Source organism: Paenibacillus sp. RU5M, assembly GCF_900221055.1.
GTDB lineage: Bacteria > Bacillota > Bacilli > Paenibacillales > Paenibacillaceae > Paenibacillus > Paenibacillus marchantiae.
The window spans coordinates 173,015-230,685 of sequence record NZ_OBQM01000005.1; the positions used below are offsets into that span (position 1 = coordinate 173,015).

The following is a 57,671-nucleotide window of genomic DNA, read 5'->3' on the forward strand; positions in this document are numbered from 1 at the left end:
CGTCCACGGCACGGATTACGCCTGCATCCGTGATGAACTCTGTCCGCAAATCCGAAACTTCGAGCAGTTCAGTCATGTTGTTCCCCTCCCATGCCATTACGTTCTGAACCTTTAACTTTGCTCCTTTTAAAAAGAATTAGCGCTTGGACGTCGTGGCTTCTTCGGAAGCCGCACCATTCAAATTCTTCAATGACGTCTCATCTTCCATACCTTCCACGCCCAAATATTTAAGCGCGCTCAGCGCGTATACTTTAGCGCACTGGATAATCTGCCATACAGGTGCTTTTTCATTAAAATTATGAATCGTGGACAGCTCTGCCGGACCATATTGCAGTACCGGAATCTGATGATTACGGAAGTGGCGTGCATCGCTGGATGCCCATTGCAGCACACCGTAAGCCTCTTCGCCGCTCACTTCACTGATACTCTCCACCAGTTGGCTCACAATTGGTTCATGCGCTGGAGTCCAGTTTGCGTTGCCCTGGAAGCCAAACGGCTTTAGCTCCGACTCTATTCCTGCTTCAAGCAGAAGTGAGCGAGCACGGTCCAATACATCGCGGTAATCCACACCAAATGGAACACGGGAGTCCACCTGGACAGTGCACCGATCCGCTACCACATTCACCTTGGTTCCACCCTGAATCGAACCGATATTCACTGTTACATGGTCGAACACCTGATAGGCCAGACCTGCCTTCTCCCGATCACGCGCATATTCCTGCGAGATGCGGATAATATCCTTCACCTCTTCAGGGATGTCTGGCTTGATGTCCCATAGACGCTGCAATGCTTCAATGCCTTTGGCTGCCTTCACAATCGCATTATCGCCTACAATGGGTTGAAGACTGCCATGACCCGGTGTACCTTCCACCGTAAACTCAAACCAGCAGCTCCCCTTTTGTCCAATGGTTGGATGCTGCGGGCTGGATGGCTCTGCAATTACTGCGGCAGTTCCGGTTGCAAGACCACGTTCCAGAACCCAAGGTACTCCCAGGTCACCGCCTGTTTCTTCATCCGGAACAATCATTAACGACAGATCTCCGCGCAAAGGCACATTCAACTTTGCCAGAATAACCGTCGCAAAGATTAAGCCGGCAAGCCCACCTTTCATGTCGGATGCCCCGCGTCCAAGCATATATCCGTCCTTGATTTCACCGCAGAACGGATCAAAATCCCAACGAGAAAGATCCCCGGCTGGCACAACATCCGTATGACCACAAAAAATCAGATGTTTGTCTGACTTGTCCGCACCTTCTCCGTTCAACGTGGAGATCAGGTTAAACATCGTTTCCGTTGCCGCGTGTACTTTGGTGTCGATTCCGGCCTGATGAAGATATTCGATAATAAAAGCGCTGATCTCACGTGAATCCCCTGGAGGGTTCTCCGTCGGAAAACGAATCAGTTGTGAACAGAGCTCCAGTAATTCATCTTGGCCTTCCTCGATTGCATCAAGTACCTTCCTTTTCCAATCCATCCTGTTCAGACTCCCTTCAATATGGGCTGTATTGTGGTCAGTACGAATCGTCAGAAGACAGGCATGACTGCCTGTCCCCCAAATCGTCCGTTCGTTTACTGCTCTTTGCTAAGTGGGTAGAAACGCAGAACCTCATCCGGGTAATACACGTATCCGCTGACCTTGTTATTCATGCCGACAACCCGGTTGTATTCATATAGATACGCCCATGGCGCTTCTGTCGTAATAATCTCCTGTGCCTTCATGTATAGCTCGTTGCGTTTCGCCTGATCCGGTTCGGCGCCTGCTTCTTCCCACAGTTTGTTAACTTCCGCATTATTGTAATGAATGTAGTTGGAAGAGCCTTCACCGTAGAGCAGGAAGCCCAAATGGTATCCAGGATCGTTAACAAAAGAAGTCCATTTGGAAATGTAAGAGACTAAATTCCCGTCTTTTTGTTGTTCCAGGAACTGCGCACGAGCAACTTTGTTAATGTTCATTTTGACACCGATCTTGGCCAGTTCTGCTTGAATCAGAACCGCATCATACTCCCAATCGTCAAATCCGGAACCGAGTGTAAAGTCAAAGCTGAACCCTTCTGCATAACCTGCTTCTTTCAACAATTCCTTGGCTTTGTCCAGATTGTACTCGTACACATAGCCTGCATCGGTAAAACCTGGTGTGTTACTTGCTACAGCACTCTTCATCTCTTTGGCCTGACCATACATGACATCGTTGATCAATTGGTCATAAGGGATCGCATAGTTGATGGCCTGACGCACTTTTTCATTATCAAACGGTTTGACATTGTTGTTCATCGCGAAGAACAAAATGCGGTTACTCGCATTCGACTTGATGGTCAAATTACTGTTCTCCTGCAAAGCTGCAACATCTTTTGGAGGAATCTCGATAGCCATGTCCACGTCACTCTTGTTCAACAGCAGAACACGGTTGGAGGCTTCCTTCGTGAATTTCAGCGTGACTTTGCTAAGTTTCGGTGCTCCCTGCCAGTAGTCGTTGTTGGCCTGGAAGACCGCTTCACTGGCCGGGTCCCATTTTTCAAGTGTAAACGGGCCTGATCCCGCAGCATTTGTTTTCAGATAATCGTCACCTTTTTCCTCGACCAACTTCTGGTCCACAATGGAGAAGGTATACATGGCAATGATCTGGGTGAACATGTGGTTTGCTTTATTCAGTACGATCTCGACGGTGGAGTCGTCCTTTGCGGTCACGCTCTTGATGTCGGCCATTCCGTATAGAAAGCTGCCGGAGCTGGACTTGGATACACGGTCAAAAGAGTACACAACCGCATCCGCATTGACCGGATTTCCACTTTGGAATTTCAGACCGCTTTTGATTTTGAACGTATACGTTGTATTGTCATCAGACAATTCCCAGCTCTCGGCGAGCATAGGCTGAATATCCTCCGTGTTGGCTACATCAGCACCATCCACCGTTTTGACACCATAGGTTACCAACTGGTCATAGGTTGCCAGTACCAATGTATCCGAGGTCAGGTCATTCGCCTCCGCCGGGTCCATCGTGGTTCCACCTTCAGAGTAAGCAACCGTCAGTGTTGGCGCGGGTTTTGTTTCCTCTCCTGAGCCGGATGCCGCAGGTTGCTGGTTGGCATTACTGGCACAGCCACCAAGAACAACGGTAAGAGCAATCATTGCAGAAAACCATTTGAGCTTTTTCATTTTTAGTTTCCTCCCCTTTTTGAACCAGTCTTATGATGTGTTACTGTAAAACGTTGCAGCTTTTATTAGACAAAGTAAATGCGTGGACCAGTACCTTGGAAAGCAAATTACCCATTTCCTGATACCAACCACAGCAGCATTCAATCTGCCTACTGCCGGTGATGGAACCTTGCCTGCCTTTATTTCAGGCATTCCCCGCAAGTTGGTTCCACCATCCAGCTATCTATGAATCGGTTCTATAGGGACCGATGACACTAACCCCTATTTTCCCGAACGCAACCTTGGGTCCAGTACATCACGGAAACCATCTCCGAGCAGGTTAAAGCCAAGAATGGATGTGGCTATAGCCAGTCCAGGGAATGTCACGAGCCACCATTGTCCAGAAATGATATACTCCCGACCTTCAGAGATCATGGCCCCCCATTCGGCTGTAGGCGGTTTGACACCAAGACCGAGAAAGCTCAAACTGGATGCCGTCAGGATGGCAAAGCCCATACCAAGCGTGGCTTGTACCAACAGCGGTGCCAAAGCATTCGGCAAAATATGGCGAAACAGAATCACTCTGTCTCTGACACCAATGGCTCTGCTGGCCTCAACGTACTCCTTTTCGCGCAGGGATACGGTCTGCCCATACATCAATCTGGCAAATTCGGGAATACCTACAATCCCTACAGCAATCATGGCACTCGTCAGTCCGTTGCCGATGGAAGCCGCAATTGCCATGGAGAGTACCAGCGAGGGAAATGCAAGCAACACATCCATCACCCGCATGATGATATTGCCAGTACGTCCGCCGTAGTAAGCAGCAATTCCGCCTAGCGGAACCCCGATGACAAACGAGATGCTGACGGCAATCAAGCCTGTCCAGATGCTGATTCTGGCGCCATACAGAACACGACTCAGAATGTCACGACCATAGTTATCCGTACCAAACCAGTGACCACCTGATGGGGATTCCAGCTTCACAGCCGTATTCGTCACGTACGGATCATAAGGGGCAATCCAGGGGGCAATAGCTGCGATGACAGTCCACATGACTATAAAGGCTAGACCAATAGCAGCGAGCCGATTGCGGAGCAACAATCTCAGAAAGGTTTTGGGTTTGGGAACAACCGCTGGTGCAGGTTTGGTTCCCATGGAAGTCGGTGCGGCAGTACTCACAGCGGTACTCCTCCTTTCGCGGCGACCCTATTCATAACGGATTCGTGGATCAATCAATCCATAGACCAGATCCACCGCCAGATTTATAAAGCTGAACAGAATGGCACTTACCAGTGTGAATGCCTGAATTGGTGCATAGTCGGCAGCCAGAATCGAATCTGTAACATAACCGCCGACACCGGGCCAGGAAAAGATAGTTTCCGTGATAACCGCACCACCGAGTAATCCGCCAAACTGCAGGCCAAGAACGGTCAACGTGGGAATCAAGGCATTGATCAGGGAGTGTTTGCCAACGACCGCGGTTTCGCTCAAGCCCTTGGCTCGTGCGGTACGTACATAATCCTGTCCGATGACTTCCAGCATGCTGGACCTGGTCATACGCGCCACAATCGCCATTGTCCCTGTGCTCAGGCATATGGCCGGAAGCAGCAAATGAGCAAGACTGCTTTTGAGTGCAACCATATCTCCGGTCATAAGACTGTCTACCACGTACAATCCGGTGATATGCGTCGGTGGGTTGAGGTCTCCGCTGATGCGTCCCATTGGAGCTGGAGCCCAGCCGAGGATGGAATAGAAGATGTAAATAAACAGCAGTCCCAGCCAGAAAATCGGTACACATGCTCCAATCAGTGAGAACACCCTGGAGATGTGGTCGATAAAGGACTCTTTTCGGGTTGCAGCGATAATGCCTACCGGAATCGCAACACAGATGGCTATAATCACACTGGCTAATGTCAGCTCAATGGTTGCCGGAAAGCGGGTAGCGAAATCACTCAGTACCGTATGACCGGTATGGTAGGCGAATCCCAGATTCCCTTGAAGCAACTGTCCCACGTAACTAAAAAACTGTACAAATAATGGCTTGTCCAATCCCATGTCCATTCGGATTTTGGCAATGACATCATCCGTGGCCTGTTCGCCAGCCATGACAATGGCGGGATCTCCCGGAAGAACACGGGACAGGATGAAGGTAATCACCACAATGCCGATCAGCGCCGGAATCATCTGCAGCAGCCTTCGGAGCGTGTAAGCAAACAATCAATCAACCCCTTTAACTCTGATGTCTCACTTGCTGTTTTACGGTTCTCTGTGGACGGCCCAGTCTTGAAAACTTGTCTGATTATCCGTCTCTTCTTTGTAATTGTGCTTATTTTACCTAGAATCCGAGCGTCGAACTACGTCCCTTTTAGCTAAAAAAAAGCACAACCGTTTGTCGATTGTGCACTAATGTCTCCTATTTATGTCATGTTAAATTACGCCCTAAGACATATTTCGCTATTTTTCGACCTATATCTACCATATCATCCTTTGTTGATTTTGCTGTAGAAGAGAGTATCCGATTGGCGGACCTGCACCTCTTGTTTATCCTGCTTCATGTAGTAATACACAAGACACAGATGACAGACAAATTGTTCACGCGGATGATTCAGGTCGAAGCCCGTAATATCCCGTATTCGCTCCAGTCGGTATTTCACGGAATTCCGGTGAATATAGAGGCGATTTGCTGTCTCGATCAAGCTGCCCCGGCTCTCCAGATAATAAAAAAACGTACGCAGCAAATCCCCACTGTGTTCATCATCATAAGCACGCAATTTCCCCAGTTTCCGCTCAAACAATGCCGCAAAACCTGGTTCATTCGCCGTTTCGCTCAACAAATGATATACCTCCACATCCTCAAACCGGGTTGTACGCCCACCCGACAAGCGGGAGGATACCAGCAGTGCATTTCTGGCCTCGCCATAGCTTTGATGCATATTCCAAAGTGGAACCTGGGTGCCTACGCCTGTCCTGAATTGTCCAAGCTTGTTAGCCGGATCTTCGAGCCATAGCCCAATCGTATCAGACCAGGATTGAACGTCATCCTTCCATGTCGTATCCCGGGACTCCGGTGTTGGCAAGAAGAGCACTGCCCTGTTGGTCCGAAACTCAATATGAGGCGCTACCCTCCGTTTTCTGGCCTCCTGACCAAGCAATTCGGTCAATAGGTCTTCATCCGGAGCAGTCTCCCCTTCCATCACAGCTACTTCCCATAAATGCTCCGGATTCATGCCAAGCTTGCGGCCTCTTGATTCGGCTTCATGTGGCAACAGCAGAGGCGGTGTCAGCAGTTCGTCAATGAAATTGCCTCGAAGACGTAATTCGGTATCTTCCGCCACCTTGTTTCTCATCAATTCCAGGGATAATACTAATCTGGCTTGCTCAATGCCGACTTGTTCCATTTCATCCAGGGAGTCCTTGTCCACCAGCAGTCGGGCAACCTTCCGCCGATCCAGATTTATCTCCCATACGAGTGGGTCCACCGCTTCTTTCCAGTCATAATCCGGCGGTGAAGACACAATCATCTGACCAGCATTGTCGATAACACCCACAGGTGCCTGAAGCAGCTCGGCGACATTGTCCCCCACCGCCTGAATTCCGCTGTTTTCAAGTACCATTGTCATCAGTGTCCGATATACTTCCTCTGACCTACGGAGAAGTGCGGCCTGTCGATCCAGTACCAATTCCATAACAGGTTGCGTAATATCCATGTAGGGTATCTCCGGAGGAATTTCAATGATGGGCAGACCACAGTCATTACTGGCTGCAACGGCTTCTTTCGGGATTTCTTTGAGAAAACGCGCAGGCTTGATGGCCAAAGCAGCCGCCCCTGCTTCATTAAGCGTATAGATTAGTTCTCCGAGCAAGCCGGGATTATCACGAATCGAATAGGCTGTCGTCAGCATAAGCATGCCTTCTCGCAACCATCCTTGCAGATCCGGCACCTCCATAATATCCACGAACCGTACAACCCGATCCAATCCTTGGTGCCCACTAATGACTTTGGCCTTGCTGAGTATAGGAATATTCAACAGTTCTTTTAGTGTTATACCTGTCGTTTTCAAGCCTATCGACCACCCTGAGCCAGATTTGCAAATCATTTTTGCATACTGTATCTAATTTTTTTGGATAGTTTACCAGACTATCTAATCAAAAAAAACGGGAATTTCTGTGATATACGTATGATATATATTGATTCTATAAATTACAGCAATAATAATACGTTGTTAGTAGAAGTTGATGGCATGGAAAATAAATTCATTACTTTATCGCTTCACATCAGAAAACAGAAAAAATTATGCCCATGATCCTAGCACACTGCGCCATGCTATTCCAAGAGCCCCGATAACCTTATCCAACACAAATAACGCCGATGCAGTTATCCACACTGCATCGGCGTCAAAATCAAATCAACCCAAATATAAAATCATTCAATACCCACACTCGGCATTCCATAGATCAGATATTCAACGCAGACACGGCTGCTCCCAATGAATAGATCGGGTCAAGCGCCCGGATATGCAGTCCTTTTTCCAATTCCACGGCGAAACCCATCGTTGCAAAACCAGTACACGCAAGAACGATGGACTCAGCACCCTTCGCCTTGAGTCTTCTGGCAGCTTCCATAGCCGCGATTCGCCCCTGAGGCGTGTTGAGATCCAGCGTGGTTACCACACCTTCAGGACGATCCATCCCGATATAAGCATCACCTAGTATTCCTCGGATCAGCAGGGGCACTTCCTCTAGGATGGTCAATACACCAACACGCGCCGCTGATGTGAGCGCAAGATGTGCAGCACATGAGCCAGCACCATAGACGGGGATGTGAACTGCGGCACGCATTTCTGCAAGAGCCGGATCGGCTGCACAACTGATACCGATAGAGGTACAGCCTTCCTGTGCCAGTTTTCGTGCCAGATCCACAATTTTGGGAATCGATTCAAGCTCTGTGGCCTGATCATATACCCCCAGCGGTTGATCGGGAATGCAGCGACTCCGAACCTGAATGCCATAACGTCCTTCAATCAATGCCCCGTGTCTGTGGATATCTTCTTCATGATGAAGTGTAATCACTCTGATAAGACCCAACATCGGCATTCCTCCCCAGGCTGTGGATATCTTGTGTATATGTTACCCACAAACTGTTGATAGTTACCCCCAATTATGTGGATATCTCTTTATATATTGTGAATATGTTGTGTATTTGTCGCTAAATCTACCGCGTAATTTACGCATTGGTCCCCACTGTGGATATGTTGTGCATACGCTCTCATACCCTTTTTTTGATCCACAAGGTTATCCCTTGAATATTCTGCTCTATTATTGATCGAGCAGCTCTCCCTGACGCATAATCAACACATCATCAATGTACACATCCGGCTTCTGCACAACGGCATCAATGTGAACACCTGCTGCGACTGTGCCACCGAAGGTATTGTTACTTCCAAAAGCAACATGAATCGTACCGTAGACTTTCTCGTCCTCCAAGACAACACCTGTAATTCGAGCCTTGTCATTGGTGCCAATGCCGAACTCGCCAAGAATTCGACCATCACCTTCGCCCAGCATGGATAACAGCTTGTCTCCTTCAGCGCCAGTTGCCGTAACAAGGCGGCCCTCTCTAACCGTCAATAGAACAGGTTCACCGATCGCACCTATTCCTGCAATTGAGCCATCCACCAGGATTTCACCTTCTCCAATACCTTCAACGGGGGCGATGTAAGCTTCACCGGAAGGCAAATTGCCGGACTCACCTGGATTGAGGTACATACCTGTGCTTGGCACGCCGTTACGTCCCTGAATGGAGAATGACAGCTGGTGTCCATCTTTCTCGATACGGACATTTCTCCCTGCACTCAGCATGGCAGTGACCTTATCTGTCAAAGCCTTCACTTTGGGATATTCTGCGGTAATGGCACCGTTCATGAACATATCATCCGTCATGCCCGGCATCGTAGCTACCCTAGTTCCCGCAGCTGCCGCCTGTTTACGCGCCTGCGTATGGGTTAGTGAATAACGGGTTACGCATACCGCGACATCTGCACGCTTCATCGCTTCGGCAATCGGCGCAGGCGGCTCTTCACCGGATTTGCTCCGTTCCTTCATCACCATAAGCACCGCATCTGCTCCCAATGCCTTGCCTGCCTCATATATGGATTCGGCCAGTTCTCTCTTGGCATCATCCGCTACGACAGCCAGTGTCTCACCACTGCGAAGTCCAAGGCATTCCACCAAAACATTTTTACTGACGTCAATTCGTTGCTGGTTCATTTGTTCGTCTCCTCCTGTGTCAGACCATTTCCGCTACTAGTTTACCCATTAGAGCATTCGACAAAATGACCGGGATTCCTGCGCTGGCATTGGCAACCCATTGACGGTGGCGCTCATCATACCCCATGCAATCCAGTAAAATGAGTTCAACACGCCCCTTTAATGATTCCGTCGCCTGCCGAAACTCATCCTCACCGGATGTATAGGGAGAAGCAGCTGCAAACGCAGGCTGGACCAGGGAGGAAAACTTCAAATCAAGCTGTCCCGCTTGCTCTGCCAAAGGTCCAATAAGCCCCAGACGGCGGCCATCGGCCATGGCCTGTACGGCTGGAGGAATAATACGATCAGGCTCAATAAGGTGCACTTTAGCTGAACGCAGACCCGGAAAGGAACCTGTGCACAGCAGCAGAATATTGGAGACACCCATGGCTTCGAATTCACGAATCTTTTGATTCAGCATCGGTCTGATTTTTTCACGGGATACGATAGCTGCACTGCCATCCTGCAGACGGGAAGTCAACACATATTCACCCGATTCCGGGGCCAGCGCAGCGATCTGAGTTGCCGACAGTCCGTCCAGCACCCCGACCTGAAGGAGTTCCGCCCGCCCCTCCAGGTACTTTTCTAAGACAGGCGCAACATCGGTTCGTGGAGCTTGTCCAATCGTAATCATGCCTAGCTGCTTGGTCATGTTATAGCCTCCTACATATCAGATCGGCTGTAGAAGCCACGTATGTCCACAGCATTATTTTTAACTGCCGCTTCAACCGTGACCTTCTCGACTAAACTATGCAGACGGAGCTGCCTGGATTCCTGGTGTCTGAAGTACTTTCATTGATCCATACAGACGAGTAATCAGGTTATATTCCTCCACATTGTAGAAAGAACAGGTGCCATTCGTGAATTCCTTGGCTGTCTCCACGACCAAACGAACTGCGCTTGCAATGTCAACCTCATGGCTCGCTCCTGTGCCGCATCCCGGAACTGCGGATTGAGCGGTTACGGCTACGCCTACAACAGGTGCATGTGTAGCCACAGCTGGCTGTAAAATGGAATTGATATGGTATAAGTCATTGCCATATGGCGTAATATCCTGCGTCGTAATCGGGAAGGTCACAGGCAGCTGCCCTGTGGTCATCTCCATAATTCGGAGCAAATCATCGCTCACCCGTAAAATATATCCCTCTTTCACCGTGGGCGAAATGGCGATGCCTTTATGGTTAATCACCCGGTTTCCTTTGGTTGTATCAATGGACAAAATAGCTTCCATCTCTGGCAGAACCTCATGTTCGTTCATCTGCAAAATGTCGACCGGAGAGTCCATAAAATCCACCGGTTCATGCGGAAGAGTCGGGGCATCCGGACAGATATGCGTAGTCACAATGACATCACCTTTGAGCGAATCACCCTTGGTCTGCATATCGGCGAGTTTCAGTCCTGCTGCGACAGCAGCGACGGCGCCATCTGCATCCGAAACGAGTCCAATGCGTGTTGGACGGGCGCCGATTCCACCCAGTCGTCCGACAATCCCCATGGTCGGGGCCTGCCCTCCTGACAACTTGCCGTTTGTACCAGGGATGATGATTTTAACAAAATCCGTACTTCCCTTTTCACCTTGTACGGTCAGCACTTCAACGGAAACTTGTGGATATTGAACAAATAGTTGCTTTACACTTTCACCATTTACATAAGCGCTGTCCAGCGCGTCCAGTGCCAATAACGTTTTTTGAAGTGGCATCGTACACATCCTCCTCTTAGCTGTTGATCTTGAAATCAAGTCTATCGCAGTTCAGAAGAGGGTCACAATGTACTGCCTTGCCAAAATGAGCATCGTTTTATTGTGCGACAAGTATAAATGGCAGTGAAAATAACGTTTTCATTCCGTTTATCTAACTGTATGTGTAATATAATTTAACATTTTATTATCGAGTGACCTAAATATTTTGTAATTTCGGGAACGCAAACTTCGTTTCTTTGCTTACCATCTCTTCATTTGCCATTTCACAAGCAGTGAAGCTGTTTCTTCCACATGAAACAGGGGAAAGTGATGCCCATAGGGAAGTTCCACACGTTGAACAGATGAATGGATATTTTCGGGGCGCGAGTATCCCTTATCGTTTGTCCCCCAAACCATAATTGTGCGCTGCGCATCTGCACTTGTCTGTGACACTTTATCATTTGGATGGGACTGTATCCAGTGGAGCAAATCAGCATTCGCTCCTGCGATGCGGGGAGACTTCATACCAGAAGAAGATCTCCTCGCATAACCTTCCAGCACGGTTGGATTGATCCCCGCAGCCTCTGCTCTTTTTAACTGCCCAGCCAATTGCTGTGGAGACATCCGAGATAACAGTCCTTGCAGCATTCTTCTCGGGAGTCTTGATATTAGGCGCTGCATACCATCTTTCGAGGCTCCCCATACGGGCTGCAGCATGGCAAGCTGGATATTTTCACGTCCACTCTCCTGCATCACCGCCGCGGCTATGGCTGCCCCAACAGAATGTCCTACCAGTTTGACCGGACCTTGTATCTCATCCAGCACACTTCGCACCCCTTCGACCTGCCCTTTGAAGGCCGTCCCTCTTACCTTGTTCCGATGAACCGGAGAACGCCCAAATCCGGCAAGATCGACAAGCCATATCGGGTTTCCCGTCATACTCCATAACGCATCTCCCAGCGGGATCATATCGTCAGCACTGCTCATCAAACCATGAACAATCACCCAAGGCTCCCCCTTGCCCTCATGGACCAGCACCGCAAGACTTCCCTTACGTGTTCGAGTCCAACCCTGAGGCAAATCCTCCTGTGCAGGATAGCTGAAACGATAATCCAAATCAGCTGTTACGTAAGGTAATAACTCACTAACTTCAGGCAATTTTAGTCCCATTCGCTGAAACAACCGCTCCGTTTGCTGCACTTCAAACTCCTGTTTGGTAATAAACGCGATTGATTCGGGCGGTATTCCGCTAATCTTTGTGCCACCAGCCTTCATCGCTGCATGGATCATGGGCAGGGGTACTGACCATCGAGGTGCAGATACATCCAACTCCGCCGCTAGTAACCGAATCATTTCCTTCATATCCGGACTGTCCGCTTTTCTGGACAACAGGGGATATGTGCCGCCGGATGGATTGCTGTCCTGAGTCAGGAAAACAAGGGTCTGTGCAACCACGTCATTGGATACGAGGGGCAGCCAGTGCTGTAGACCACCGGGAATCACCGGCATTCTACGCCTTCTCATCGCCTGTATCATCATGCCAATTCCGCCCGTTTGTTCGGTTGCTCCAGTGGGATATGGACCCACGATTGTACTCGGGTTTACAACAGATAAGACATACGAATGTTGTTCTGCATGCTGTCGAATATAACGATCGGCTTCGAATTTCATATGTTCATAAGCACTTTCCGAATGGAAGGCTTTGCTAATCAATGACTTCTGCCCGCTCGACTTATCCCCAACATCTTCATTCGTTGAAGATATGGGCGGAGAATCCTTCCTTCCATAGGGACTCATAAAACCAACCACGTGGATAAAGTGCCTCAATCCGTGTGTACGCTGGATTTCTTCGGCCAGTTCGGCCATGCCTCTTGCTCCATTCATAAAAATCTGTTCTGCCACCTTCGGTGGCAATGTGACATCCATCGTCCCACCTGCATGAATTATGATATTGGCCTGATGAGCACGCTCACGATCAGCTTTGGTCAGACCGAGGCCTGGAGCTGACAAATCCCCCTGAATATACGTTATTCGGCTGAAATCCGTTACTCCATATGCATTCAGAACCATCCTCGCTTTGGATTCAGAGCGTACAAGCAGTAATAACTGCGCTTCACTGTCTCCAAGTTGTTTCATTGCCTCCTTGCCTATAAATCCGGTACTGCCCGTCATCAAAATAGTCGTTGATTCAGTCGCCATGTTGTTCATAGCTGGATTGAGGTCAGTCTTACGTTCTGCATTTGATAATGATGAATTATGTATACTCATTTCTAATCTCTCTCCCTTTTATCCCTATTTATTTTAGTACTATATAGTACTAGTAATATTTAAAAAAAGAGCTTCGTTTACCGAAGCATCTGACAAAATGTACGTGCTGATTGTTCAATAATCCCTATATCACGCGCAGTCTCCGCGAGTACAAGTGAACCCTCGAATGCAGCGATAAATAATGCAGCCGCGGGTCCAGGCTCAATCCCTTTACGAAATTCGCCACGATCCACCCCTTGCTGCAACAGCTTTTCCATCATCGGCTGCAGCTCACGGAAGAAACGGGCTATACTTTCTTTCACTTCGGGTGCGCTGGCTGGTGTCTGCATATACAATGTAATAAACGGACAACTTCCTTTATAATCCCGCCCTTCCATGCCTGCGGACAGTAACGCCATGAACGAATAGATCCGTTCTGTAACCTCTCGTTCACGCTGACTGAGCAGCAGGTAGAGCTCCGATTCATACTGGGCAATCCAGTACTGCACCACGGCCTGGAGCAATTCCTCCTTGTTTTTGAAATGGTAATAGATATTCGATTTGGATACCCCGCTTGCCCGCACGACCTCATCCATGCTGACATAGCTGTATCCCTGACGCAAAAATAACTGAGCAGCTACTTCGACTGCCTTGGTCCGATTAACCGGATTGGAACTTTTGGATTTCACAGAACCCGAGATCGATTTTTGATTTGTCATAAATAGAACTATATAGTACTAATTAAACAAACGCAAGTTATATAGTTAACAAAAAGTGATCTTTGCCCCAAATTTCTCGGACTTGTCCACATTTAGAGCATTGTACACACAGGGTATCCACATATAGTATTAACTCTGTGTTAAATAGGCTTGAGCCTCTATATATGATGAGGTTATCCACATTTCAGGAGCATTATCTCATGCTATTCTTCCGATCTGCGCTAGCGGAGTCCCACAACTAAAAAATAGGTCAACCAGAATAAAATTCTGATTGACCTATTTGAGTTGGCTACTCATCCAAATTATGTGCGAATGGCTCCATTAGCCTGTGGATACTAGTATGTGGATAACCATTCAAGCTTGGAACAGCACTATTTACTTATACGGAGGGTTAATCTGGATTAGTTATTTTTTCAGACTATCCCAGTTTTGCTGCAATGCATCAAGCAGAGCTTTTTTGTCCGATTTACCTGCCACATAAGCCTGAATCGTACTACCGAATTCTTGCGGAACGCCTTCAGGGAAACGGTTAAAGTTCCAGCTTAATGTTTTGTTTTCCTGGCTGTACTTCATGATATCGGTTGCGAGGTCACCCAGATCCTCTTCAGATGCCTGAATGGAACTGAAAGCCGGGATAAACTTGAATTCTTTGGTCATATACTGTTTCCCGATGTCAGATGTCACGAGCCATTCCAGAAACTCTTTCGCTTCCGGTTTCACTTGCGAATTCTTGTTCACAACCCAGTAGTTCGGTACACCAACAAACAATTTGTCGTTCGGTTCATTCGTAATTGGCATCGGCAGAATGCCGAGATTCAGATTAGGATCAATGCCATCAATTTGTACCTGTGTCCAGTTCCCTTGCTGCATCATCGCTGCTTCTCCAGTGGCAAACAGGGTTACCTGTGTGTTGTAGTCGGTTGTCAGCGGGTTTTTGTTGCTGTATTTCAGCGTCAAGTCGAGCAAGTTCATCCAGTCCGTGAACACCTGATTGCCAGGGATTTTCTCCGTACCTTCGTTAAGACCTTGAATAAATTTCACCGGATCTGCCTGATTCGCAAATGCCACGTTTACGTTATGATTGCCGAGTACCCACCATTCCTGATATCCATTGGAGAACGGGGTAATTCCTGCGGCTTGAAGTTTCTGTGCAGCCTGATCCAATTGTTCCAGTGTCGTTGGAATTTCAGTGATACCTGCTTTTTGGAAGAGATCTTTGTTATAAATGAAGCCATAGCCTTCCAATGCCAGCGGCTGTCCATACAGTTTGCCGTCTTTGGTCATTGGCTCTTTGGCAACATCAAGCACATCTTTTACCCATGCTTCACCTGACAGATCTTCCAGGTATTCGAGCCATGTGTCCAGTTCACGATAACCACCAACGTTAAAGATGTCCGGTTGTTCGCCAGCAGCGAACTTGGCTTTCAATGCAGCGCCGTAGTCACTGCCGCCACCCACGGTCTGAATGTCCAACTTGATGCCTGGATGAGAGGATTCATACTCCGCTTTGAGACGGTTAAGCGCTTCCGCAATTTCGACTTTGAATTGAAAGATTTTTATGGTTTTGTCTCCTGCAGCAGCCTCTCCGCCACCTTGGCCGTCTGTTTTGACAGGACTTCCACTCTTATCTCCGTTGCCACAACCCGCAAGCATTACAGAAAAAGCAATCAGCATAAGCAACGTCAACTTGGTCATTCTTTTCATACATACACTCTCCCTATAGTAGTTTCAGTATAACAGCTTCGTTGCATTTTTTAGCCACCAGGATGCAGGGGGCGATTGATTTACAACCGTTCCCGAATCGGTGCTTCCCCTTTGCATGCCTCAATTATTCACCTCATAAGATGCGGTGAGTTCGTTAAAACTTTGACCATCTTTTTATCATTTCCCCTCAGGAGTCAGGCCCATGCTTAGCGGGCATGACTCCCTTGCACACCTCCGTGCCAGGTCGGAGCGGAGGGATCATGATGCGCTGGAGGAGCGGAGCGTTCGCCTTTGATACTCGGTGGCTTCTTTACCTGAATTCATTCAGGCCACCGAGGAGCAACAGCGACCGTAAGCGCACATGATCACGGAGCGGTCCGCCCTCGCACTTACCCTTTAACGGATCCAGCAGTAATCCCCTGAATGATGTATTTCTGCATCAGCAGGAAGAAGATGATAATTGGCATGATACCAAGCACCAGTGCAGGCAGGGCAAGATCCCATTGCTTCGTATATTGTCCGAAGAGCGCAAAGGTCGCAATCGGAATTGTACGCAAATTGGAGCTTTGCAGAATCAGGGATGGCAGCAGATAGTCATTCCAGATCCAGAGTGTATTCAGGATGATGACAGTTACATACATCGGCTTCATCAGCGGGAATACAATCCGGAAGAACACGCCGTAGGCGGAGCTTCCATCCACCCGAGCTGCCTCTTCAATTTCGAGCGGAACCGATTTGACGAATCCGTGGAACAGGAAGATGGACATCGGTGCGCCAAAACCGAGATAACAGATGATGAGTCCGAAGAGGCTGTCGATCAGTCCAAGATTACTGGTTACGGTAACGAGTGGAATCATGATAGACTGAAACGGAATCACCATGGCGGCAATGAACATACCGAACAAAATCCGGTTGAAGCGTGTATCGCTGCGTACCATTCGGTAGGCCGCCATGGAGCTGATCAACACCAGCAGCAGATTGCTGACTACAGTGACGATGAGCGAGTTCATCAGCGCTGATGGGAACTTGATTTTCTCCCAGGCGTTCGCATAGTTGCCCCATTGGAATACCTCTGGCCATGCTGCCGAATTGGTAAGCAGGTCACCGAATGTTTTGACCGAATTGACAAACAGGAAGTAAAACGGAACCAGGAACAATAATCCAATGAGCACCATAACAATCTCGGTTACAATGGTACTGAAGCGGTAATTTTTTGACGTTTCCATTTATGCCTCCACCTCCTTGCTCTTCGTCACACGCACCTGAATCATGGTGATAATGGCAACGATTACGAAGAACACAAGTGCTTTGGCTGTACCGATGCCGTACCGATTATTCACAAAAGCCTCATTGTAAATATTCAGAGCTACCGATTCTGTTGATCCAAACGGTCCGCCTTTGGTCAGCGACAGATTGAGATCGAACATTTTGAATGACCAGGAGATTGCAAGGAACAGACAGATTGTGACTCCCGGCATAATGAGCGGGAAAATAATGCTGCGCAGTACCTGCCAGCGGCTGGCACCATCAATTTCGGCAGCTTCCAGCAGATCAGGTGATACGTTGGTCAAGGACGAGATGTAGATGACCATCAGATACCCTGCGGTCTGCCAGACAAATACAATGACGATACCCCAGAAGGCCGTTGGCTCGTCTCCCAACCAAGGGAGGTTGAAGAAGGACCAACCTGTTACGTCGCCTACTGCTGAAAACCCTTTCACAAATATGAACTGCCAGATAAAGCCGAGCAACAATCCACCGATCACGTTAGGCATAAAAAAGATCGTGCGCAGAAAGTTTCTCGTCTTGAGCGGCTTGGTCAGGAAATACGCCAGGAAAAAACCGATAACATTGGTCAAAATTACACCAACCATGGTGAAGCGCACCGTAAACCAAAACGCAGATAGAAACTTGGGATCATTCGCAAAAATTTGCTTGAAATTGTCGAATCCTACCCAATGAATGTTCGCCGACACCCCGTTCCAGTCGGTAAAGGAATATACCATGCCAAGCAGGAAAGGGACCACGATAATGAGAATAAAAAAGACGATGGAGGGACCCACGAACACAAGCTGCTGTAACAGCTGTGAAGATTTGCGATGCTTCATATCGTTCTCCCCTTCTATAGATGGATGAAATTGGTCTCTTGTTCTATTAAACCCCATTCTCGCACAGGGAAACACCGACCCTGGTGAACAGTTGGGTGTAAAATATTGTCCTTTCTTAACCTGCAACCAGAAGGGGTGTCACGATGTCAAAATACTACAGCATTCGCACCAAACTAATCGCTTTTATGCTCATCGCCACAACGATCCCGCTGCTGGCATCCATCAGCATGACGTTTATCCAGACTAAGACCGCCCTGCGTGAGCAGGCCGTCGCGGAGAACAAACGCCTAATCTTTCAGGCGTCCACCAATCTCAACAATTACGTGGATAACGTGGCAAGAGCTTCGCTTGCTGTGTACAACGATCCGAATTTCCTGCGAAATCTGGCGAAAATCCCCGGCGACTATCGCGCAGTTGCCGAGGTATACACCACTCTGCAGACGATACGTTCGGCTGTGCCCGATGTATTCCAGCTGTATCTGCACTCCTTTGCTGCCAATCAATCGACATTAATTGCGAATCCTTTCCCGAAGCGGGAAGAGCGCAAACAGGCCTACTCCGACTCGCTTCATGGAAAATCGAACGATAAAAGCCCGGATATCTGGGTCGAATCGGCTCACCTTAGTCATTCTTACGGCTTCAAGGCAGCGTCAGCGGATGATCCTCCAAGAAAAGTGATTACCCTTCACCGTGTGATCAAGGATGTACCTTCGACAGAACGATTGGGTGTGCTCGCCATCGATTTGAACATGGATACCATTGCCGAAATCTGCAGCAGACTGTATGATCCGACAAAGGAACAGATCTATGTCATCGACAATAAGAACCAGATCATTTTCGAAGGAAAGTCGGAAGTAAGCGGAACGGATGCATTACGGCAGGAAGCAGCGACTGAGCTGAATTCAGCACGTTCCGGTGAAGGGACAGTACAGACCGCTTCAGGGCATTTTGAACAAGATCATTCAATGTATGTGTATCAGCAATTAGGAAGCCAATTTGCAGACTGGACCATTGTAAAACAGATTCCGAATGAAACGCTGTACGCGAGTGCCACCACTCTAACGTGGAATAATGCCATGATCGCTATTGCTGCGCTGTTATTGGTCATTGTGGCAACCTTGTTCATCTCGATCCGGATCACCGGACCGCTCAAGCAATTAATGCGTTATATGAACCAGATTCAGGCAGGACGCCTGCATGTGGATATCCGTTTAACGAGTGGGGACGAGATCGGTGTGCTGGCCCGTCATTTCCGGGATATGATGGATACGGTGAACAACTTGATTTTGCGGGAATATCGCCTTGAAATTGCGAATAAAACGAATCAGCTTAAAGCGCTGCAAGCCCAGATTCATCCCCATTTTCTGTATAATACGTTGCAATCCATCGGTACACTTGCGCTTCAACAGCAAGGACAACGGGTGTATGTGCTGCTATCTTCCCTATCCAAAATGCTGCGCTACAGCATGCGTGACCAGACCCGGGTCACTTTGAACGAAGAAGCCGAACATGCACGGCTCTATCTGGAACTACAAAAAGAGCGGTTCGGTGACCGCCTGGAGGTTGAACTGGATTTTGCCGAAGATACCTTGCGCGCAGAAATGCCGAGGATGACCTTGCAGCCTTTAATTGAGAATTACTTTAAGCATGGAGCGGATGTTCAGCCTGGCAAAGGCAGGATACGCATATCCAGTCAGCGAACGCCTGACGATTGGATTCAGATTCGGCTGGAAAATAACGGACCGTGCATTCCGGAAGACAAGTTGTCCGAAATTCAGCGTTGGTTGCATCCGGCATCCATATCTTCCGATTCCTCTCAGGAACCGGACGAGACCGAGTCGATTGGATTGCGTAACGTAATGCGCAGACTCCAACTAAACTCACCTCCGGGATACAATGCCACGCTTACGATCGGCAATCTGGAACCGAATGGCGTAGAGATCATAGTCAAAATATACGCGGGAGAGTGAACAACATGAAAGCCTTGATTGTCGATGATGAAAAACACGTCCGCGATGCGATTAAGCTGCTTGGTCAATGGGAAGCCGCAGGAATTGATACCTTATATGAAGCGGCAGATGGTCACGAAGCGGTCGCTGCCATTACGGCTCATCAACCGCAAATTGTACTCAGCGATATGCGAATGCCTGGCAAGGATGGTATGGCTCTGCTCGAATGGATATCTGTTCATGCCCCGCACAGCAAAGTACTGGTCATCAGCGGATATGATGATTTTGAACTGGTCAGGCATGCAATTCGCTATGGAGGTACGGACTACCTGCTCAAACCAGTCGAAGCAGACGAACTGAATTCATCCTTATTTAGAGCAGTCGACGCCTGGAAAGAAGACGATGCTGTTCGTGTGCAGTCCACAAGACAATCCATGGTGGTCAATCAGATGCGTCCGCATTATCATGACAGACTGCTCACAGAGCTTGTCGTTGGACGCGGAAGCAATAACACCCAATTCCAGCGGCTGCGGGATGAATTAAATCTGCCCAAGCAGATCGACAGTTGCAGTGTGGCAGTCACCAGCCTTTCCCATCTCGATGCTCAATGCTTGGCAAAATATCGTAGTCAGCCTGATTTGCTCGTATTCTCCGTGCTGAATATCTGTGCGGAGATGTTATCCCCGCCTGCTGAAGGTGTCGTGTTCCGCCAGCTTGATCAGCCGGATGAAGTCGTTCTCCTATACTGGGGTCAATGCTCGACACTTCAAACCATTCTCGAAAAAGTGAACGATGGTGTGGAGCAGACCATTCAACGCCGTCTTCATTTTGGTATATCCAGCTGTGAGTTTTATCCTACGGGGACCTCGGGAGCCTATCAGGAAGCTAGTTTGCGGTTGTGGCGACGCAATGCCTTGCAAACGAAGCAGTGTATTCACGATGCAATGGAGTCCTCCAACGGAAACAAAGGGCTGCGGTTATCTACCTTTGAGGAGTCCTTACGGCTGGCATCTATGAGCGGGCGCGCTTCCAGCGTGTCCAATGCCGTTGCAGAATGGATTGATCCCATTACCCGGCTCGATGTCGTAACAGCGGAGCAGGTACAGCAATGGATGGATGAAATGGAATGGATGATTGGCCGTTGGCTCGACGATGCCGCAGGCGCCCCACCGAAGGAGGAAGATGAAGCGATAGAGGAACAATCCATTCCATTCGCCGAGTTGCCTTTGGACCGTGACGGACTGTTATCGCTGCCCTTGCTCCGCTCCCTGCTGGAACAGCGGTTGCTCGCAGCCGGAAAAGCCCTCACTGCACATCATCATGCAACACCGGACCCAATGAGTGAGATTGCACGTTATATGGATGCTCATTATCAAGAGGACCTGTCTCTGCAGCAGATTGCTGCACGGTTCTACCTGAGTCGCGAATATATATCTCGCAAATTCAAACAGCAGTTCGGATTGAACTGGTCGGAGTATTTGGGCAAACTGCGAATCAATAACGCCAAGCTTCTATTGCAGAACCCTTCACTACGAATTGCAAAAATCTCGGAGATGGTCGGCTATCAGGACGAGAAGTATTTCAGTAAAGTGTTCAAAAAAATGGAGGGCATCACACCGGGGGAGTACCGCAAAACGTTATCTGACGGAAATGCTTAATTGAGCCGCCGGATCTGTGGAAATTCTTCTAATAGAATGCTCGATTCGTTAAACGATAAAAGGGGCATCCCGTCATGTTCATGACTCAGGGAATTGCCCCTTTCCTTTTTACATATATGGATGCATCTTAATGGATACACCCTGATCTTCTTTTCTAAAGGAATCAGCGATCCCGCAGTATGACAGCAGGAACAATACGAATATAGATTAACTCTCCCGCAAGCTCGACGATCGTCTGGGTTACTATCACTGCGGCAGCAATTGTGGCCCACTCTTGCGGTAATGCAAGTGCCAATGGCAGAACGACAAGTGAATTTCGGGTCCCTGCACTGAAAATAACGGCCCTGCCTGCGCCTGTATTCAATCGAAATAGAGCCACTACGATTCGTGATATGAAGGGCATAGCAACTAGAAAAATAATATAAATGGGCAGAACATCCACAATTACAGCAAAATCATTGTAGACCTTCCCGATCTGCGATGCGACAACCACAATCAAGGCCAGAGCCATCATGGGTACAGGCAGCCAAGCGGTTGCGTTCATCACCCGTTCTCCTCCGGCTTTGCCTTTGGTCACAACTTGCGTAAGAATAGCCAACAGCAACGGAATAACGATCAGGAACAGAAAAGCCTCCACGAAAGGCCCCACCTGCATGACCTGTGCCGCTTCCTTCCCTATGAACAGCCACAAATATACTGGTAATAAGACCATTTGTATAACAAACAGGATTGGCGTTGCAGCAAGCATCAATTTCTCATTGCCCCGACCCAGCTGTGTAAAAACAATGACGTAATCAATACACGGGGTTAACAGTACCAGGTAAACGCCGATTAGCACGGCCGGAGGTTGCGGAAACGCCAGAGTTAACAACCACACGACCACAGGCACTACGATAAAATTAGCCACCAGCAAAGCTCCAATAAATCGCAGGTTGGATAAGGATTCTTTAAGCTGTAAAAAAGGTATCTGTGCAAACATGCTATATAGCAAAATGGCAAGCACAGGTGAAACCGTATAATGCAGCGCTGACCCCCATTCAGGGGTGCCCAGCCCAATCGCTGCTCCCACGAACAGGGCAACGACATAAAACCACGTTTGTTGCTTCTCCATCGTTTCTCTCGTAAACAACCTTCTTCCTCCTTCAAAGTGAACATATTTCTACTTCAACCAGCGTACATTGAGACGTAGCACAGCGAATAAGAGCGCGGCAAACCGCAGGGTATCCAGACAACGATCCTGTGAATTTTTTGCGGCTTCTTATTAGAATGCGAAAGAACTGGGTATATTCATTGTAGACTGACCCGTGGTTCATTCATTTTTGTAAAACCAAGGAGGAAACACAATGTCACGTAACAATCCGTACAAGTGGTTAAACGCGATTGGATTCATCGCTGTTATCGTAGTAAATTATCTTTCCAACGCGCTGCCTATCGGAGGTAGAACCAACAAGGAAGTATCGGATATGTACCCTGTATTGCTCACCCCTTCGGGCTATGCTTTCTCCATATGGGGACTGATCTATCTGCTGCTCGCTGGCTTTGTCATCTATCAGTTCGTTCCCTCTTCTTGGAAAAGGGACTCCATTACCCGCCTCGGTTACTGGTTTCTAGCAAGCTGTGCCTTTAATGTAGCGTGGATCTTTGCTTTTCAAAATCTCAAAATCGGTCTCGCCTTAGTCGTCATCGTTCTGCTTCTGTTGTCCCTGATCATGCTATATGTAAAAACGCGTGCAATCACCCTCCCCACAACTGCCGAAATCTGGCTCGTGAAGCTGCCGTTCAGCATATATCTTGGATGGGTTAGCGTGGCAACCATTATCAATGCGGCTGTATTATTATATAAAATCGGCTGGGATGGCTTCGGACTCAGTGAACCTACCTGGACCATCATCATGTTAATTGTAGGCCTTGTGCTGGCTGTACTGGTGAGCTTCCCTTACCGGGATAGCGTATACCCACTTGTCTTTACTTGGGCATACATTGCCATCGCACTCAAACAAAAAGACGTTACCTCCGTATATTATACGGCAATTATCATTGCGATCGTACTAGCCATTTATGCGGTATGGCTATTCTTCGCCCGTAACCAGGATCGGGATTAATCCGGATCTGTTCATATAAATTCAAAAAGCCGATTTCGGTCATCTGACCAGAAATCGGCTTTTTATGTAACTTTCCTTGCTTTGCAAATATCAGTCTCCCCTATTTGAGGGCAATGACCTCAATCTCCACAAGAGCATCCTTCGGCAGACGAGCAACTTCAACTGCGCTGCGTGCCGGATAAGGCTGTTCGAAGAACGTGCTGTACACTTCGTTTACCGGAACAAAATCATTCATGTCTTTCAGGAAAACAGTCGTTTTCACAACTTTGTCCATACTTGTGCCTGCTGCTTCAAGAATGGCCTTCACGTTGCTCAGGGACAAACGAGTCTGCTCCTGTACATCGGCTCCGAATTCTCCTGTTTGCGGGTTCAGGCCAAGCTGACCGGAAGTATAGATGAAACCGCCTGCTTCAACAGCCTGGCTGTATGGACCAATGGCACCTGGCGCCTGATCGGTAGAGATTGGTTTTTTCATGGATGAGTTCTCCTTCATGTTCGCTGTCCTGCCACCGCGAGGAGACAAGCCTCGAACTCATTTTTGAAGCTTATTATACCACGATCCTACCCAGGCAAGAAACGTCTACCCTTAGCTCTCATTCCATTATCGGATAACCATGAATATCTCAGGACTCATCCAAACCAAGCACATGAATAACATCATTGGAATACACGTGGTTTCCATTGGTTTGAACAAGCGCAATGTTCATCATGGCCCGAGCTATGGTTGAAGCCTGGATTGCCCGATATTTATCCACTCTGCCTTTCATCCAGCGATCCAGAAACGTCATGGCATGAGCTGCCAACTGCTCACCCAACCGTTTTTCTTTACGATCTCCAAGAATTAACGACGGACGGAATATATGCAGTGAACGGAAACCGATATCCGTTAATGCCTCTTCCATCTCTCCCTTGGTCCGACTATAAAACACACGTGACCCGGCATCGGCTCCCATGGAAGAGATGACGAGCATCTGGGATACACCATGTTCCTTGGCCAGTTTGGCGGCTTTTACGGGGTAGTGAAAATCCACTTGGCGGAAGTTTTCCTGACTGCCGGCTTTTTTAATCGTTGTACCCAAGCAACAGTACAAGTCATCAACATCGCGAAATAGATCTTTCTGCTCTTCAAGTTGTTCCCAATCCACGACATGCTGCTCCAGCTTTGGATGTTCCATTTCAAGCGGTCGTCTGACCAATACACGAATCCGGCCATAAGCCGGATTCTGAAGCAAGCTGCGTACCAGTAGTCCACCCACAAGCCCGGTGGCTCCAATCACAAGAGCTTGCCGTTCGTGATTTTCCAAGTACATCCCTCCACATATCTCTATTTCAGAAGCACACGACGTCCAAGCGTAAACGTAAGAACCAGCATCGCTGCACCAACACCCACTTGGAAGCCATAGGTGGAAACCCAATTCATCGCGTCCGGCCAGGTTTCCATTCTCTCATACAGCCAGCCACCAATCAGCGGTCCAAGAAACGAGGTCACTCCGGTCATAGCCGAATACACGGCGACAAACATCGGTCTTTCGCTTTTGGGTGTATCTCCGATTGTGAAGTTGAAAGCAAGCTGGTTAAATCCACCCACACCAATACCGAGAAAAATATGAGACAAAAAAAGCGCTATCAAAACAGGCATAAACGACATCAATCCCCATGACAGACAGGAGAGTGCGATGATCGGTAATGTCCAAAATAATAAGGTTTTATTGCTGAATCTCGCGTTCAGATTGCCCCAGATATAGAATCCGGCCATCATAACGAGCGTCTGCACCACGGTGATTATAGATACCGTCTGATAATTAATGTTAAGCAGGTCAAGCATCACGTAGGAAAATAGCGGAACGATCAACGTCTGGATCAGTAACCAGGCCGCGAGGAACATTGCAGCCCTCAAAAAGGAAGGATCCTGAAACGGCTTCTTGAACATGCCCCAAAAGACCTTTTCAGTTGAACGTTCAAACGGCACATCTGGATAAAAGCAATAAATAACTGTATTGGCTATGGCGCAAATCCACACCGGAATGAACAGGATTAAGAAACCCATCTCCCCGGGGAAACGGTCCAAAACGATGCCTCCAGCAAATAAGCATACGCTTCCAAGTGCGTTCAGAATCGTGTTTCGAATTCCGAAATAACGCCCTCTCACCTTGGCAGGAACGATATCTCCAATCAATGAGGTCCAGATCATACCGCCAATCGTATTGGCTATGAATGCAACCGTATACACACCAATATAAATGCCTATCCACCACTCCTTGGGAAACAGGAACGGGATGAGGCCCGTCGAACTCCACAGGATGCGATGCAAACCTACAAACAATATAAGCATGCGTTTGCGGCTGCGAATGCGCTGCATCCAGTAAGCCGCTCCAATCTGGGCGATATTGACAAACGTCGTAATGGCGAGCACAAAGCCAATATGTCTTGACCCGGCCCCAAGGTACAGCAGAAATCCGGTTAAAAATGGGCCTCCCAGCAACGTCTGCAAAATAATTGCCGGTACACCCTCCCATGTTGCAATGGATAAATTCGTGCGTTGTGTCGAACCCTTGCGCCGTGGTTTGCCTGCAAACGGAGGAGGGTTAACGTTGACCGTCTTCTGTATGGGGATACACTCCTTAGACCGGGTTTCAAGAGCCGGTCGATGCTAGTTGTCACCCCAAATTCTACTCACAGCGTGATGGTTGTCAACTCATTTTTTCACGGTTCAACGGGAGATAGAGATAGAAGGTACTTCCCTTGCCCTCAGCGCTTTTAAGTTCGATCGATCCGTCCAGTAATCTTGCCAAATCCCGACTGATTGACAGGCCGAGTCCTGTTCCCCCAAATTTGCGGCTTATAGACCCGTCAGCCTGTTGAAATGCTTCAAAAATGGATTGATGTTTGTCTTCAGCAATGCCAATTCCCGTATCTTGTACCGAGAAAACAATCCATTGACTTAGAACGCCTGACTTTTTCATTTGCTTGGTACTCACGGTCAGTGTGACCTTCCCCTGATGTGTAAACTTGATGGCGTTGGACATGAGATTACGCAAAATCTGCTGGACTCGTTGGGGATCAGACCAGAGGGTTTCTGGTAGTCCTGGCTTCTTGTCCAGTTGCAGCTGGACTCCCTTTTTCTCGGCAACCAACTGGAAGTGATTCATGGCATCTTCCGTGAGTTGGGCAACACTGATATCCTCCAAGACGATATCCAGTCTGCCCGCTTCCACTTTGGACAGATCGAGAATGTCATTGATTAACGTTAGCAACTCCTGACCAGAATGCTCAATCATTGTGGCAAAACGTACGACATCCTCCTGCTCCAGCGTATCACCGTTCTCGCTGATCATCTGGGCAAAGTTAATGACACTGTTCAACGGTGTTCGCAGTTCATGCGACATATTCGCCAAAAATTCCGATTTGTACTGCGAAGTAATCATCAACTGCTTGGCACGGTCTTCCAGCACGATTTGAGCTTTCTGCAATTCTTCCTTTTGCACAGACAATAAACGATTTGTGCTCTGGATGAGCAAAATCCGATTCTGTTCATTCTGGAAATCTCGTAAAATAAAAGCAAAAATAAGACTAAGTAAAATACCAACAGGAAGGGTATACGGCATAATATGTGAGAAAAAATATGTAGCCGGGATAACGCCGACGATAGCTATGTTCACACTATTGACCACATTTACAATCAATATGACGATGACACCTTTAACAATTAGCCTGTAGTCACTGCGTCTCATCCATATATTCAACCCTGCACACAGCACACCCAAGATTGACATGTTGATCAGTGCAGCCACCGTAGCATCATTGATACCGAAAGTTAACCGGGTCAGTCCAATCCCAACACCCACGATAATCACGCTATAGGGTTGTCTATACGTCAAAACGGCAACAATTAAAGGAACAAAACGAAGATCGAAGACAACTTCATCATTAAGCTGAAATCCAAATACCGTGCTGATCCAGCCTGCAAAAATAAGTACAAACAACGAACATATCTGTTTTACTCGTGATGAAGCTCGTATTACGACGTATTTATAGAACACACTAGCAAGGTAAGCAATGGTAATGAGCATCCCCATGTTTAATACGAACATTTTTGAAAATTGCATTCACTCACTCCTGTTGTCGTGTATTCATTGACAGAAAACCTTTAGTCCGTATACATCTCTATCATATCATGCCCATTCAACCTTCGACATTCCTTCGTCGTCAAAAAAATGCACAAAAATACACAAATCAGGATTCAATTTGTGCGCTGAACGTAGTAGAATATATTGTTGTTCGATTTTATTTGCTGTGATCCAGTTCCTTGCGAACCTGGATGAAAGGAGAAACGGTGTTGTGCACGTATTAAAAAGCAAATCCTACTGGCTGTCGTTAAGCTTGATGCTTTCCTTGGCTGTCATGGGGATGTTCTATGATATTCTGAATAGTCCGGAGCGCGGGTTCTCTGTTCTTAATTCCCCGTTGGACCGGATCATCCCTTATGTACCTTCCATGTCCATACCCTATCTGGGTTGGTATCCGTTTGTCTTCGGCGTGTTGGCTTATTTATGTGCCAAAGATCGGCTCACTTATTATCGCGTCCTGTTATCCATGAACATCTGTGTCTGGATCTGTTACCTGATCTATTTTAATTTTCAGACTATGGTGCCGCGTCCCGAGTTAACAGGTACAGGTCTAGGCGCATCTCTCCTTGGATGGCTCTACGGCCAGGACCGTCCATATAATTGTTTTCCAAGTATTCATGCCCTTCATTCTTATCTGGTTATGCGTGCTGTTCTCTCCGTTCAGAGTATTCGCAAACATGTTAAGGTGTTAGTTGCTGCTGGTGCAGCACTGATTATATTGTCCACCTTAATGATTAAACAACATGTAATCTATGACGCCCTGGGTGCAGTCGTACTCGGCGAATGCGTTTTTACAATTATCACTGGGCTCTCGCTGCTCCGTCGTCGCAGAAAAGAATCGAAGTGGACTGAGGGGATCAGCTGACCCCTCGCTCCGACGATTTCTGGAGATGCTGTTGCCGCCTCCACTCATCAATAAACAAACTTGCAAAATAGGGATCCCACTGGGTCCCTTTTCCTTCTTCCAAAATAGATAGCGCTTTCTCATGGCTCATCCCATTCCGATATGGACGATCAGACGTCATGGCATCAAAAGCATCAGCCACGGCAATGATACGGCCAAACAGCGGAATCTCTTGGCCTGCTATGCCATCAGGATATCCTTTGCCATCATATCTTTCATGATGAGACCTTACACCCGGCAGGAAATCTGCCATGGCATCAATCGGTTCAATCTGTAACAAAATGCCCTCTCCAAGAACGGGATGTGTGCGAATGATGGCGAATTCGTCATCAGTGAGTTTCCCATCTTTCAATAACACTTCGTCGGGTATGCCGATTTTCCCAATATCATGCAACAATGCTGATTTGTATAATAGATCTGCTTGTTCCTCATTCATGCCACTCAGCTTGCCAATCATAATGGAGTACTCTGCCACCCGCATGGAATGACCTGCCGTATATTTGTCCCGTGCGTCCAATGCAGCCGCCAAGGTGGAAAAATAACTTTGCAGCAACTGCCGATTACGTTCTTGTCTCATCTCAAGCCGATTAATCATCATATTGAATCCGGAGATGAGCGCAGAAAATTCATCCGCGTACAGATCAGGGGTTCTTCTGCCCAGGTCTCCCTCTTGAATTCGGTTCATCTCCTCCGTTAGCTCTGCAACCGGACCACGAACATCCCGAATCAGTAGCCAGCTTCCCACAAGGGCGAAGCCCCCGCCCAGCACAACGATAAGAACTGCCCACAGAATATACTCTTTCGCAAACTCGCTATCCATATACTGAAGACGGATCGATGTAGCCAGGAAGAACAGAAATAATGGAAATAAACCGATCAACGCCGTACTCAGCTGAAATTTACGCTGAATGGACACCAGGACACGTCCTCCGAGAGATGGCTCCATACCATGCTGTTCTTTGCCTCTGCGGCGAACTTCCAGCAGCAGCGGTCTCACGGTCCGAACCGTCAGAAAATATTCAATTAAGGCATGCATCACGGCGATCAATAAGGCACACGCCGCTGCAACTGCGACATATCCATATGGAAATTCCAGCCATCCTGTAGAAATCATCCATATCGTCAATCCGGCAGCAGGCAGGGAAAACCCAAGCATATGCGGACCCAAAATACGATAGATCGTTTGTCCCGGAAAACGGTGAATGCTCTCATACATCTTTGTCAATTCGGCCTTTTCATGATGCTCAGCGGCAAAAAACTGCCGGATGGGGCCAAGTTGTGCCCATAACGTAATCAGTTCTGCAACAAGCATGAACAATAGTGATATCAACACAATGATAATAAGTCGTACAAATTGAATGTTTGGTATTTGTAAGGTAGACACCATAACGACTGTACCTACCACAAAAACTGCTCCCATTGAACCGATAATATAATTTCGCATCAGACGAAAGATAAATGAACGGTATACTTCCACCCTAACCCCTCACTCTCTAGGTGTAAACCCGTTCTCCCCATTGATGATGACAGAGGGAAATTAAGGGTACAGCCTCCTATTTGTTATCGGTTGCTCGGACTGAAAAAATTAATTCATTTCACGGACGGGAAACCTCCATCCTGGAATTAACTATGAATCGCTCATTTAACTTATATGTACGCGTACAACCATACAAAAAAGACTGTTCCCCGTAGGAAACAGCCTGTTATGGCAAGACATTTCTTATCCTTTAATCTTGGCAGCGAGAATCATTGTACCACGCGGCTCATCACCCATCGCATCCGGTTCAAGTGTGATCGCGACCGTGTCGTAGTCGTTGGCAGAGTCTAACGTATAGTATACCGCTCCCGTTCCATTATGGCTCAGGAAGGTCCCCGCATTCTGAGGTGTATCGCCCTTGATCAGCCAAACCTGGAACGCCTCATTTCCTTCCAGAGTAGGCAAGTTCTCCGCCTGTACGACCAGGTGAGTGCCTTTGCTGTCAATAACGATGGTAGCCAGTCCTTGGGCCACAATGTCCTGTGTCGCAGGACTAAGCTTGACGGCTTCGCCTGTCTGCATTCCCTGTGCAGGTTGCAGGGATGAAGCAAGCTGCTCTTGCAGCTGCGCATTCTGTGCCTGCGCCTGAGCAAGCTGCTCTTGCACTGTCGATGAGCCCGCAGCTTGCTGCTTCAGCGAATCGACCTGGCCTTGCAGCTGCCCGGCGTAGATGCCGAGCACGAGCGCAGCTGCCGCGAGGGCTACGCTTGCTATGCGCCAGGCGCGACTGCTGCGCGCACGCGCGCGCCCTTGAGGCTGCCATGGCTGTGCCTGTGCAGCTTCTTCTGCCCGGGCTGCAGGCACCGCCGTCTCCGGCGGCAAGCCTTGCCCGGGCTGCGCCGCTTCTTGCTGCGGCGCAAGATCCGCCTGAAGCACCACGGGTGCTTCAGGCTTCGCAGGAGCAGCCGCCGGCTTCGTTCCGGCGCTCTCCTGCGCGTGTCCAAGCACGTTGCTCAGCACACGTGCTCGCATGCCAGGCGGCGGTGCAACAGGTTCCGCCGCGAGTGGCAGGAAGCCTGTTACTTCCTGCAATTCCCTCACCTCCTGGCGACAAGACTCACATTGGGCCAAATGTGCTTCAAATGCTGCCACTTCCTCCGCTTCGAGTCCTCCCAGCACATACACCGGTGCCAGATCAGACCATTCCTCATGTCGTTCTATCATGGATGTATGCCCTCCCTTCCCGCGTCCGGATGCAATTCAGCATCGGCGAGCAGCTTCTGAAGCTGCCGCATCGCAAGCCTGACACGGCTCTTTACCGTACCCAGCGGAATCCCGAATCTGCTGGATACCTCCTGTTGCGTTAAACCTGCATAATAGATCGATTCAATGACCTGTTGCTGGTCACCATTCAACTGGGACAGCGCCTCCTTGATTCGGACACCTTCCCATTTGCGCTCTATTTCTTCTTCTGTATTTGTATGTTCATCGGCATATGCCGCCAGTGTTTCGTTCTCCACTGAGGTCGTAGCTGCGCTTTTGGATTTTCGCCTCAGCATGTCCACTGCAATGTTGCGCGTAATGGCGAACATCCACGTGGTCAGCTTCCCCTGTGAGGCCTCATATCGTTCAGCATTGTTCCAAACCCGCAGGAATAATTCCTGGACAGTCTCTTCTGCTGTCATTGGATCACCAACAATCCGATAAGCAAAAGAATACACCGCCCGCTCGTAGCGGTCATATAAAAGCTCCAGTGCGGAAGCATCTCGTTCCGCAATCTGCCGCATTAACCTGCTGTCCTCTATTGATTCAGTCATGCGAGGGCCCCTTTCCGTGTCATCCCTCTTATTATAACCTACGCAGAATCATTTGAAGAGGATTACCTTATTGAAGAAAAAATTTGAAATGTTTTCGCAATTGTTTTCAAAAAAAGCTTCAACCTTCCTTTTTATTGCAAAAAATTACAGCCTGTGGTATACTCTAAGAGTTGGTATTTAAACAACCTCATATGATTTTCTGTCTTCTTTAAACCCCGGAATATTTTCTTCATGCTGCGACCGCAGCGAACATGCACATTAACCTATGAAGATTGAAGAACCTGAATCACATTAACCCGGTAGTACAGAGTTTCACAAGATGTTCCCATTCACACTGGCGCGGTCATCGGAGCCGCAAGGACAAAAGAGAGGTAGGGCTTTTGTTGTTTTGGATGTCACTTATTCTTGAGAAGATTGAAAACATACACAAAGCACCCGGAATTGGGTTCCGGGTGTTTTTCCATGTCCACTTTTAATAAAAAAATGTCCAGACAGCTAAAAGGCGCCGATACAATCTCGGCGCCTTTCATCGGAGTTGTATGGATCAACTCCCTGATACTGTTGCTGTTATAAGAACTAGATAAACATCGTTTTGGAGATGATGACCAACAGGATGAACAGTACAAGAATCGTACCCATGGATCCCCAGCTTCCTCCGCTATGTCCATAGGAAGTTCCACAACCATGGTGATACCCATGAAGCACTGGAGCCTGATTGGGATGATGAGCGTAGCCGTAGCCATAGCCCGCTGGCATAGTTCCACAACCATATCCGTACCCATGCATTTCATGACCTGTGTATCCATGCATGTGCTCATACCCTCCCACGTATCCGTATACGTGTCCCTGTCCGTTCGGTGAATTCGGTTTTACTTCGCTCATTGTTCATTCCTCCTTAACATTTGCCTACACCCCTAAGCTATGTATTATGCCTACCTCTGGACCGGGCTATGGCCCTACTTTGACAAAATAGGCGTTTTCACTATTCCTGTAGGCTTGTCCTCAAACCAAAAAAAACCCCACCGGTTAACCGGCGGAGTTCAACATATTATACCCAGAAAGATTTAGTGATGATAACGAGAAGAATGAACAGAACCAAGATGGCACCAGTTGATGTCCAGCCGCCGTATCCTGCGCCTCCAAGTACTTCGCTCATGGAGATTCCTCCTTTACCAATGGTTTAGGTGTTAAGGGTCTATTAGATGAGGAATGCTTTGGAAATGATAACCAACAATATGAAGAGAACCAAAATGGCACCAGTCGATGTCCATGCGCCGCCGTATCCACCTACAACTCCACTCATGCAAAACCCTCCTTTTATTTGAGGTACAGTTCACTATATGCAAAAATCACACACTAGATCGGGCTCTGATTAAATTTGGGCAGGCATTACCTACGAAGCAACCATATTCTCTTTCTCTTTGAACCCATGAAATGCAAAAAACCGCAAGCCCCAAAAAGAGACTTGCAGTACATTGTATAAGACCATCTTCCTTATGCTGCTGACTTCCGTCAGTTCGGCCGTGCCTGACGGGATGAAAGTTTCTCTTGAACAGATTGCAGCTTCTGTAAACTGGAGGCATCCGGTTTGTCACGACGATCGTCGATCTTGACGGATGTGGAGACACGCTGAGCTCCCGATAGAAACGGAGCTTCATGCAGAGCCGCAATTGCTGTAAATACTTCATTGAGCGGGCCTTCGATAATGGTACTCATGGAGGTCAACTGATATGTAATGCCCCGCTGGTTTTCCAATACTTTCTGCATATCCGCCACATAACTGCTCAAGCTGGTCGTCCCGGTGCCAATTGGAATTACGGTCACTTCTGCTATTGCCATTTCGCTCCGCCTTCCTTGGGCCCCGAAAGTTACCGGTGCCGCTCATTTTTAGTCGATTTTTGCCTGTTTTTATTCTACCAGTTGAAGGAGCTATAATTCAAACTGACGTGATGACGTCATCTGATTTGACCAAAAATTTTTTTTGATAAATCTTCAAATCTTCCAGTCCTTTTCCTTTGCGGAATCCTGGCTTAAATGGTATACTCGGAATTACGTTTTACTGTGTTGACCCTGTTTACAAACACTATATGTTGGGTTACAGTAAGAGAACAGCAACAAAATGTAGTGAAATTAAATCACCCCACTTCTATTAGTCATCTTCTGAAATCTCGCGAAAAACAGGATGAAATCACCTCTAAAGGCACGTCCCTGTAGGTGTAAATCGCTTTCTCGAAACAGACTTGACTCGGAGGTTAACGGGGCTATTTGGACTGCACCGGTATCCTCTAATTCACAGGCGTGTCTGCTATAGACAAAAGATTACATAAGCACCCTTTTCTGTCTTTTTTCGATTCTTCAAAGACAGTAAGGAACTCAGGGCATCCATGGGCATTTTCAGCCGCGAGGCAAGGGGAATGCTTTTTATGTGACCATGTTCTGCGTGCGCTCCTATGTGCAAGATGAGGCAAGACTCGCAATTACCGCCGTTCAGTCCGCAATATGCAGCTTATATCTTTATCTCACCGTAAGAAGACACTCAATTCTTTATATAAAGAATTTCTCCAATTTATCTCTTAAACATGCGAAAGCGAGGAATATTCATGCCACAAGTTGTGACCAAGCCGAACAACCGCCAGCTTGCCTTTGATGATATGCGCATCTCGGTATATGCAGATCGTATTCTGGAAGGACTGGACATGCTGGACAAGGAACGTCTGATACGCGGGGTAAACAGCAAGCTCCGTCGTGACGAAGTTACCGGAGACGAGATCAGCAGCGCTTTTATGATGAGCGCTCTGGAACTGGTAACGAAGGAAGAGCCTAACTGGAAATTTGCAGCGGCACGCTCCCTGCTTACTTCCCTTTACAAGAAAGCGGCAACCAACCGCAGATACAAATCTTACCCGGAAGAGCCTTACGGCGCTTTTCACCCGCTTCTAGTGGATCTTGTGAAGAAAGGCATCTACCGCGAAGAACTGCTGGAATGTTACACCAAAGAGCAGATCGACGAACTTGCTGAATGCATCGATTACCGCAACGATCTGTTGTTCGACTATATCGGCTTGCTCACACTGGCAGAACGTTACCTTGCACACGATTTTGACGGAAAAGTCATGGAATTGCCTCAAGAGCGTTACATGGTTATCGCGATGTACCTGATGCATCAGGAGCCTGCTGAGAGACGTATGGACCTCGTTAAGGAAGCTTACTGGGCAATGAGCAACATGTACATGACGGCAGCTACACCTACGATGTCCAATGCGGGTAAAAAAGTGGCTGGACAACTCTCCAGCTGTTTCATTGATACCGTGGATGATTCCCTTGAGGGTATCTTTGACTCCAACACAGATGTAGCACGTCTCAGCAAAATGGGCGGCGGCATCGGCGTTTACCTCGGTAAAGTCAGAGCTCGCGGTTCGGACATCCGGGGTCACAAAAATACAAGTTCTGGCGTAATCCCTTGGATTCGCCAACTAAATAATACTGCGGTCAGCGTAGACCAACTCGGAACACGTAAAGGTGCAATCGCTGTTTATCTGGACGTTTTCCACAAAGACATTCTGGCCTTCCTCGATCTGAAGCTGAACAATGGTGACGAGCGGATGCGTGCACATGACGTATTCCACGGCATCTGCCTGCCTGACCTGTTCATGGAGCGAGTAGCCAGCCGCGGCGAATGGAACCTGTTCTGCCCGCATGAAACGAAAAAAGTGATGGGCTGGAAAGATGAGAACGGTCGTCCACTCGGACTGGAAGATTTCTATGATGAATCCGTAGGCGAAGGCGCGTTCCGTGAGAAATATGAGGAAGCGGTCAACCACCCGCTGTTGTCCCGGATTACGGTTCAGGCGATTGACATCATGAAACGTGTTATGAAATCCCAACTCGAAACCGGTACGCCTTACATGTTCTACCGGGATACCGTTAACCGTTCGAACCCAAACAGTGCACACGGCATGGTGTACTCTTCCAACCTTTGTACTGAAATCATGCAGAACCAATCTGCAACTGTAGTTGAAAAGGAAGAGCTCGTAACCAAAGATGGACAAACCCGCATCGTGATTTCCAAAGTACCGGGCGATTTCGTAGTCTGCAACCTGAACTCCATTCACTTGGCACGTGCTGTACCTCATGATGTATTGGAGCGTCTGGTACCGATTCAGGTTCGTATGCTGGACAACGTTATCGACATCAACAACATTGAAGTGCTGCAAGCCCAATACACCAACAGTCAATACCGTGCGGTTGGTCTGGGAACATTCGGACTCCATCACCTGCTTGCTCTTGAAGGCATTCGTTGGGAATCAGAAGAAGCAGTCACATATAACGACAATCTGTACGAAAAAATTAACTATCTGCTCGTGAAAGCCAGCATGGAATTGTCCAAGGAAAAAGGACATTATCCGAAGTTCCAAGGTTCCGATTGGCAAACAGGTAAATACTTCGACCAACGGGATTACACGACAGGTGAGCGCGTAGGCGAATTCGTTACAACTGAACAATGGAAAGAACTGCAAGCCCAAGTACAACAAAACGGTGTACGTAACGCTTGGTTGTTCGCTATTGCACCAAATGGTTCAACGTCCATCATTGCCGGTTCAACAGCCAGCATTGATCCGCTTTACGAACTGTTGTCCTATGAAGAGAAAACGACATACAAGATTGCCAACCCGGCACCTGACCTGTCCGAAAAAACGATCTGGTATTACAAAACAGCGTTCATGGTGGATCAACATGCTTCCATCAATATGGCCGCTGCCCGTCAACGCCACGTCGATCAGGGACAAAGTTTCAACTTGTATGTTCGTCCAGATATCAAAGCAACGGAGTTCCTGGAACTGCATCTGCACGCCTGGAGAGCCGGCATTAAATCAACTTATTATGTTCGCAGCCGGGCATTGACTATTGAAGAATGCGATTCTTGCGCAAGCTAAGTTTTATCGTGATGCTGAAAGCTCACTAGATCTACGATGACTACCAGGGCATCCTGTTTTGAATGCAAAATGGCGTTGCCCTGGTACTTTTTTGCCCAAAACACGATCACAACATCACGAGATGTTGATATAGATGCTTTTCCAAAGTTCTGTCGGCAGAACATTATGAAATTTCAAGGAGTGAACGGATTATGCAATTGCAGAAAATTTTCAATACCGAAGCGCCTAACCAGTCTACCCGTATCATTGAAGGGGAATGCTCAGGCATTCTGAACTGGAACGATATTCGTATGCCTCATATGTACAAACTGTACAAAGTACTGCTGCTCAACCACTGGATTGCGGATGAAATTCCAATGTCCAAGGATGCTTCCCAATTTGCCCAATTGGATCCGGAAGAACAGCGTACATTTAAAGTCAACATCTCCCTGCTCGCTGTATTGGACTCCATGCAAACGATGTTTGTAGGTGACGTGAAACGTTATTTCACGGATTCCTCACTGGAAGCGATCTCGGCAATCATTGGACAACAGGAAGTTGTACACAACCAATCGTACTCTTACGTTCTGTCCTCCATCGTGTCCGATCGGGAGCAAAAGGAAATCTTTGAATACTGGAAACATGATCCGGTGCTGCTTGACCGTAACCGGTTCATCGCCGACATCTACCAAACCTTCCGGGATAACCCGTCTCCACAGACGTTCTTCCAGGCCATGGTAGCCGATCTGGTACTTGAAGGTATCTTCTTCTATAGTACATTTGCCTTCTTCTACAACCTGGCCCGTGACCAGAAGATGATGGCAACCAGCCAAATGATCTCTTATATTCAGCGCGACGAGAACCAACACTGCTACTTCTTCGCTGAAGTGTACAAACAGCTGCTGGTAGACTTCCCTGAACTGAACACACCTGAGAACATGGACTATGTGTACAAAACGATCAACCGTGCCGTTGAACTCGAAACTAACTGGGCACACTACACCCTCAGCAACGTACGCGGGATTGACCTGAACGAGTTGGAAGACTACATCAAGTACATCGCCAACAAACGTTTGCGCCTGATGGGTATGGAAAAAGCATATGAAGGCGTGGATGTAAACTGCATGCCTTGGATCAAACCTTTCTCCGACGAAGCACTGAATGCTACGAAAACAGACTTCTTCGAAGCCAAATCCCGTAACTACGGCAAAGTCGGCGACGATAACGGATTTGACGATCTGTAAGTTGATTGATACAGTGAGCGTAATTTAATGAACGCAATCTAATAAAAATGCACAACACTCCCCTTGTTGAAATGTCTTGATGGCTTTCTGCTTGTGGGAGTGTTTTTTATATGCGACTGGATAGGATACTGTACCCATCCATCCATCCTGCCAGCTTGTAAGATATAATGGAAAAAGGTTCACATTCCCCTATTGAAATGAGGCATAGTGATGGAAAGAGAACTGCTGGAGCAACTAAACAAATGGCATGAACAGGACCAGTTCAGTCTTATTATTGAACGTATTCAACAAATCCCCGAATCGGAGCGGGATTATGAGCTGATTGGACAACTTTCCAGAGCGTATAACAATGAAGGTCGTTACCGTGAGGCTGTCCAACAGTTACTATTTATCCATGGGCAGGGAGCGAGTGACCCACTATGGCAGTACCGGTTGGGTTACGCTTATTATCATATGGCCATGTACGAGCAGGCAATCAAAGCTTTTGAGATGGCAAACGAGCTCTTGCCCCATGACGAATCGACCATCGAATTTCTCGAATGGACACGGCCCAAAGCTGAAAAAATGCAACAGGATCGACAGCGCCATCAAGAGATATTGTTGGAATTGGAGCACAGTGGCAGGCTGAACAATCTTAGAGCTGCTTCCGGGTCCTACGATCCGACTTCATTCTGGGAACACAGCGAATATGCGTTGGAAAGTTATGTATCTTCACCTTTTGACGAGGAGATGATCCAAACCATTGAACAGGAGCTAGGCTACAAATTACCTGCCTCCTATATCCAGTTAATGAACACACAGAACGGTGGAATCCCCGCACACACTGTTTTCCCAACCAAAGAAGCTACTTCATGGGCTGAAGACCATATCGCCATTACGGGGATTATGGGCATTGCACGGGACAAGTCCAATACACTGGGCGGAGAATTTGGAAGCCGTTTCATGATTGAAGATTGGGGATACCCTGATCTTGGTGTTGTGATCTGTGATTGTCCGTCTGCCGGACACGATGTAGTGATGCTGGATTATCGATTCTGTGGCCCTGAAGGCGAACCTGCTGTGGTTCATGTGGATCAGGAAGACGATTATGAGATTACATATCTGGCGCCTAATTTTGAAACTTTTATTCGCGGATTGGTTGATGCCGATACGTTTGATCTGTCTGACGAAGAGGATGAAGACTGAGATCGCAGGAGGGGCTTATGACAACCCGTATTTATTTTGGCTCCAATAAACTTGGTGAGATTGAGCAAGCATCCTTGCAAAAGGCGCTTCATGATTGCAATCTGGGAACGCTTATGAATTATAAGCGAACCGATGAGGGTGTGATGGGTCAGACACTTCTTATTCGCTCTTCAGAGGGAGAATATATTCTGAAAGGCAACCCATTATATGCAGGACAACTTCAGGAAGAGCAGTTTTTCGTAGAACAGCTGAGAACTCACACCAACATTCCTGTACCTGATCCATATTTATTACATGAAGATACCGACGTATTTGGCTGGAGCTATGCGATTATGCCCCGATTACCTGGAATGCACCTGCATGATCCGTCATTACAGGCTTCACTTTCACAGGAGGATCAGGAGAAGATCGCTACGATGCTTGCCCGCTCCTTAGCAGAACTACACCGTTGGAAAGTCCCTGATGCGGGAGAGTATGATCCTGTAGCAAAGCAGATCGTTCCCTTTGCGGGCAAATATCTGGACTGGCTGTATGGGACAATCCATCACTGGCTGCAGGATGCTGCAAAGTACTCCATGATAACAGACGAAGATACACAGTGGGTGGACGAGCAATTAAAAAACGCTGAATCTGCATTTCACTCCATGCCTGTTCCCGGATTTGTGATGGGTGATTTTAAGGTCGAGAACTTTGTGATTCAGAGGAATGGTGATAGCCTTGCTTCGGACTGGCAGATTAGTGGTCTGTTTGATTTTACAACGGCCTATTTTGGAGACGGAACAGCTGACTTAACCAAAATGACAGCCATGTATGTACGAGAAGGTCAACCCGAACTTGCCAAACGATTCCTTCACGGTTACCGGGAGGTTGTCTGCGCAGCAGATACGGAGCGATACCAGCACTTTGCTACCCGTCTTAGGGTGCATCTGCTCTATCAGCGTATTTTGTTATGGGGTGAATGCAAAGCAACAGGCCGAGTAACCTGGGCATCGGATATGCCTTTTGCACATTGGGCGGAGCAGTACATGGATTCGGTAATTGCTTTACTGGATTAACACAACAAAAAACCGCCAGAAGGATGAGATGCACTCACTCCTGGCGGTTTTCTCAAACCATCATATATTTAAATCGGTAATATGCATATATGAATTACGGTTGTGCAACCGGCACTTCCTGATGTTTCTGCAAAAACTCCAGCATCCGCCGATACACGAGAATCTCATTCGTTTTTCTGGAGAAGCCATGGCCTTCATCATCCAGAACGATGTATTCCACGTCTACCCCTTTCCCCTGCAACGCGGTCACGATCTGATCCGATTCCGCCTTCACGACCCTTGGATCATTGGCCCCTTGAATGACCAGCATCGGGTTGACCATCTGGTCCAGATACGTAATCGGTGAATCCTTCGTTAAGCGTTCGCGGTCACGGACCGGATCACCCAGCCAGTTGTCCATCATCGGTTTCCAGTCTTCCGGCACAGATTCCAGGAATGTGAACAGGTTACTTGGCCCAAAAATATCAACCGCAGCGCGGAATAATTCCGGGTGACGCCCTGCCAGCAGCAAGGTCATATACCCGCCGTAACTACCCCCTACCACGAACAGGCGATCCGGTGATGAGATACCCTCGTCAAACAGCCAGTTTATACCGGCAACACAGTCTAGCCTTGGGCCCTCGCCCCAATCTCTCTCGACCATTTTGCCAAACTCGGCGCCATATCCAGTGCTTCCCCGGAAGTTCGGAGCAAAAATATGATAACCCTGAGCCAGCATCATTTGGAACATCGGACGGAAGAATTTTGCTTCCGATGCCTGTGGCCCGCCATGCGGCCAAAATACCGTGTAACCATTAGCCTGTTCCGGCTTCGCTTTGAAAAAAAGCGCTTCGATCTCCAGTCCGTCGTAGGAGTTATATCGAATGACATCCGGGTAGACGAGATCACTCGGATTAAGCCCCGTGACCCGATTCGCAGTCAACGGTTCCCAGGACTCACTACCTGTCATCAACCGATAGATATTATGCGGCTGGACAGCTCCACGCCCCGAAATATACACGTTGCCAGCCTTGGTAACCGTCACATGTTCTACGGTGTCCAGTGGCATGGCCACACGCCGAGGCTGCTCGGAACCTTTGTCCAGCGCGTACATCCGATTCTCGGGACCCGTAAACGTCCAGAAGTATAACGTCTCTGAATCCTTATGCCAGCGGATGATATCCACGTCTTCTCCCTCCACTTTGCACAGAGGACGAAACTCATGAGTATCCAGCCGGTATTCGGCCACATAGGTGTACGGTTCGTTATCATTTGTAATCATCAGAAGCCGATTATTGTCTGCAAATAGGACATACGAAACCTGACTCTGCCGCTCGGAGACCGGAATAATGGATTCCGACTCACCGTTCCGGTATACATATGCTGTCTGGTAGGTATTGGAGTATACATTCAAGATTACATAGGCTTGTTCATCCGAACTCACAGCAATCAGATTGCTTGTGACCTCTTCCCCTTGATGCAAGAGCTCATCCTCTCCCGTTTCCAGGTTCATCCGGCGTGAGTTGAGATAGTTCGGGTTATCCTTACTTGTCATATAATAAAGACGCTGTCCATCCTCGGACAGATGAGAGAAATAACAACGATCATTGGGCTCTGCCGAAACAACAGGAAATGGGACTCCGCCTTCCGGTTTAAGTGCATACAAATGATAATTCTCATCCCCGTCCCGATCAAACGCCGTGAGAATATGACGTCCTTCTGGGTCTGGTTGGATAAACTGGCTGCTCTGATTCAAATACGTCAAAGGATACGGGTAGCCACCCGGCAGATCCATCGCCCAGATATTGGGCTGGCCGTTCAGATTGCTGTCAAAAAACAAACGTTTCTCGTCGGCCGATACGGCAAAATGGGAAATGCGATACGTCTGGAAATACTGTTCTACATCCGGTTTGGGAAACTGAATCATGACAAACCTCCTTGAGTATGAACGAAGTATCAAACAGTGGTAAATTAAGGGTATATTTGTCCATATTATATGCACATCCATTGTTTGCACAATAGATATGTCATATTTTTTTCCATTTCAGCTCATTCGATTACGTATAAAAGGTCATATGGGGTTTATCCTCACGGTAATAGTCAAGTCTCTGCTTCATATTTCCGGTATGTAGCTCGAACAAATGACCATCGGGATCGGCAAAATAAATGGATAATGCATCCTTCGGATCGCGTGGTCTTCCGGGAAGAATGTCAGCCCCGGCTGCTCGCAGCTGCTGCACAGACTCGTCGAATTCCTCTTCTTTTACGGTAAATGCAATATGTGTATACGTTCGTTCCGTATAGTTGCGAATGACGTCTTCCTGATTCAAAGCGATCCAAAGTCCGGCAAGTTCGAAATATGCCAGCTTCCGGCCTTTCACCTGAATACGGGCACCGAGAGCCTGCTCATAAAAGGTAATGGACCGTTCCAGATTGGATACGGAAAAGCACAGATGATTAATTCCCTGAATATTCATTTGGCTCCTGACACCTCCACATTTTAATGAACTGTTGCAATTAATACATCCTTATTATGGTATATTTTGCACCAAAAACAAATGCCCTTCTTCCTCCTGTCGCACCTTCTTCTGGGCGAATGCATAGTTTAGGCATATGAACGAACGTGCGAGGGGGATGTAAACCGAATGAATCCTGTCTATCCTTTTTACGGTGAGAAAACGGTGTGCAAGCCACAAAAGCTGGCTTTCCCACCCCAGCATCAGGACCAGCAGCCAGGTCTGGAAACTCTGATGGTGCCTGAACCGATCAGCGAAGATCCTGCTTATATTGGCAGCTGCAAGCTGAAAGGCAAGGTTGCAATTATTACCGGTGGTGACAGTGGAATCGGCAGAGCGGCAGCTATTGCTTTTGCCAAGGAAGGTGCAGATATCACCATCGCTTATCTATATGAACGGACCGACGCCGAAAGGACACGTGAACGCATTGAAGAGCTGGGACAACGGTGTCTATTAATCGAGATTGATCTGCGGTTGAAGAAAAACTGTGAGGCTGTCATCCGAACGACCATGGAAACCTTCGGAAAGATCGACGTCCTGGTCAACAATCATGGCGTGCAGTACGTACAGCCAAGCATTGTCGATATTACGGAAGAACAGCTGTACCATACGTTCCAGACGAATGTGTTTGCCTACTTTTTTCTGATTCAGGCGGCTCTCCCACATCTGTGCAAAGGAGCATCCATCATCAATACGGCTTCCATTACGGCCTATAAAGGTGAAGTGCAACTGATCGATTACTCATCCAGCAAAGGGGCTGTGGTCTCTCTGACTCGTGTACTCGCCAAATCACTCGCTGCTCAGGGCATTCGGGTCAACTGCGTCGCGCCCGGACCGATCTGGACCCCACTCATTCCATCCAGCTTCTCCGCTGAAGACGTGCAGGTATTTGGAACCGAGACGCCGATGGGCCGGGCAGGCCAACCTTATGAACTTGCGGCTGCCTACGTCTATCTCGCTTCCCGCGACTCCTCCTATGTCACTGGTGAGTGCATTCATGTCAATGGCGGCGATATGGTAACGACCTAGTCATCTGGAGAACACCTCATATCTTGGAAAAAATACATTGGCACTGATATGAATACAACTGTATCATCTCTATTCACGGGCTATGTCAGATTGGATTTCGCATTGGCAGCAGGAGATCATGCCACCTGTTCCGAAGAGGGTTAGGAGTAATTGATCCGGCGAGCCGGAACCTGACATCTTGCGACAAGGAGCTGAAAACCTGATGAACTACGATCCACTCTACCAACCGTATCCGTCTTATCGTGTGCCCGTTTATGCCAAACAAGGCATGGTCGCCACTTCACAGCCTTTGGCCGCACAAGCCGGTCTGGATGTGTTAAAAAAGGGCGGCAACGCCATCGATGCCGCTATCGCCACCGCTGCTGCACTCACCGTGCTGGAGCCAACGTCCAATGGCATTGGGGGCGATGCCTTTGCCCTCGTCTGGACCGAGGGCAAACTGCATGGCCTGAATGCCAGCGGACCTGCGCCTCAGAGTATATCGATTGAGGCGCTCAAAGCGGCAGGCCATTCGGAGATGCCGAAGCTGGGGGTCATCCCGGTGACGGTGCCTGGCGCACCGGCGGGTTGGGCTGAGCTGAGCCGCCGATTCGGGCGGCTTACGCTGGCGGAAGCGCTGGAACCGGCTGTCCGCTACGCGGAAGAAGGTTACCCGCTTGCGCCGGGGCTGGCTCGCCATTGGGCAAGGGCAGCCGACATCTATGCGCGCCAAGGCGATGCGGAAGCCGGCCGTGCGTGGTTTGAGACGTTTGCCCCAGGCGGGCGTGTTCCAGCCGTGGGCGAGATGTGGCGCTCGCCGGATCATGCGGCAACACTGCGCCGGATTGGCGAGAGCGGTGCGCGAGACTTCTATGGAGGCGAACTCGCGGAGCGTATTCATTCTTTTATGGCAGAACACGGAGGTTACCTGACCAAAGAAGATCTGGCTGCATTCCAACCTGAGTGGGTTGATCCGATCTCGGTCTCCTATCGCGGATATGACGTATGGGAGATCCCACCGAACGGTCAGGGGCTGATTGCTCTGGCAGCACTCAATCTGTTAAAGGGATTTGATTTTGAAGAAAAGGAATCCGTTCTGGCATACCACAGGCAGTTGGAAGCCATGAAGCTTGCTTTTGCCGATGGAGAGAAATACATTACCGAGGAACGCAAGATGGGCGTAACGGTGCAGGAATTATTATCCGAAGCGTATGTAGATGAACGGCGCAAGCTCATTGGTGATATGGCACTTCCGCCTGAAGCGGGCGACCCAAGGGCAAGTGGAACGGTGTATCTTGCAACGGCAGATGGTGAGGGCAACATGGTTTCCTTCATTCAGAGCAATTATATGGGCTTCGGCTCCGGGCTGGTTGTGCCAGGCACAGGCATTGCCCTGCAAAACCGGGGACATAATTTCTCGCTTGATCCCGATCACGCCAACGCACTGGAGCCAGGCAAACGGACATTTCATACAATCATTCCGGGCTTCCTCACACGTGGTGATGAAGCAGTCGGACCATTCGGGGTCATGGGCGGTTTCATGCAACCCCAGGGTCATGTGCAGGTCGTTATGAATACGGTGGACTTCCACCTCAATCCACAGGCTGCGCTCGATTCTCCGCGCTGGCAGTGGACCAAAGGCAAAACGATTCTGGTTGAGCCTGGATTCCCTCAACATATTGCACAGGCACTTGCTCGCAAAGGGCATGATATACAGGTCGCCCTCGATCCGTCGATGTTTGGACGCGGCCAGATCATCTGGCGCAACCCGGACAACGGCGTATTGTGCGGCGGCACGGAAAGCCGGGCAGATGGCTCGGTAGCAGCGTGGTAATACGTTGCAAGTGCAGCTGAATGAGAGCGGGAACGTAACGCTCAGGAATATTGCATATGCTGCGGGAACCGGGAAAACCGTTCATATATATGAATTTTTTGATTCATGATATGTAGTCATTCATCATTCGTTTCGTTTCAAGGAAAGGGTAAAGAAGAGATCTAATCGGTCTCTTCTTTACTCTTTTTTTGTCTTTCTTTTTCCCGTTGACCAGCAAGACGTAGTACAGGTTCAGTATAGAATTCATGCCTCTTCAGATGTAAATTCTATGTATAATTTATGGGTTTAATTGGAATTTTATTGAGTTTTCGTAAATTTTCATCCTTACCCATTATAGAGACTCTGCTCTCGTCCGATATACATATAGAGGAATTGCTCACCTCACACGTCATCTCCATCTTATAGAAAAGAGGGCATACGCACATGAAAACACAATGGAAAATCAAATTCGGGTTCACCATGATGATGGTTCTGGTTGTTCTGGTGCTGGGAGCATGTTCGGCAACCGATAAGGCGTCCCCCGCAGATCAGCGAACCAAAGTCGGAATCGTTCTTACGGATGTCGGCTTGGGTGATCATTCTTTCAGTGACGCATCTTTTGAGGGATTGGTACAGGCAAGAAACGAGAACAGTATTGTTTTTGATTACAAGGAACCGGGAAAGGATTTGACATCCGAGGCGGCCTTTGAGCAATTTGCGAAGGATAAGGTTGATCTGATTATTGGTCTAAGCGACACGATAAAAACCGATCTGGAGAAGGTTGCTCAGAAGTATCCCGATCAGCACTTTCTCATCATTGACGGGCATTCCGATCTCCCCAATGTGACCTCCATGTCCTTCAAAGCAGAAGAAGGCAGCTATCTTGCAGGTATCATTGCTGGCTTTGCAACAACCGAAGACCATGTAGGCTTCTTAGGTGGAATGGATATTCCGGTGCTTCACGATTTCCAGCAAGGTTTTGAGCAAGGTGTAAAGGCGGCTAATCCGGATGCCACAGTCCATGTCGTGTACGCCGGGGATTTCGGCAATCCTGATCTTGGAGGAAAGCTCGCGGCGCAGATGATTCAGGAACAGCGTGTTGATGTCATTTACGTTGCTGCCGGACTTACCGGCATAGGCTCAATTTCAGAGATTCAGAGATTGGGTAAATACGCCATTGGCGTGGACCAGGATCAGTTCTTTTTAGCAGAAAAAGCAGTACTCACTTCCATGCTCAAAAATGTAGATGTCTCTCTTCATAACGCCATTAATACGTTCATTCAGAACAAACATTCATTTCCCGAAAAAGAAATGTTCTATGGTCTGGCAGAAAACGGCGTAGGTTTAACCGCCCTACATAACATCACACTCACGGACGAACAACAGCAAACGTTCGAAGATTTGAAAGCACAGATCGCTTCCGGCAAAACCAAAATTACCCTAGATCAATAAACCAATTGCTAATATGGAGGCACGCTTATGAAATTGCAGGGAAAGCTGATAATGAATGCCGTAGTATCGTTACTGTTATGCCTTTTGCTTGTAGCCTATATCATTATTCAATTGCTGAGCATGAATGCCAAAAATCAAAATCTGGTGCCTGCCATGCTGAAGGTCACGGAGCTGAACGCTAACCAGATACAGACCGAGCAGGCGCTCGATGTGTACTCGTTCTCCATGACAGCTGGCAATCAGGATAATGTTGCACGCTTGCTGAATGAAGGTAAAACCATGGTAAAGCAGCTCACAGAAGGCTTGCTGGAAACGGATGAACAGCTTCGCCTGATCCAATCGATCCAAACCAAATTAACAGCTCTGGACACGGGCGCCACCGAAGCCATCACAGCCATGAACAGTTCGGACGCCAAACGTTTCAGCTCACGGGTCAAAGGCATACAAAATGATATCTATATGCTGGATGAGGTGACCCGGGATCGATATAACCAATACACAGTAAATCTTGAACAAGACATTCAGCGGACCTGGCAGATTGCTCTCGCCGGAGCCATCATCCTGCTTGTCGCTGTCCTGCTGTTCAATATGTACACTTCACGCAAATTGGCGAGACGCATCCGCACCTTAAAGGAAGCAGCAGGACAAATTGCGAACGGCGATCTTACGCAGCAGCTTCCGGAGACAAGAGGCAAGGATGAACTGGATGACTTAAACCGCTCCTTCCGTCTTATGACTGGGAACATACGCAGTATCATTCAATCTATCGGTGCGGCAGGAAACCGTGTTGATGGGATGGCGCAGGACATTGATCGCGGCAATGATACCGTGCAGGCCATTGTTCAGCAAGTATCCAGAACAACCGAAGAGCTATCGATTGGCAGTCAGAAAATTGCTGAGGATCTAAGCGACACGGTTATTGTTGTGGACAAGATGCAGCATATGTTTGAAAGCAATCTTCGGGCGACTTCACAATCGGCCATCTATGGTAACGAAGTTTTGACTTCCGTGCAGGAGGGACACATTGCCGTACAGGAACAGCTTCGACTGGCTGAAGTAAACCGGATTGCCATGTCCGAGGTAGAAAAGACTGTCCAGGAATTGGAGGAGAGTGCCTCCCGGATCGCAACCATGACTGCTTATGTATCAAGCATCGCTACGCAGACAACCCTTCTGTCTCTGAACGCCTCCATCGAAGCGGCACGTGCAGGTGAAGCCGGACGCGGCTTTGCTGTCGTCGCGGGGGAAGTGAAGAAACTGGCCGAGCAATCCGAGCAATCGGTACAGCATATCTTTGGGGCTGTCGGCGAAATCACAACGGCTATGGGCAAAGTGAAAAACTCTGTGACACAGAGCATTCAGCTCTTTGCAGAACAGGAGCAGGCCACCGGAAAAACCGGCGAATCCTTCTCCGGAATTCGTCACAGTGTAGAGCGAATTAGCACAAGTATTAATCAGCTTACGGAAGACATGCAGCAGTCCAGTGAGCTTAGCGCACAGGTTCAGCAGGCGATTGAAAATATAAGTGCCATTACGGAACAATCGGCCGCAAGCAGTGAGGAAATTACAGCTTCAACGGCCGAGCAACAACGTTCGTTCGCCGAAGCAAGCACTAAGGTGAAAACCCTGCGGGATATCAGTGCAGAGATGCATCAGGAGCTTTTACGGTTCCGGTTGTAGTTGAACCATGATAAAAGAATGAAGAGAAGCGTCTGAAAGGAACTTCCTTTCTCGGGTCGAAGCGCTAATCCATTCTAACGAATCGACCACACCTTAATTGGAGGATTTGGGTCGAATGCACAGATTAACGAACTTCAGTCACGTTATTCTCGTTATAATGGTACAAACTTGGGCCAGAACCTGCCGATCAGTGAAATCACATCGCTGGGATTCTAGCGCAGATTAATGGAAAATGCAGCTCATAGCGTGTGTTTGATTCGTTAAAAGTTAATACCACTAAAAAGGGATGTCCTCGTCATGTTTATGACTATGGACATCCCTTTCTTAATGTTATGAGTGGTTTATATCTTCGTGCTTTGTGCAGAGGCATGCAGCACACCTATCACCCGAGCTCAAAGCGGTGTAAATGCAGCTTATGAAGTAACGAATGTACGTACCAAGAGTCGGCACCAATCATGCCCCTGTTTTATAGTGCATCAACGATATCCCCGGCGAGCAGGGATGCCGGATCACCGCGCAGCAGCGCAGCTCTCTCCCCTGCCTGGCCGTGTAGAAACACGCCAAAGGCTGCAGCCTGCTCCGCGCTGAGCCCTTGGGCGAGCAGACCGGCGATAATGCCGGTCAACACGTCTCCTGCACCGCCGGTTGCCATGCCAGCGTGCCCCGTGGTGTTGATATACGCCTCGCCGGATGGCGTTGCGATGACCGTTCGTGCTCCCTTGAGCACCAGGGTCACGCCCTGCTCGCGGGCGTACCGTGCAGCGTGTCCGATTCGGTCACGCTGCACTTCGGGGGTCGACATGTCCAGCAGTCGGCCCATCTCCCCCGGGTGCGGCGTCAGGATAGTCGCCGCACTTCGTTTGCCCCAGTCGCGAGGCCCTGTTGGGCCAGCGTCTGCCAGCATGTTGAGGGCGTCCGCGTCGATGACGAGCGGGCGATCCGAATGTTGCCACAGACGGCGCAGCCAGTCTGTGTCGCCCTTGAAGCGGCCAAGGCCCGGGCCGGTCGCGAGCACGTCGCGGCTTTCGGCGAGACGCAGCACAGCGTCTGCGGAAGCCGCGTTCCACTCGCCGCTGTCGCCATCTGCGGCGGCAGCGAGCATGAGCTCGGGCACGGTGCCGATGACATGCGGCAGCAGTGCCGCGGGCACCGCCCATGTGGCGAGCCCGCAGCCAGCGCGCAGCGCGGCTTTGGCCGAGAGCAGGCCTGCGCCGCTCATCGGCAGACTGCCTGCGGCCAGCAGCACGTGGCCGTAAGTGCCCTTGTGGCCGTCCGGTGCCCGGAGTCGGCCCGTGTCCACGCGCAGCGCACTGCGCAGTACCTCTTCCGTCAGCAGACGGACTGAGGGGCCATGCTCCGGCGCAAGCCGCGCGGGAATGCCGATGGAGCGCACCACGATGCGCCCCGCGGCAGATGCACCCGGGTACTGCACCAGCCCGCGCTTAAGCAGCGCGAGACATACGGTCACCCGGGCTTGAATACAGGGCTCATATACCTCTCCGGTGTCGGCATTCAGCCCACTTGGCACATCGGCAGACACGACCGGCTTGCCGCTGTCGTTCGCCGCCGCAATTAGCGCCGCGTATGCTCCGCGCGGCGCCCCTCTCGAGCCGGTGCCCAGCAGCGCATCCACGATGCCTGTGCACCGGCTGAAGTCCACAGCTTCGCGCCCGTGGACCAGAGCTGGGATGCCGAGCTGCGCAGCGGCATCCCGCTGCACTGCGGCTTCGCCCCGCAACGCATCAGGCGCATCGGCGTAAACCAAAGTCACGCCGAGCCTCGCTTCAACCAAATGGCGCGCCGCAACCAGCCCGTCGCCGCCATTATTACCCTTGCCGATCAGCATGTACCACTGCTGATCACCGGGTTGCTCCATCACGAGCGCCGGATCGGCGATGATGTCGCCACCATGAGCAGGCCGATCGCCGGGCCCGGTGTGCGCCCGCTTCCCGTTTTTGTTCCAGCAACCATACTGCTTCGAACGGTGGTCAACATCGTCTTCCCGGCACAGCCGGATAACTTCCTCAGCGATGGCTCTGCCTGCGTTCTCCATCAGACTGGCAGCAGGAATGCCAAGCTTCTGAATCGTATGCTCATCCACAGCTCTCATCTGTTCAGCGGTTACGATAAACAACGTTCATCCCTCCCCGGTGGCCTCTTCGGAAATTTACAGAAAGATTGCTAGCTTACCTAAAACTTTTAATAACCTACTGTAAACCGGGATTGAATAAATTGCGGATCATCCAGCTCATCCACCAAAGCCGCTGCGAAATCGCCAACGGAAATCGAACTCTCACCAAGATCATCTGTAATCACACGATTCATTCCAACCCGGAACAGGCCTGTCCGTCTTCCTGTTGTGATCGTAGCCGCAGGACTCATGTAGGTCCAGTTAATATCCGATGCTTCAATCAGGTTATACGCATCGACATGAGCCTTCGCCAATGGTTTGACTTCCTCAGGGAATCCTGGTGTGTCCATCAGCATTTCTCCAGAATCCGTAAGCAAGCTTCCTGCTCCACCCACGACAACCAAACGTCCTGCTTTTCCACGACGAACACCCTCAACTAGTGAACGTGTAACTTCCAACATCTCTTCCTCCGCACCAAACTTCGGTCCATAGGCACTCACAACGGCTTCCTGTCCTGCTGTAAAATCAGCAACCTGGTCCGGGTTAAGCAAATCCCCTTCTACCACACGCAAACGCTCATGCTCCATCTCCACCTTCGAAGGATCACGAACAATCGCCGTTACCTCATGTCCGCGGTCCATTAACTCCCACAGTATCGTCTTCCCAATCGCTCCGGTTGCTCCAAAAATGGCAACTTTCATATCAAATCCCTCTTTTCAGTAGATATCATCTTGTCAACTTACCGTTATTTTAATACTTAATCCCATTGTTATATACCTTAAACGGCTCACGCCATCTTAAACCGTCTATGCCCACTTGTAAACCTTGAGTCTAGTTCAAACGTCCGATCCCATATACATGCCGTATTAAATAAGGAATTACAACTGCCTTTTCCGTTCAAAAGAAAACTCAACCATCGCCAAAAAAGCCGCGATTGCGGCTTCGGCAGCTTACCTCTATTTTGCATGACCCACTTTGGCTAAGGTTATAAAATCGACCGCTTTCTGTACCCAGAACCGTTCCGAGTAAACTGCATGCTCCAAATCTTCGATGATATGAAGCTCCCGTCTACCTAACGGTTCATCCGAAGCCACTTGGTATTGAAGTATTTCCTGATATAACCGTTCAGTCTGTTCCACCGGACAGAGCTGATCTGCCTGGCCGTGAATGAACAAGATATCGATTTCGCTTAGAGCAGAAGCATATGCTACAGGACTTCGGTTCCTCAGAGCAGATTCATCCTTAAGAAGTTCTCCAATCTCTTTTTGCAAAAAAGACCTGAGCTTCGCCCCTCCCTCTGTATACAGCTTGCCCAAATCCGTAAAAGGAGCACAAGCTACCACGGCACTCCACAGCACTGGGTCTCTGCCCGCGGCAAGCAATGCAAGATAAGCTCCATAACTGACGCCATACAGAGCTACGTCTGAATAAGAGGATAACACTTGTTCCCGGATAAACCGGACCACATCTACATCCACGCCGCCCCAATCGTTCTCATTACGACGCCTGTAACCAGAATTAAAGCCGGAGCTACCCGGATAGTTGAGCCCAATCACCCGTACGCCAGACTCGGATAACCGCTTCATCACTGGACTATAGCTGTCGAACAGGCAGTTATGCGGCCCTCCATGCAGGTAAATGACAGCCTGTACGGCATCCTTCGGGTGGATATCCAAATAAGGGATGATCTCGGACCCATAGTAGGCTTCCCCGTATTTCACATCCAGCTCCCCAGTGTTGCGAAAGCTATTAATAACTTCCTGCTCTCCTTGGACCCGAGCAATGGTATTGGTTTGATCTCGGAAACGGAATAGACCTGGTACCGGATCTATCGCGATGGACTCATATTTGCCCACCAGCCCCTGCTTGTCCCTGCTGAGAACAGCCTGTGTCAGCGTTCCCGGATAATCTCGAAGCTGTAATACTTCCTTCTTCTCCTGCAATGCATACTGCACATAATGCCATCTGCCACAGGTTATGCCTTCACAGAGGATCTTCTGTGTAACTGTATCAATCTGTACGCGAACCAGTTCAGAGAATCCTTCACAATTCGGAGGCAATTCATGCACAATATCCTCGCCCTGTTTCATCCATCCCGGTTTGAACCCCTTCTCTGAAGGGATGGACACCGCAATGAGATCCCCCTGCTTGTCCATGACTGGATATGGATATGCCGTATATATCCACTCCGCACTCTGACCCACTTGGTCTTTGTTTGAATACACCCTCCCTTGTCCACCAACATTCAAGCCAATTTCCTGTTCTGATGCAGACCAGAAAGCCAATTCCGGATGATCTAGACCAGCTGTAATCCATCTCGCCTCCTCCCGTTTCGCATCGTAAAGCCCTAATCGAACTGAACTCTCTTTGTTTCGGATGGCAAAAAGCAACTGCAACTTCTCTCCTTGCCACGCGGCCTGCAGGACAGCAAAAGGTAATTGCAAAGCCTGGGTATGGACAAGCTTCACCTGAGCTTGCATTTCATACAGATGCAGCCGTTTTCCGGTTTTGCCCTGGGTGATGATCAGCACCTGATCAGGTGCAATAAACTGAGTATGCTGCGTCCGATCAACCGGATCTGCCGCATGTTCATACAACCATTGCCTGTCTGTTATCTGACCTGTCTCATCAAGTGCGCACCATTCCGTATGACCATTATCATAGGACAAAAGCATTCCAGTGCGCTCCCGATTAACGCTCATTCGTGTCAGAAATGTACGATGCACCTGGTTTCCCTCCCTTCATTCCAGAGCTTCAGCCGCTCCCATTCCTCCAACTGACTCCGCAATCTGTCGATGTATTGATCCAGCACAGAAGTACCAGATGAAACATCTGTATCAAGACTGTTTATGGCCTGCCGAATCTTTTCAATCTGCGGCAGATTGGCAGCAGGAAGGGACATCATTAATAGACGATAGACATCGGCAGCCAGATCGTTTGACCCTCGACGTACTTGTTCTCCAGCAATCTCCACCGCACGACGGAGCCGCTTGGTATTGATGGATACAGTCTTCAATCGAAGCAACCGAATCAGCAGTTGGTATTCCTTCTCTTCTTCACCACGCTGCCGATGTATTTCCATTCTTAAATCGAGTATGGGACTGAGCCAATCGACATACTGCTCGGTGCATAGTTTCTCTGCTGCCAGCAGAGTTGTATTAGCCTCAGCCCATTGGCCCGATCTAAGCTGCAGCCCCGCAATATTCAACGCAGTCTGAATCTGAAAAGTACGCTGGTCAGGACCACTGGGAAGCAGCTGAATACGCCGACTCGCCTGCCGTTCCAGCTCAATTGCACGCTCAACATTGCCCTCCTGCATCTCGATCAATGCTTCGCCATTATCCAGCGCACAGCATTTCCCAATGCGGTACGACTCAGTTAATTCCTTATGAGAGAGCACCTTTCGGGCTTCTGAATAACAGTATCGCGCTGCCGTATAATCCATGCCTTTTTTGGTGAGCAACTGCGCCAGTTCGAACCATAGAACCGATTGCTGGGCTGCTGATAAACGTTGAAATAACGTATTGTATTTAAAAAAATGCAAACAAGCCCTATACCGGACCGGATCATCCGACTTGGACAACAAAATCAAGGCCAGCCTGTTGTAGAGCGCCAATGTTTTCTCTTGTCCACCCTTTTTTCTTGCGATTGCAAGATGTTCATCCAACGAACTTCGGGTATGGTTAGGCGTTTCTCTGACAAGCGAGATTGGAAGCCAGTGCACCTCACCGTGAGTGGGCATTCTGGAGGGATATCGGTGGAAAAAGAGCAATACACTGACTCCTCTTAGTTTCTGGCGATACAGAAGATGGTGGATGGCCCCGAGGTCAGATGCATGTAAATGTGAAGCAACCTCCACAACTACCCATTTCCTTTGGCCTGGAGCCCATCCCGCTGTTTTAAATCTCAAGATGGCATTTTTGCAGGCTACAAGATCGCTGGTGGGCTGAACCGGATTTAGCTGATAGATGATGGGAAGTGAATAATACGGGTGATCTACCGATATCGCAATAGCTTGATCCTGCCAGTGAGTGTGCAGCTTTTGAACCTCACGCTTCACCGCGTCCGGTTCCCCCTCAACGACAAACAGTCCAGGTTCATGACTGGAACGAAGCCAATCGCTTCGCAGATCACAATATTGCGTACTTCCAAGTAAAACAGGCGTCATTAGCAATCACGCTCTTTCGTAATCCGGCATACATGTGCAGTTTCGGGAATCTGCTGCAAATTCAGTGAAGCCATTAATCGATAACTGCCGATATTGCCCACGTCGAGCGAAGCTTTTACCGTTTCATATTGTTCTGTTAAACATCGTTGAAGACCATAAGCAGCAACCCAGCGGGCCCAGCCCTTACGTTTAGCAGAGGGTATTGTGCAAGTATGAGCAATCAGTACAGATCCGAACTCATCACTTAGCAGGCAGCCTCCCATCCTTTGCCCCTCCAATTCAACCAATCCGGACCCCTCCAGCAAAGTTCCATATGCTCCGCCATAGATGTCTTTGACGACCTGACGGGCGGCTTCCAAACCGGGACAGGTGGGGTCGCTTTCCGAAAGAATGCGGGCTACCTCCCCCTCCTGCCCCTGCGCAGAAATCCAGGTTGCTGCATCATCAGGGATATCCGAAACAGGGATATCCTTCAAGCTACCGATAAATCGATGTCTATGTGCAAGAGCTTCCACCCGGAATCCAAGTTTTCGCCACGGAAATGAAGCAGGAACTGTTGCATAGAGAGCATCCCATTCAAGTGACTCAAGCAGTGGTTGGACCCGATTTTCCCAATACGTCATCGAGCCTGCTCCGCTCCACAAATCGAGTGTATACTGCCTCTGCCCATGATCAATGATCATTAATGTAGACCCGGTTTCGCGGTACTCTGGCGCTGCTGCATAATAACGGTCCCCGTACGTGCCCTGTTCATGCCGAAATTGTGGAAGAACATCAGATATGGATGTTAATATCATGATCCATCGCCTCCTTGGCAGAATTGAAACCCGAATAAACCAACGCTTCTGCACTCCTTGAAGGATAAAAAAGACGGAGCAGAAAGGAGTATACGCCCATATATCCGGTCATGTAATCGGGTGAGAATGATTCCATATCCTCCAGTGGCCACATCCACATGTCGTGGTTGTCACTTCTCATCGTCAGTAGCATCTGTGCATATTGTTCCAGTCTGGCCGCATACCTGCCAGGATGACAACGCTCCGCCAAAAGCAGCAGATCACCGTTGCCAGCTAACCCATGACATTGCCCGAAGGAAGCAAAGATCGTGGTCTGTGCCACCGCATCTGCCGCTTCTTTGCCGAGTCTCGCAGACAACGGATCACCCAACACATCAGCAGCTGCCAGAAGAAAACGCCCGATGCCAGCCGATCCATTACACCAGTGTACCCAGAGCGTATCCGGTTTTTCAAGTGTTGCAGGCCACATCTTCTGGCCATTCTGACCGGTATGACTGGTACAATCCAATGTATAGACAATTCGTTTCACTGCTGATATATAGGTTTCCTTATCGGTTCGATCTGCCATTGCGAGTAGAAAATAACCAATCCCCGCGATGCCGTGAGAAAATCCCAGGGAATAATGCCCACCATTTTTCTTGCTTGGCTGCTCTTTCACTTTCCACATACTCAGTCCATCCTCGCGCCGTTCCTCCTGATTTAATATATAAGCAGCCAATACCTCAGCTCGTTCAAGTAGTTCCGCGCGGCCTCCAATGCGATAAATCTCCAATAACATTAATCCCAGACCTGCAGCTCCATGACTGATATTGGTTTGGGTCGGTTCATCTTGAGTTAGCTGCAATGCCAGATTCTCCGCCAGGTCAAGCAATGAAGAATCATTCAACGCCTCTGCAGTCTCAGCCAATCTCCACGGAACCGCCCCATACCCAAAGTATAATCCGGTCGGTGTCTCGTCCGGAATGTATGGGTGATGAACCAAAATCCATTCCATTACTTCTCGGGCATATTGATGATACTGAATAAGTTGTGTACTATGACCAAGCTGGTTAAAGCCGTAGACCATACCTGTCCATCCAAAGTTAAAATTTGCGGGATGAAACATCCGGCTCATGCTGTTTTCCGGATACAGTTCTTGCCTATTATCAAAATCAAGCGATTTATAAAGCCAATCGGCCATCCTTTGCGCCTGACGCAATACCTCGGCAGCAGTTAGTTCGTTGTTCCATGGCAGGGATGATCCTTGCCATTCATTCATCGGCTCTTTCGAAATTGCATCCAAATCGTTGCGAATATCTGCCAACTGATCATACATACCAGTCATGATCCGCACAGAAAGATTGCCCAGGTCACGCAGTTCTTGCATATTGACCAGACCATCCAACAAAGCCTGACCACATTTGAGGTAGTCCGTCTGATATTTGAAATAGGGGTCCACAGATGATGCCATATAATAGAAAACAGCCCCGAGTGAATAGATATCATCCTGGAAGCTTGATCTCTGACTGTGTTCCCGACCACGAGACACATATCCAGGCGTATGCCCAGTCAATGGCTTGGTCCCCCTCTCGCCATTTCGTAAGTAAGCCAATTCGAGGTCAATCAGACGTACATTTCCATCCGGCAATACGACAATATTGTTAGGTGTCAGATCATTAATAATAACCCCTTTACGATGACAGGTCTCCACCATATCCAGAACATCCTGGCAGATCCGAGCCATCTCCGTCCAGGTATAATCTGCGGCAACATGTCTGCGATGAATATACTCCCGCAGGCTGATGCTATCAAAATACTCC

48 protein-coding genes (2 of these 48 running past the window's edge) are annotated in these 57,671 nt (G+C 48.8%); 13 read left to right on the top strand and 35 right to left on the bottom strand.

Features of this window, described 5'->3' with window-relative positions; genetic code table 11:
• The 3 genes from CRO25_RS16895 to CRO25_RS16905 form a co-directional block, all read right to left on the bottom strand.
• Positions 1 to 76: the beginning of an ABC transporter ATP-binding protein gene (locus CRO25_RS16895; protein WP_072734891.1), read on the bottom strand. 902 nt of this gene lie to the left of the window's left edge; only the first 76 of its 978 coding nucleotides appear in the window; the start codon lies at positions 74 to 76; its stop codon lies beyond the left edge, outside the window.
• 60 nt (positions 77 to 136) lie between these two features.
• Positions 137 to 1,474 (bottom strand): M20 family metallopeptidase, encoded by a 1,338-nt coding sequence (locus CRO25_RS16900; protein ID WP_256863668.1) that lies wholly within the window; start codon positions 1,472 to 1,474, stop codon positions 137 to 139.
• Positions 1,475 to 1,569: 95 nt separating this feature from the next.
• A complete protein-coding gene (locus CRO25_RS16905) occupies positions 1,570 to 3,153 on the bottom strand; it encodes an ABC transporter substrate-binding protein (RefSeq protein WP_079695781.1) in 1,584 nt (527 codons plus the stop codon).
• 82 nt (positions 3,154 to 3,235) lie between these two features.
• On the opposite strand from CRO25_RS16905, the gene CRO25_RS33410 reads away from it, so the two are divergent.
• Positions 3,236 to 3,382, top strand: coding sequence for a hypothetical protein (locus tag CRO25_RS33410; RefSeq protein WP_179132200.1), 147 nt, complete (start codon positions 3,236 to 3,238; stop codon positions 3,380 to 3,382).
• Between the two features lie 32 nt (positions 3,383 to 3,414).
• Here the strand turns inward: CRO25_RS33410 and CRO25_RS16910 are convergent, their stop codons facing one another.
• The 12 genes from CRO25_RS16910 to CRO25_RS16965 form a co-directional block, all read right to left on the bottom strand.
• A complete protein-coding gene (locus tag CRO25_RS16910) occupies positions 3,415 to 4,290 on the bottom strand; it encodes an ABC transporter permease (protein ID WP_063568004.1) in 876 nt (291 codons plus the stop codon).
• Positions 4,291 to 4,341: 51 nt separating this feature from the next.
• Positions 4,342 to 5,352 carry an ABC transporter permease gene (locus tag CRO25_RS16915; protein ID WP_170867904.1) on the bottom strand — a complete coding sequence of 337 codons (1,011 nt, stop codon included), beginning with the start codon at positions 5,350 to 5,352 and terminating at the stop codon, positions 4,342 to 4,344.
• A 263-nt stretch (positions 5,353 to 5,615) separates the two neighbouring features.
• Complete coding sequence (locus tag CRO25_RS16920) at positions 5,616 to 7,196, bottom strand: PucR family transcriptional regulator (protein WP_079695782.1); 1,581 nt, start codon at positions 7,194 to 7,196, stop codon at positions 5,616 to 5,618.
• Between the two features lie 394 nt (positions 7,197 to 7,590).
• Positions 7,591 to 8,223, bottom strand: a complete 633-nt coding sequence (locus CRO25_RS16925) for an aspartate/glutamate racemase family protein (RefSeq protein ID WP_079695783.1) — start codon at positions 8,221 to 8,223, stop codon at positions 7,591 to 7,593.
• A gap of 228 nt (positions 8,224 to 8,451) precedes the next feature.
• A complete protein-coding gene (locus CRO25_RS16930) occupies positions 8,452 to 9,402 on the bottom strand; it encodes an aminopeptidase (protein WP_063567989.1) in 951 nt (316 codons plus the stop codon).
• A gap of 19 nt (positions 9,403 to 9,421) precedes the next feature.
• Positions 9,422 to 10,093 carry an AroM family protein gene (locus CRO25_RS16935; protein ID WP_064642548.1) on the bottom strand — a complete coding sequence of 224 codons (672 nt, stop codon included), beginning with the start codon at positions 10,091 to 10,093 and terminating at the stop codon, positions 9,422 to 9,424.
• Positions 10,094 to 10,189: 96 nt separating this feature from the next.
• Positions 10,190 to 11,140 carry a DUF1177 domain-containing protein gene (locus CRO25_RS16940; RefSeq protein WP_072734897.1) on the bottom strand — a complete coding sequence of 317 codons (951 nt, stop codon included), beginning with the start codon at positions 11,138 to 11,140 and terminating at the stop codon, positions 10,190 to 10,192.
• A gap of 240 nt (positions 11,141 to 11,380) precedes the next feature.
• A complete protein-coding gene (locus CRO25_RS16945; protein WP_079695784.1) occupies positions 11,381 to 13,387 on the bottom strand; it encodes an alpha/beta fold hydrolase in 2,007 nt (668 codons plus the stop codon).
• A 77-nt stretch (positions 13,388 to 13,464) separates the two neighbouring features.
• Entirely contained in the window at positions 13,465 to 14,085 is a 621-nt protein-coding gene (locus tag CRO25_RS16950; protein ID WP_072734898.1) for a TetR/AcrR family transcriptional regulator, read from the bottom strand.
• A 405-nt stretch (positions 14,086 to 14,490) separates the two neighbouring features.
• A complete protein-coding gene (locus tag CRO25_RS16955; RefSeq protein ID WP_063567993.1) occupies positions 14,491 to 15,789 on the bottom strand; it encodes an ABC transporter substrate-binding protein in 1,299 nt (432 codons plus the stop codon).
• Positions 15,790 to 16,178: 389 nt separating this feature from the next.
• A complete protein-coding gene (locus CRO25_RS16960) occupies positions 16,179 to 17,015 on the bottom strand; it encodes a carbohydrate ABC transporter permease (RefSeq protein ID WP_053779743.1) in 837 nt (278 codons plus the stop codon).
• Positions 17,016 to 17,897 carry a carbohydrate ABC transporter permease gene (locus CRO25_RS16965; protein WP_079695785.1) on the bottom strand — a complete coding sequence of 294 codons (882 nt, stop codon included), beginning with the start codon at positions 17,895 to 17,897 and terminating at the stop codon, positions 17,016 to 17,018.
• 143 nt (positions 17,898 to 18,040) lie between these two features.
• Between CRO25_RS16965 and CRO25_RS16970 the strand changes: the two genes are divergently transcribed.
• Together CRO25_RS16970 and CRO25_RS16975 are read left to right on the top strand one after the other, a co-directional pair.
• Positions 18,041 to 19,867 carry a sensor histidine kinase gene (locus tag CRO25_RS16970; protein ID WP_079695786.1) on the top strand — a complete coding sequence of 609 codons (1,827 nt, stop codon included), beginning with the start codon at positions 18,041 to 18,043 and terminating at the stop codon, positions 19,865 to 19,867.
• 5 nt (positions 19,868 to 19,872) lie between these two features.
• Positions 19,873 to 21,504, top strand: coding sequence for a response regulator (locus tag CRO25_RS16975; protein ID WP_079695787.1), 1,632 nt, complete (start codon positions 19,873 to 19,875; stop codon positions 21,502 to 21,504).
• Positions 21,505 to 21,667: 163 nt separating this feature from the next.
• On the opposite strand, the gene CRO25_RS16980 is transcribed toward CRO25_RS16975, so the two are convergent.
• Positions 21,668 to 22,615 carry an arsenic resistance protein gene (locus CRO25_RS16980; protein WP_079695918.1) on the bottom strand — a complete coding sequence of 316 codons (948 nt, stop codon included), beginning with the start codon at positions 22,613 to 22,615 and terminating at the stop codon, positions 21,668 to 21,670.
• A gap of 232 nt (positions 22,616 to 22,847) precedes the next feature.
• On the opposite strand from CRO25_RS16980, the gene CRO25_RS16985 reads away from it, so the two are divergent.
• On the top strand, positions 22,848 to 23,606 hold the full coding sequence (locus CRO25_RS16985; protein WP_063567998.1) for a tryptophan-rich sensory protein: 759 nt from the start codon (positions 22,848 to 22,850) through the stop codon (positions 23,604 to 23,606).
• A 100-nt stretch (positions 23,607 to 23,706) separates the two neighbouring features.
• Here the strand turns inward: CRO25_RS16985 and CRO25_RS16990 are convergent, their stop codons facing one another.
• The 4 genes from CRO25_RS16990 to CRO25_RS17005 all read right to left on the bottom strand — a co-directional run bounded on the left by CRO25_RS16990 (position 23,707) and on the right by CRO25_RS17005 (position 27,712).
• A complete protein-coding gene (locus CRO25_RS16990) occupies positions 23,707 to 24,081 on the bottom strand; it encodes a RidA family protein (protein WP_063567999.1) in 375 nt (124 codons plus the stop codon).
• Positions 24,082 to 24,229: 148 nt separating this feature from the next.
• The gene (locus tag CRO25_RS16995) at positions 24,230 to 24,910 is read right to left on the bottom strand and encodes an oxidoreductase (RefSeq protein ID WP_256338029.1); all 681 of its coding nucleotides are present in this window, start codon (positions 24,908 to 24,910) and stop codon (positions 24,230 to 24,232) included.
• Positions 24,911 to 24,930: 20 nt separating this feature from the next.
• Positions 24,931 to 26,088, bottom strand: a complete 1,158-nt coding sequence (locus CRO25_RS17000) for an MFS transporter (RefSeq protein WP_256863676.1) — start codon at positions 26,086 to 26,088, stop codon at positions 24,931 to 24,933.
• Positions 26,089 to 26,296: 208 nt separating this feature from the next.
• Positions 26,297 to 27,712, bottom strand: a complete 1,416-nt coding sequence (locus tag CRO25_RS17005) for a HAMP domain-containing sensor histidine kinase (RefSeq protein ID WP_079695790.1) — start codon at positions 27,710 to 27,712, stop codon at positions 26,297 to 26,299.
• A 232-nt stretch (positions 27,713 to 27,944) separates the two neighbouring features.
• Between CRO25_RS17005 and CRO25_RS17010 the strand changes: the two genes are divergently transcribed.
• Positions 27,945 to 28,598: a phosphatase PAP2 family protein gene (locus CRO25_RS17010; protein ID WP_079695791.1), complete on the top strand. Its 654-nt coding sequence runs from the start codon at positions 27,945 to 27,947 to the stop codon at positions 28,596 to 28,598.
• Here the strand turns inward: CRO25_RS17010 and CRO25_RS17015 are convergent.
• The 7 genes from CRO25_RS17015 to CRO25_RS17035 all read right to left on the bottom strand — a co-directional run bounded on the left by CRO25_RS17015 (position 28,591) and on the right by CRO25_RS17035 (position 33,770).
• Complete coding sequence (locus CRO25_RS17015; RefSeq protein ID WP_064642564.1) at positions 28,591 to 30,114, bottom strand: HD-GYP domain-containing protein; 1,524 nt, start codon at positions 30,112 to 30,114, stop codon at positions 28,591 to 28,593. The two genes, CRO25_RS17010 and CRO25_RS17015, sit on opposite strands and share 8 nt — an antisense overlap.
• A 243-nt stretch (positions 30,115 to 30,357) precedes the next feature.
• Positions 30,358 to 31,338, bottom strand: coding sequence for an anti-sigma factor domain-containing protein (locus CRO25_RS17020; protein ID WP_079695792.1), 981 nt, complete (start codon positions 31,336 to 31,338; stop codon positions 30,358 to 30,360).
• Entirely contained in the window at positions 31,335 to 31,931 is a 597-nt protein-coding gene (locus CRO25_RS17025; RefSeq protein WP_064642567.1) for an RNA polymerase sigma factor, read from the bottom strand. The genes CRO25_RS17020 and CRO25_RS17025 overlap by 4 nt, the downstream gene beginning before the upstream one ends.
• 576 nt (positions 31,932 to 32,507) lie before the next feature.
• On the bottom strand, positions 32,508 to 32,813 hold the full coding sequence (locus tag CRO25_RS33925; protein WP_063568262.1) for a hypothetical protein: 306 nt from the start codon (positions 32,811 to 32,813) through the stop codon (positions 32,508 to 32,510).
• Between the two features lie 166 nt (positions 32,814 to 32,979).
• Positions 32,980 to 33,087: a sporulation protein YjcZ gene (locus tag CRO25_RS33690; protein ID WP_197521564.1), complete on the bottom strand. Its 108-nt coding sequence runs from the start codon at positions 33,085 to 33,087 to the stop codon at positions 32,980 to 32,982.
• A 42-nt stretch (positions 33,088 to 33,129) separates the two neighbouring features.
• Positions 33,130 to 33,234, bottom strand: a complete 105-nt coding sequence (locus tag CRO25_RS33695) for a hypothetical protein (RefSeq protein WP_017690880.1) — start codon at positions 33,232 to 33,234, stop codon at positions 33,130 to 33,132.
• A 209-nt stretch (positions 33,235 to 33,443) separates the two neighbouring features.
• Positions 33,444 to 33,770, bottom strand: coding sequence for an MTH1187 family thiamine-binding protein (locus CRO25_RS17035; protein ID WP_079695793.1), 327 nt, complete (start codon positions 33,768 to 33,770; stop codon positions 33,444 to 33,446).
• Positions 33,771 to 34,531: 761 nt separating this feature from the next.
• Between CRO25_RS17035 and CRO25_RS17040 the strand changes: the two genes are divergently transcribed.
• From CRO25_RS17040 to CRO25_RS17055, 4 genes are all read left to right on the top strand, one after another.
• Positions 34,532 to 36,865 (top strand): ribonucleoside-diphosphate reductase subunit alpha, encoded by a 2,334-nt coding sequence (locus tag CRO25_RS17040; protein WP_063568260.1) that lies wholly within the window; start codon positions 34,532 to 34,534, stop codon positions 36,863 to 36,865.
• Between the two features lie 191 nt (positions 36,866 to 37,056).
• Positions 37,057 to 38,088: a ribonucleotide-diphosphate reductase subunit beta gene (locus CRO25_RS17045; protein ID WP_024632189.1), complete on the top strand. Its 1,032-nt coding sequence runs from the start codon at positions 37,057 to 37,059 to the stop codon at positions 38,086 to 38,088.
• 210 nt (positions 38,089 to 38,298) lie between these two features.
• Positions 38,299 to 39,273 (top strand): SMI1/KNR4 family protein, encoded by a 975-nt coding sequence (locus CRO25_RS17050; protein WP_079695794.1) that lies wholly within the window; start codon positions 38,299 to 38,301, stop codon positions 39,271 to 39,273.
• A 17-nt stretch (positions 39,274 to 39,290) separates the two neighbouring features.
• The gene (locus CRO25_RS17055) at positions 39,291 to 40,328 is read left to right on the top strand and encodes a phosphotransferase family protein (RefSeq protein ID WP_079695795.1); all 1,038 of its coding nucleotides are present in this window, start codon (positions 39,291 to 39,293) and stop codon (positions 40,326 to 40,328) included.
• Positions 40,329 to 40,422: 94 nt separating this feature from the next.
• On the opposite strand, the gene CRO25_RS17060 is transcribed toward CRO25_RS17055, so the two are convergent.
• Both CRO25_RS17060 and fosB read right to left on the bottom strand, forming a co-directional pair.
• Positions 40,423 to 42,234, bottom strand: a complete 1,812-nt coding sequence (locus CRO25_RS17060; protein WP_079695796.1) for a S9 family peptidase — start codon at positions 42,232 to 42,234, stop codon at positions 40,423 to 40,425.
• 130 nt (positions 42,235 to 42,364) lie between these two features.
• On the bottom strand, positions 42,365 to 42,784 hold the full coding sequence (gene fosB, locus CRO25_RS17065) for a metallothiol transferase FosB (RefSeq protein WP_079695797.1): 420 nt from the start codon (positions 42,782 to 42,784) through the stop codon (positions 42,365 to 42,367).
• Positions 42,785 to 42,952: 168 nt separating this feature from the next.
• On the opposite strand from fosB, the gene CRO25_RS17070 reads away from it, so the two are divergent.
• The 4 genes from CRO25_RS17070 (at position 42,953) to CRO25_RS17085 (ending at position 48,776) form a co-directional block, all read left to right on the top strand.
• Entirely contained in the window at positions 42,953 to 43,852 is a 900-nt protein-coding gene (locus CRO25_RS17070; RefSeq protein WP_072734913.1) for a glucose 1-dehydrogenase, read from the top strand.
• A gap of 202 nt (positions 43,853 to 44,054) precedes the next feature.
• A complete protein-coding gene (locus tag CRO25_RS17075; protein WP_079695798.1) occupies positions 44,055 to 45,665 on the top strand; it encodes a gamma-glutamyltransferase family protein in 1,611 nt (536 codons plus the stop codon).
• A gap of 423 nt (positions 45,666 to 46,088) precedes the next feature.
• The gene (locus CRO25_RS17080; RefSeq protein ID WP_079695799.1) at positions 46,089 to 47,096 is read left to right on the top strand and encodes a BMP family protein; all 1,008 of its coding nucleotides are present in this window, start codon (positions 46,089 to 46,091) and stop codon (positions 47,094 to 47,096) included.
• A 27-nt stretch (positions 47,097 to 47,123) separates the two neighbouring features.
• Positions 47,124 to 48,776 (top strand): methyl-accepting chemotaxis protein, encoded by a 1,653-nt coding sequence (locus tag CRO25_RS17085; protein WP_079695800.1) that lies wholly within the window; start codon positions 47,124 to 47,126, stop codon positions 48,774 to 48,776.
• A 466-nt stretch (positions 48,777 to 49,242) separates the two neighbouring features.
• Here CRO25_RS17085 and CRO25_RS17090 read toward each other — a convergent pair whose 3' ends face one another.
• From CRO25_RS17090 to CRO25_RS17115, 6 genes are all read right to left on the bottom strand, one after another.
• On the bottom strand, positions 49,243 to 50,910 hold the full coding sequence (locus CRO25_RS17090; protein WP_079695801.1) for an NAD(P)H-hydrate dehydratase: 1,668 nt from the start codon (positions 50,908 to 50,910) through the stop codon (positions 49,243 to 49,245).
• Positions 50,911 to 50,975: 65 nt separating this feature from the next.
• Entirely contained in the window at positions 50,976 to 51,608 is a 633-nt protein-coding gene (locus CRO25_RS17095) for an NAD(P)-dependent oxidoreductase (protein WP_072734917.1), read from the bottom strand.
• Positions 51,609 to 51,863: 255 nt separating this feature from the next.
• Positions 51,864 to 53,633 carry a S9 family peptidase gene (locus tag CRO25_RS17100; RefSeq protein WP_079695802.1) on the bottom strand — a complete coding sequence of 590 codons (1,770 nt, stop codon included), beginning with the start codon at positions 53,631 to 53,633 and terminating at the stop codon, positions 51,864 to 51,866.
• Positions 53,615 to 55,075 carry a hypothetical protein gene (locus tag CRO25_RS17105; protein ID WP_079695803.1) on the bottom strand — a complete coding sequence of 487 codons (1,461 nt, stop codon included), beginning with the start codon at positions 55,073 to 55,075 and terminating at the stop codon, positions 53,615 to 53,617. Before CRO25_RS17105 ends, CRO25_RS17100 begins: the two co-directional genes overlap by 19 nt.
• Entirely contained in the window at positions 55,075 to 55,872 is a 798-nt protein-coding gene (locus CRO25_RS17110; RefSeq protein ID WP_079695804.1) for a hypothetical protein, read from the bottom strand. The genes CRO25_RS17105 and CRO25_RS17110 overlap by 1 nt, the downstream gene beginning before the upstream one ends.
• Positions 55,850 to 57,671, bottom strand: partial view of a lanthionine synthetase LanC family protein gene (locus CRO25_RS17115; RefSeq protein ID WP_079695805.1) — the 3' portion only. 920 nt of this gene lie beyond the right edge of the window; the window shows 1,822 of its 2,742 coding nt (coding positions 921-2,742); its start codon lies beyond the right edge, outside the window; it ends in the stop codon at positions 55,850 to 55,852. The genes CRO25_RS17110 and CRO25_RS17115 overlap by 23 nt, the downstream gene beginning before the upstream one ends.

Excerpts from the sequence above, each read along its gene's own strand:
- CRO25_RS33695 (WP_017690880.1), bottom strand. The coding sequence starts at position 33,234 with ATGAGTGGAGTTGTAGGTGGATACGGCGGCGCATGGACATCGACTGGT.
- CRO25_RS17095 (WP_072734917.1), bottom strand. The coding sequence starts at position 51,608 with ATGAAAGTTGCCATTTTTGGAGCAACCGGAGCGATTGGGAAGACGATA.
- CRO25_RS17050 (WP_079695794.1), top strand. The coding sequence starts at position 38,299 with ATGGAAAGAGAACTGCTGGAGCAACTAAACAAATGGCATGAACAGGAC.
- CRO25_RS16945 (WP_079695784.1), bottom strand. The coding sequence starts at position 13,387 with ATGAGTATACATAATTCATCATTATCAAATGCAGAACGTAAGACTGAC.
- CRO25_RS33690 (WP_197521564.1), bottom strand. The coding sequence starts at position 33,087 with ATGAGCGAAGTACTTGGAGGCGCAGGATACGGCGGCTGGACATCAACT.
- CRO25_RS16900 (WP_256863668.1), bottom strand. The coding sequence starts at position 1,474 with ATGGATTGGAAAAGGAAGGTACTTGATGCAATCGAGGAAGGCCAAGAT.
- CRO25_RS16905 (WP_079695781.1), bottom strand. The coding sequence starts at position 3,153 with ATGAAAAAGCTCAAATGGTTTTCTGCAATGATTGCTCTTACCGTTGTT.
- CRO25_RS17110 (WP_079695804.1), bottom strand. The coding sequence starts at position 55,872 with ATGATATTAACATCCATATCTGATGTTCTTCCACAATTTCGGCATGAA.
- CRO25_RS16975 (WP_079695787.1), top strand. The coding sequence starts at position 19,873 with ATGAAAGCCTTGATTGTCGATGATGAAAAACACGTCCGCGATGCGATT.
- CRO25_RS17025 (WP_064642567.1), bottom strand. The coding sequence starts at position 31,931 with ATGACTGAATCAATAGAGGACAGCAGGTTAATGCGGCAGATTGCGGAA.
- CRO25_RS16930 (WP_063567989.1), bottom strand. The coding sequence starts at position 9,402 with ATGAACCAGCAACGAATTGACGTCAGTAAAAATGTTTTGGTGGAATGC.
- CRO25_RS16935 (WP_064642548.1), bottom strand. The coding sequence starts at position 10,093 with ATGACCAAGCAGCTAGGCATGATTACGATTGGACAAGCTCCACGAACC.
- CRO25_RS17040 (WP_063568260.1), top strand. The coding sequence starts at position 34,532 with ATGCCACAAGTTGTGACCAAGCCGAACAACCGCCAGCTTGCCTTTGAT.
- CRO25_RS17085 (WP_079695800.1), top strand. The coding sequence starts at position 47,124 with ATGAAATTGCAGGGAAAGCTGATAATGAATGCCGTAGTATCGTTACTG.
- CRO25_RS17080 (WP_079695799.1), top strand. The coding sequence starts at position 46,089 with ATGAAAACACAATGGAAAATCAAATTCGGGTTCACCATGATGATGGTT.
- CRO25_RS17020 (WP_079695792.1), bottom strand. The coding sequence starts at position 31,338 with ATGATAGAACGACATGAGGAATGGTCTGATCTGGCACCGGTGTATGTG.
- CRO25_RS16960 (WP_053779743.1), bottom strand. The coding sequence starts at position 17,015 with ATGGAAACGTCAAAAAATTACCGCTTCAGTACCATTGTAACCGAGATT.
- CRO25_RS16980 (WP_079695918.1), bottom strand. The coding sequence starts at position 22,615 with ATGGAGAAGCAACAAACGTGGTTTTATGTCGTTGCCCTGTTCGTGGGA.
- CRO25_RS17035 (WP_079695793.1), bottom strand. The coding sequence starts at position 33,770 with ATGGCAATAGCAGAAGTGACCGTAATTCCAATTGGCACCGGGACGACC.
- CRO25_RS33925 (WP_063568262.1), bottom strand. The coding sequence starts at position 32,813 with ATGAGCGAAGTAAAACCGAATTCACCGAACGGACAGGGACACGTATAC.
- CRO25_RS16910 (WP_063568004.1), bottom strand. The coding sequence starts at position 4,290 with ATGGGAACCAAACCTGCACCAGCGGTTGTTCCCAAACCCAAAACCTTT.
- fosB (WP_079695797.1), bottom strand. The coding sequence starts at position 42,784 with ATGAATATTCAGGGAATTAATCATCTGTGCTTTTCCGTATCCAATCTG.
- CRO25_RS17045 (WP_024632189.1), top strand. The coding sequence starts at position 37,057 with ATGCAATTGCAGAAAATTTTCAATACCGAAGCGCCTAACCAGTCTACC.
- CRO25_RS17005 (WP_079695790.1), bottom strand. The coding sequence starts at position 27,712 with ATGCAATTTTCAAAAATGTTCGTATTAAACATGGGGATGCTCATTACC.
- CRO25_RS17070 (WP_072734913.1), top strand. The coding sequence starts at position 42,953 with ATGAATCCTGTCTATCCTTTTTACGGTGAGAAAACGGTGTGCAAGCCA.
- CRO25_RS16965 (WP_079695785.1), bottom strand. The coding sequence starts at position 17,897 with ATGAAGCATCGCAAATCTTCACAGCTGTTACAGCAGCTTGTGTTCGTG.
- CRO25_RS16940 (WP_072734897.1), bottom strand. The coding sequence starts at position 11,140 with ATGCCACTTCAAAAAACGTTATTGGCACTGGACGCGCTGGACAGCGCT.
- CRO25_RS17105 (WP_079695803.1), bottom strand. The coding sequence starts at position 55,075 with ATGACGCCTGTTTTACTTGGAAGTACGCAATATTGTGATCTGCGAAGC.
- CRO25_RS16925 (WP_079695783.1), bottom strand. The coding sequence starts at position 8,223 with ATGTTGGGTCTTATCAGAGTGATTACACTTCATCATGAAGAAGATATC.
- CRO25_RS16970 (WP_079695786.1), top strand. The coding sequence starts at position 18,041 with ATGTCAAAATACTACAGCATTCGCACCAAACTAATCGCTTTTATGCTC.
- CRO25_RS16955 (WP_063567993.1), bottom strand. The coding sequence starts at position 15,789 with ATGAAAAGAATGACCAAGTTGACGTTGCTTATGCTGATTGCTTTTTCT.
- CRO25_RS17075 (WP_079695798.1), top strand. The coding sequence starts at position 44,055 with ATGAACTACGATCCACTCTACCAACCGTATCCGTCTTATCGTGTGCCC.
- CRO25_RS16985 (WP_063567998.1), top strand. The coding sequence starts at position 22,848 with ATGTCACGTAACAATCCGTACAAGTGGTTAAACGCGATTGGATTCATC.
- CRO25_RS16990 (WP_063567999.1), bottom strand. The coding sequence starts at position 24,081 with ATGAAAAAACCAATCTCTACCGATCAGGCGCCAGGTGCCATTGGTCCA.
- CRO25_RS17060 (WP_079695796.1), bottom strand. The coding sequence starts at position 42,234 with ATGATTCAGTTTCCCAAACCGGATGTAGAACAGTATTTCCAGACGTAT.
- CRO25_RS17055 (WP_079695795.1), top strand. The coding sequence starts at position 39,291 with ATGACAACCCGTATTTATTTTGGCTCCAATAAACTTGGTGAGATTGAG.
- CRO25_RS16950 (WP_072734898.1), bottom strand. The coding sequence starts at position 14,085 with ATGACAAATCAAAAATCGATCTCGGGTTCTGTGAAATCCAAAAGTTCC.